The following is a 57671-nucleotide window of genomic DNA, read 5'->3' on the forward strand; positions in this document are numbered from 1 at the left end:
CTTCAATGATGAATGATCCCTGAAGCGGATTTTCGTTTTTAGCCAGTCCTAATTCTTTATTGATGATCAGCTGAATTGCCATTGCTCTTCTTACAGATTGCTCAGTAGGAGTTGTAATCGCCTCATCATAAGCATTGGTGTGAAGTGAATTACAGTTATCATAGATCGCATAAAGTGCCTGAAGAGTTGTTCTGATGTCATTGAAATCAATTTCCTGAGCATGCAGAGAGCGGCCTGAAGTCTGAATGTGGTATTTCAGCATCTGGCTTCTTTCGTCAGCACCGTATTTTAATTTCATAGCTTTTGCCCAGATTCTTCTTGCTACACGCCCGATTACTGAATACTCAGGGTCGATACCGTTGGAGAAGAAGAAAGATAAGTTTGGTGCAAAATCATTGATATCCATTCCACGGCTTAAGTAATATTCCACATAAGTGAAACCGTTGGCCAGTGTGAATGCTAATTGGGAAACAGGATTTGCTCCTGCTTCAGCAATGTGATAGCCTGAAATGGAAACAGAATAGAAGTTTCTTACCTTTTCTCTGATAAAATACTCCTGAACGTCACCCATTAGTCTAAGGGCAAATTCTGTAGAGAAGATACACGTATTCTGAGCCTGGTCTTCTTTTAAGATGTCAGCCTGAACAGTACCACGAACGGTAGCAATCGTTTTAGCTTTAATTTCTGCGTATACGTCTGCAGGAATTACTTCATCACCTGTTAATCCTAAAAGCTGTAATCCTAAACCATTATTGGATGGAGGAAGTTCACCTTTGTATTTTGGTCTTTCTAAACCTTTGTCGTCAAATTTCTCCTTAAGCTTAGCTTCTACTTTAGCTTCTAAACCGTTTTCTTTGATATATTTTTCAACATTCTGATCGATGGCCGCATTCATAAAGAAAGCCAATAGCATTGGTGCAGGACCGTTGATTGTCATTGAAACCGAAGTCAGTGCATTAACCAGATCAAATCCGGAATACAATTTTTTAGCATCATCCAGGGTTGCAATAGAAACCCCTGCATTTCCGATTTTACCGTAAATGTCTGGTGGTAAAGCAGGATCCTGGCCATATAATGTTACAGAGTCAAAAGCTGTAGATAAACGTTTTGCCGGCATTTCTGCAGAAACATAATGGAATCTTCTGTTGGTTCTTTCAGGCCCTCCTTCCCCGGCAAACATCCTTGTCGGATCTTCTCCGGTTCTTTTAAACGGATAAATTCCGGCTGTATAAGGAAAGCTTCCCGGAAGGTTTTCCTGTCCTTTCCATTTGATCAGATCACCCCAGTCATTGTATTTTGGTAATGAAATTTTTGGAATTCTCAAATGAGATAAAGATTCTGTTGACGTTTCCACTTTAATCTCTTTTCCTCTTACAAAATAAGAGTAAAATTCTGCCTGAAAAGCTTTTTTCGTATCATCCCAGGTCTTCAGGAAGTCGATATTTTCCTGTTGAAGATGTTTTTCTGCCTTTTGATATTCGGCATCTAAGACCTCATTGGAAATTATATTTTTTACTCCTTCAATATGATACATTGTTCTGGCCAGTTCAGCCTGTTTTTCAATATTGATGTCATATTGTTTGTTGTTTTCAACGATTTCAGAAAGGTAACGAACTCTTTTCGGAGGAATAATGGTTACTTCTTCTGTGATTTCCTGTTCTACAAATGCATTTAGTTTTAAATCAACAAATTTTTCATTTACCTTTGAAACCAGTCTGTTGTATAATTCTGTTGTTCCGTGGTCATTAAACTGAGACGCTTTTGTAGCATATACAGGCATGTCCTCCAGCGGGCTTTCCCATAAAAGATGGTTTCTCTGGAACTGTTTTCTCACTGCCTGAAGAGCATCAAGAGCACCTCTTTTGTCAGATTTGTTTAATGCTACAAGATCCGCATAATCTAACATGTCAATTTTTTCCAGCTGCGTAGATGCTCCATATTCAGGAGTCATTACATACATAGAAACATCGGCAAAATCTGACACTTCTGAACCAGACTGTCCGATCCCTGAAGTTTCCAGGATGATGACATCAGGATGAGCCAGCTTCAGTACATTCAATGCAGAATGAATGAATGGAGAAACGGAAACGTTATTTTCTCTGGTTGCCATAGAACGCATGTAGACTCTAGGATCATTGATCGCGTTCATACGTATTCTGTCTCCTAATAAAGCACCTCCGGTTTTCTTTTTTGAAGGGTCAATAGAGATAATAGCAATTTTTTTATCAGTGTTTGAACGTAAGAAACGTCTTACCAATTCATCTGTTAAAGAAGATTTACCAGCTCCTCCGGTACCTGTAATACCGATAATTGGAATGGTTAAATCCTTAGACTTTTCATCAATTGCTTTTACAAGCTCAGGTTTTTCTTCTGAGAAGTTTTCAACAGCAGAGATAATACTGGCAATGCTTGTTGAGTTTTCAAAGCTGATGGCATCCAGATCTTTTGCAGTTACATCTTTTCCTGTAGCAAAATCTGATCTGTGTACAAGATCATCAATCATTCCCTGAAGCCCAAGTTCTCGGCCGTCATCCGGAGAATAAATTCTGTCAATTCCATAAGACATCAGATCTTTGATCTCTTCCGGAAGGATTACACCACCGCCACCGCCAAAAATTTTGATCTGTGGTGAGTTTTTTTCTCTCAACAGGTCATAGATATATTTGAAATATTCTGTGTGACCTCCCTGATATGAAGTTAATGCAATAGCATTGGCATCTTCCTGGATTGCTGTATTTACAACTTCCTCTGCTGATTTATCGTGTCCTAAATGGATCACTTCGCATCCTGTTCCCTGAATAACACGACGCATAATATTGATCGCAGCATCATGCCCGTCAAATAATGAGGCAGCAGTTACGATTCTTACCTTGTTGGTTGGAGTATATTTTTGGGTTTCCATAAAAATTCTAGAAAGTTTCTAAGTTTTCAAATATAACAATAAAAAAAGAACCATGTGTTTGATTTTATTCTTTTGACTGTCAATGGGTTGGTTGTGTTTATTTAATTATATGTCCCCTTTTTGAGCCGGATACTTTGAAAGTTGGGAAACCACAGAGTTAAAACAAGTTGCAGCCTCTTCATTTTCAAAGGCACTCATCTTTATATTCTCAAATTAAATTCTCTACTTTTGCAGAATATTTTTACAGCCATGCAAAAAGCTTTGATGTACTTCGGATTGGGAACGGTAATAAGCTTCCTGATTAACTATTTCTTTTTAAGTTCACAGAATATCGGACTTGATCTTTATTATGCCATTGCCTTTGGTTCTGCCTGGGGGCTAGCCTATTATCTGGATACTCCCAATTTTTCACTGCCTAAGAAATTAGGATTGTCATTTGTAGGGATGGGAATTCTTGTTCTGGCAGGAACTTTAATTTTTAAACTTGAATTGGCGATTCCGTCTATTCTGAAGTTTTCAACCGTTTTCGTTGCATATTATTTATTTGCAAGCTTCAGAGGAAATAAATCTCTTCGTAACTAGTGCATCATTATAAAGCTGGTGTACATTAGCAGAAGCCCCATACATAGGATTCCGATAAAATTAATCATGAATAAAAATATTCCTTTAAAAATGCTTATCGTTCGGGTGCTTTCATAGACTCTGTGATGAGCCGCAAAAAAATAAACGAACATATAAAGAACAGTTGCGGTATAAATCAATAGATACAAAAAAGTTAAAAGGCTGGAGTCAGGAAGGAGATCGGTAATTTTATCAAAAACGATTAAGATAAGTGTTCCTAATAATAAGAAGGAAAAATAATGGAGGGTAAAAATTCCATGATCGAAATACCACCATTTCTTTTTATTATGAAAAACCCAAAGAAAGAAAGCAAAAACCGGAAGATAGATGAATAGTGCTTTAGGAAGGGTATGTATCATTGTTTCCTTGAACTTTTCAAAAATCTGATCCTTGTTATAGCCTTGCTCCTGCATATGGAATATCTTCTTGGCAAATGGTTTCAAAAAGCTGTAAACGGCTTGGTTATTCTTGTCTTTAGATTGAAGAGAATCATATTGTTTCATACTTCGGGCGCTTAGCACGCTAAGTTTTCCATCTTTAGTTTCTCCTAAAGCATCGGTCTCAATGCCATTTCCGTTCACTTCGGTTACTTTAACATCTTTGTCTCCTTTTGAGTTAAATTTCTTTTTTAATTGGTCTTTGGAAAGGTTTTGCTTCAAGCTGTCTGTAAACTTTACAGTGTTCTCATTTTTTTCTTTTTCTTTTTCAATTTTTCTGGCATTGTGTTCTTTTTTATGATGTTCCACTGCTTCCTCTTCTGATCCGGGGAAAAGGGAAGGAAGAAAGAATGTAATAAAGCTTATAAAAATATAGAGCTTCACGGGGGCAACATACAATTGTCTTTTCCCTGCCAGATATTCTTTGGTAAGTTTTCCTGGGCGGGTTAATAAGTATTTGATTGTTTTCCAGAATTCGCCATCATAGTGGGTGAAATCCTCAATGAAATGAGTGAAAAGAAAATGAAACGGCTGCTTAGGTTCTGTATTTTCCTGTCCGCAGTGTGGGCAAAACCTTTCATTAACCTGATGTCCGCAGTTCAGGCAGGTTTTATCATCTCTTAGTTTTCCGTGGCTCATGAATTATGGAATATGATTAACACAAATATAATTATTTCAATGAAACTGTAATTATATTAATATGTTTTACGGAAATTTTTAAAGTAAATTTAATAAAAGAAAGAGTTGAGGGAATGAACTCTTTGCTGTATCACCTGTGTTTTTAGAATCTTCTAAGCGTTTTTTTTCATCGCCACAACAATTTACAAGATGCATGCCAAAATTATAAAAGTGTTAAAATCTATTGATATAGGGATCTATAGACCGGATTCTATAGATAAAATAAAATATGTTTTTGGGTTACAAAAATAATTTGTACCTTTGCACACCCTTTTAGGGGTAAATTATGTTTAATCTTTAACTAAAACGTGTGAATACATTAAGTTACAAAACTGTTTCAGCGAACAAAGCTACTGCGAATAAAGAATGGGTTGTGGTAGACGCTGAAGGACAGCCGTTAGGTAGATTAGCTTCTACGGTTGCAAAGATTTTGAGAGGTAAGCACAAAACGAACTTTACACCTCACGTAGATTGTGGTGATAACGTGATCGTTTTGAATGCTGGGAAAATTACACTTTCCGGAAACAAGTGGGCTGATAAGACTTACATCTGGCATACAGGATATCCTGGTGGACAGAAGTCTATGACTGCGGCTGAACTTCAAAAGAAAGATTCTTTAAAGGTATTAGAGAAGTCTGTAAAAGGTATGTTACCTAAAAACAGACTAGGAGCTGCTATCCTTAAGAACCTTTATTTATATGAAGGAACTGAGCACAAACATGAAGCTCAACAGCCTAAAACAATTAATGTTAACGAATTTAAATAATTAATTATGTCTATAGTTCACAAAATCGGAAGAAGAAAAACTTCTGTAGCAAGAGTTTATGTAAGACCAGGTTCTGGAAACATTACAGTAAACGGTAAAGACGCTAAAGAATATTTCTCTACAGACGTGATGGTTTACAAATTAAACCAACCGTTTATCCTTTCTGAGACTGTTGGTCAGTATGACGTTACCGTAAACGTATTCGGTGGTGGAAATACAGGTCAGGCAGAAGCTATCAGATTAGGTATTTCAAGAGCTTTATGCGAAATCAACGCTGAATTCAGATTAGCATTGAAACCAGCTGGTTTACTTACAAGAGACGCAAGAATGGTGGAAAGAAAGAAGCCAGGTCAGAAAAAAGCAAGAAAGAGATTCCAATTCTCAAAACGTTAATTTTCAGACTTCAGATTCAAGATCTCAGATTTCAGAATTTTTTCGGTCTGTTGTCTTTTATCTAAAATCTATTTATCTAAACAAAAAAATTGCCCGTTACGTTTAGCATCCAAACGCTTCTCCCATCTAAAGAAGTTGTTGATTGTTTAAAAGACGGAAAGTAAACTAACAAAAACAGAAAACATGGCAAAAGCAAATGTAAAAGACCTTTTAGAGGCTGGCGTACACTTCGGTCACATGACTAGAAAGTGGAACCCAAATATGGCTCCATACATTTTTATGGAGAAAAACGGTATTCACATTGTAGACTTACATAAAACAGCAGTTAAATTAGATGAAGCTTGCAGCGCTTTAGAAAAATTAACTTCTGCAGGTAAAAAAGTTCTTTTCGTAGCTACTAAGAAGCAAGCGAAAGAAGTTGTTGCAAAACACGCTTCTGAACTTAATATGCCTTATATTACTGAAAGATGGCCAGGAGGTATGTTAACGAATTTCGTTACTATCAGAAAGGCTGTAAAGAAGATGAATGCTATCGACAAAATGAAAAAAGACGGTACGTTCGAAACTTTATCTAAAAAAGAAAGATTACAAGTTGACAGACAAAGAGCTAACTTAGAAAAGAACTTAGGTTCTATCTCTGACATGGTTCGTCTTCCTTCTGCAATCTTTGTTGTAGATATCTTGAGAGAACACATCGCTGTAACTGAAGCTAAGAAATTAGGTATTCCAGTTTTCGGTATTGTTGATACAAACTCTGACCCTAGAAAAGTTGACTTCGTTATCCCAGGAAACGATGATGCTTCTAAATCTATCGATATGATCTTGAGCATTGTTTCAGAATCTATCAAAGAAGGTCAGTCTCAAAGAAAAGCTGATAAAGAAAAATCTAAAGAAGAAGGAGAAGTAGTATCTGCTGATAAAGATGCTGACTTCGATGCAGAATAATTAAAGATTTTCTTTAATATAGGAAAAACGCTGGATTTCGGTCCAGCGTTTTTTTATTGTTTTATAATACTAAGGTTTCTTAGGACACACCGTAAATTCTGGGAAATCAGGATCTGTACTTGGGACAACTACTCCTATTCTGCATACACCGCTGCAGCACATTTCTCCCATTTCGAAATTACAGCCGTCTATACAGCTTCTGTATCCTCCTTTGATTGTTCTTAGCTCAGTTCTTGAAACTTTCTTTAAATTTTTCATGGTTTTTAGTTTAGTTTTTTTCCTACTCTATATGCTTTTCGGAATCCGCAATTATGTATTTCTAAATATATGGAATTATTTATAATGTGTTTGATTTTATGAAATAATATTTTGATTTTGTGATATTTAGTGGTAATGGAGCGATTTTTAGAGTTTCTACAACAATGTAATATTAGCTTAGCTGCCCGATATTTATCTTATTCTGATGGATTTAAAGAGAGTATTTACAGCTTGCTTAGTTTTTTTCATATCTTAGGTTAATTCTTTTTGAGATCACTCAATAAAACCACTTATGAAGACTCAATAATTCAGTTCAGTTTCATAATTAAATAATAGTACTTGATATGAATTAAAATAAAAACCCACAGAATCCTGCGGGTTATATATTAGTTTGAAAGCTTTATAGAATATGAGGTGGTGACAAACTTTGTAGACTGATAGGTTGAGTTACAAATAAGTCCGGATAATCTGTAGTTTTGATTTTTAGGAACCATTGTGTATCCTACTTTTCCAGAACCGATAGGAATTTTTTTGAAGAAATTATTCCCGCTTACCGTAAGTACCATATTGCATGGAGATAGGTTTTCTACTGAAATAGAGGTTCTGGGGTTTTTCGGATCATCATCGTTAAGAAGATCACTAAGAACAGCTGCAGTTTCCGGTTTATAGGTCTTTATAAGTTCGTTATATTCTCTTTCCGTATTGGCTCTGTTACCTGAATTACCGGTAGAGGAAGGGTAGGAGGTTCTTACCGGATAGCTGCCATAATTTACATTACAGCTGGCAAGGATCATTGAAATCCCGGTAAAAACTAATAGCTTTTTCATACTAGTTTACTTTTTGGTTTTTCTTTTTTTCGAAGACTTCTTTACTTCGGCTGTTTCCTTTTTGGAAGGCTTTGCTTCTTTTTCGGGGAGTCTAGGATTATCAATCGTTACAAATATACTTTTTTTAATGTCTTTCTGAGAGATGTATTTCATATCGCAGATATTACTGTTGAGCGTATATGAACCCTTATTGATCACAATAAAATTTTCTCCATGGGCTGGAACGGCAAGGTTGTAATAATCTTTTCCTTCAATCCTCAGTACGATATTACAGTCTGAATTATTTTTGAATAAGAGTATCGCTTCCTTGCGGGTAATATCTTCATTGAACATTGCATTCAGAAGTTTCACCGTTTTTTCTTTATGCTCAGCAGAGGTTTCAGTGATAAGTTTTTTAAACTCCTCAGCGTCATCTGAATGAGGGTTTCTCATGATGCTTTTAGGAATATCGGAAATGACAGGCCTTGCTTCCATAGGCTTGGCTGTGCGGGCTCCTTTTGTCCATTCAGCATTTTTTAAAGCGATAAGCTTAGGTTTCAGTACGCTTTTCTTCGGATCATCCGGATGGGTGTTCTTAATGTACTCTTCAATTTCTTTAATATCAATGCTTTTCAGAATGTCTTTATTTGCTTTTTTCTGAGCAGATATTAAGTTGGGGAACAGAAATGTGAAGAATAAAAAGAAAACAGTTAAAAGTTTTTTTTTCATCAATTGTTATTTTTATTTCATCAGCTTATCCGGAATTTAATGTAAGTAATTGTTTTTCCTTTCGCTGAGAAAAGTTCTTCATAATAGGTTTTGATATCTCTGAGGTGCTCAGTATTAGGGTCATATTCCGGTGCTCCGTAGATATCATGATGTGCACTAATGATTTCATAGCCAGCTCCCTGCAAATATCCCAGTGTATATCCATGTAAGAACTCTGAATCGGTTTTTAAATGAATAATACCGCCAGGTTTCAGAAACTTTTTGTAACGGTTTAAAAAATCAGGGTGAGTCAATCTGTGCTTTGTTCTTCTATATTTTATCTGTGGATCCGGGAATGTAATCCAGATTTCATCTACTTCATTTTCAGCAAAAAAATGATCCACAAGCTCGATCTGTGACCTAAGAAAAGCTACATTATTCATGTTGCTGTCTACTGCTTCTTTAGCACCAAACCAGAATCTTGCCCCTTTAATATCAATTCCGATAAAGTTTTTTTCAGGAAATGTTTTTGCAAGTCCTACAGAATATTCTCCTTTTCCACAACCTAATTCCAATACAATAGGGTTGTCATTTTTAAAGAAATTTTCTCTCCATTTTCCTTTAAGTTCAAAACCTTGTAAGGCATCTTCCCTTGTAGGTTGGATTACATTTGGTAATATTTTGTTTTCTGCAAATCTTGCTAATTTATTCTTGCCCATTGAGTTATAAAATGAGTGCAAAAATAGTGAAAATTTATGGAGAATCTCTGCCTTTTGATGGTAAAAGACAGAGAGATAATCTGTTTATGATTGTAGCTACTGGCTTCCTAAAGCCACCATAATAGGTCTTTCAATTGTTTTTTGTGAAGCATATTGAGCACCACAAACAAGGCTGGTGAAAAGATACTGGCCTTTTTCTATAACAATTGAACCTTCACCCTGAGCAGGTACAGCCAGTCTGTACTTGGTAGTACCTACACCTTCCATCCTTACAATGATATTACAGTCTGATTTATTTTGAATCAGAACAATGCATTCTTTAGAATTGGGGTCATTATCGAATAAAGAGTTGAGGATTTTTACAGTTTTATTTTTGTGCTCTATGGGAGATACCGCCATAAGCATATTGAATTCTTCTGCTTCTGCATTAGGAATTGCTGTATTGGCTGAAGCATTGACAACAAAAGTATTCTGAGCAGTGCTCGGAGTATAAACGGTGGTAGGTTGTTTTGCTGCTAATTCAGCCTTATATTTTGCAATCTGCTTTTGTTTGATAATAGCATTCATTTCATCAAAGGTGATCTTTGTAGAAGGTCTTCTCCTCAGCATGGCAAGCATTTCCTGCATGTCTTTTACTTTCTGATCGGCCGGATGTGCATTTTTGATGTATTCTTTCATCATGTCCATTACTCTTGGTTTCAGGACAGATCTCCGCGGATCATCAGGATGGGCATCTCTTAAGAAGGCATTAATTTCGTAGATATTCTTACTTTTCAGAATATTACTATAGTCTTTCCCCTTTTTTTGAGCAGACATAGTAAAGAAAAACATACAACAAAGAAGTAAAAGTACTTTTTTCATTAATTGATATTAAGTTTAAAATTGGGTGCTTTTCTCTTAATTTGCGTTTTTGGCTGTTAGTTTTTTATTTGGATAACGAAATACAGGTCTTTTTATTTTAAACACTTGTTTGTGAGATAAAATTAAACATATTTTTGAATATTGCGGAATGATATGTAATAAAAGTTGAATAATCTTCATTGGATGCAGTGTGGAAGGGGAATACCGAAGGATTCCTTTTTATTTCAAAAAAATAATCCATGTGAAAGACATGGATTATTTATATGTATTGGAATTATTTCTCTAGTTATTGCTTACAACCTCCTGAAGGTGTGAGCTTCTAAGTCTTTTCTGATAGATGGGCAGATATTTTTCAATAGGAATCTTTACGGCTTCAAAGTTTCCGGCCAATACATAAGCCTGAATGTTTTCAGAAGTATAAACGAATTGAAGGAAGTTATCAATTAAATTCTCAGGAATTTTAAATTTTGTAAAGTAATCTTTCCCCAGATAGTTTTTGATTTGTGCAACGGAACTGTTCATTCTTTCGTATGCCTGATAACGCTGTTTTTTCTTTCTCTCGCCGGAAAGAATATCATAGATACTTTCAAGGCTGAAGGTAAGCCCGCCATCTCTCAGCCCGGCAACAGGAAGTTCAGGAGGAGTTCCGTCACCTTTTGGTTCCGGAAGCCCGATTACTTTTTTAAGAGCATATGCTTTATCTTCTTTTCTTAAAGAATTTACATCATACCGAAGGTTTCCGGTAGGTTTGAACCTGCTGAGTACAATTTCCTGAATTTCGTAGTATGCAATTTTAAGCTCAACCAGATTTTTTTGTGTCATTGATTGAGGCGTCAGCTTAATATCTTTTCTTTCGGTAACAATAGAGGTAAACCGGATCACATCTCCGGGATTGGCAGGGATACTAAAATTACCATTATAGTCCGTAAGAACGGTTTTCTGGATATTCAGATTAGTAACATATACCTGATTGAGATATAAAATAGAGTTGTCTCTCAGAAATACCTCTCCGGAATATATTTGGGCATTAATTTTTGCCAGAAAAACCAATAGCAGTAGAGTAAACAGTTTCTTCATATAATGCGCAAAATTACATAGAAATAAAGCAATTTTGCCTAGTTAGATGAAGAATAGTGGTTAAAGTTATATTAAACTTTAACATTAAACTGTTAAGGACTGTTAGAAATATGCAATTACCTTAAAGAAGAGTTTATATAAATAAAGAAGCCGGAAGAAAGTTCAGTATCCTTTCTTACGGCTTCCTTTTTTATCGATGCTTTACAAGCAGCCAGCTCGAATATTTTACCATGAGAGAAGAGCCATACTCCGTCCAGCTGATAAAATACCAATAGGTTGCTGTAGGGACATATCTTCCACCTATTCTTCCGTCCCAGGTGTATCTGTTTTCCGGAGTTCCTCTGAAGACTTCTGCACCATACCGGTCAAAGATCCTGAATACAAGATTATCATTGGCCATTAAAGCAGAATAGTCTATTCCTTCATTATAACCATCTCCATTCGGAGTAATCGTGTTGATCAGGTTAATAATGGCAAATGGTTTTTTGACTTCTTCACACATTTTAGAATCTCTTACAAATACATTGTGTGCTCCTCTTGGTACGTTGTAGAATACGTTGGAACTCTGCCATACCACACCATCCAAAGAATATTCGTAAGGCGGGGTACCACCGCTTACTCCAACTTTTACCGTTGTTCCATCAATTTCAATAGATGTAATCATAGGAAGCGGCAATTCTGTAACATTCACATACTGTTTGTAAACGCAGCCATTGAAGGTAAGCTCTACCCAATAACTTCCAGGGGCAACATTGGTGATAGAAGGTGTAGTAGCTCCAGTGCTCCATAAATATCTTTCAAAGCCAGGCCCTGCATCCAATGTAGTAGTGGTTTTTGGGCAGATAGCCTTATCTTTTAATACATCCGATTTTTTAGGAACTTTAATGTTGATTTTAAGAGTACCTGCTTCCGGACAGACTCCATTTTTTTCAAAACGGATATAATAAGTTTGTGAAGTTGTAATATTAACAGGTGATGAAACGATATTTACATTATTCTGAGCATCCGCCAAAGTTGCGTGAAAAGTGAAAGTGACATTGGGATCTAAGGTAAACTGAGGGATAAACTGAGCCAAATTCACACTTTTTATTCCATCCAGATCATCATCACAAACGCTTTCCGTAACGGTTTTGGTAATCAATGTTACTTTAGCTCCTATACTGAATTGTAAAGGTTTGATCACAGAGGCACAGCCATCCGGAGAATCTACTCTGATGTAAATTGTAGTGGTTGCTGTATAACTCCAGCTGTTAGGAAGAGTATTGTTATTTCCGGCATTGGCATCTGCAAGATTTGCGTAATACCTTACATTCGTAAAGTAGTTAGGATTATTAAGTACAATAGGAGTGATATTGGAAAGGATGAGAGTAACGGTTCCATCCAGATTATCATCACAGAAAATGCCATTGTAGTTATCCAAAACAATTGCTTTATTGAAAAGAGATAGTGTAATTTGTGCAATACTTTTACAGCCAATATTATTTTTGACAACAGCATATATGATGGTAGCATTCGGTGCTGTATACGATGTTGTATTGGTGATCAATGCTGCGGCATTTTCATTTTGAGCATCTATAAGGGTAGGATAGTAGGTGATGGTAACAGGTGAATTATTGGTAACATTGGCAGTTGTCAAGTTGAATGTGCCCTGTCCGTTTATATCACAGGCAGATAATGTTGTGTTCATTACAGTAAGAGCCTGAATATTGATGGTAACTGTTATCGTTTCACAATCCGGAAAGTCCGGATCATTTCCACAGAATGTATAAGTGAAGGTATCTGTTCCGGATGTACCGGGAGTATTTACCGTATATGTAATGATTCCTGTAGCAGGGTTTACCACTGCAGTACCCAGAGCAGGAGCTGTTGTAATCGCTACCGTGCCGGGAACAGGAGTTTGTGATGAGCTGCTGAAGGCTGGGGTTATAGTCTGCGAAGTACATACATTGTAAGAAGCATTGGAAAGTTTTGTACAATTCAGGACTTTAAATTTTTCAGTGACTAAAGGTGCACAGCTTCCCATTGTTACAGAGCATGTATAATTTCCGGGTAGTGTAGGGGTGATTGAAGATGCTGTAGCTCCCGGAACAAGTGTGCCGTTTCTGTACCATTGATAAGTATCATAGATAAGCGGGTCTACTGTAAGAACAATACCTGGAATACAGCCGACACCTGATTGTAAAATAACGGGCTGCGTAGGAAAACCGGCAAAAAAGCCTCCATATCCTACGGCATCACTTCCAGCGGTGATTCCTGCCATAATAGCTTTGTTTGAAACTACAGTAATGGTACCCGTTACATTGGGAATTCCATAAGTAACCCAGTTGGTAGTTCCTGTCATGTTATAAGGACCTGTTATCGCAGGAGGATTAGCCCCATTTACTGTAATAACAGCTCCTCTTTCCGTTATAAGATTCAGTTTTGTCGGGATGTTCAGAATACCTCCGGGATTACCATTGGAATGAACAAAGTTTTCATTAATAAGACCGAGTTCATTAATTTGTTTCGGAAGGTAACAGTTCAAAGCCGGGATAAAATTGAATCCTCCGGTAGCTGTTTCATTTCCCGAATTTGAATCTCCGGCTAAAATCTGATAGACATAAGCGTTTTTTGATGTTTTGACATATAAATTATAATGCCCGTTTCCCTGAAGAATATATTTGGAATCAGGAATAACAAAATATTTTCCTGCATTAATGGTAGCTACAGGAGGTATTTCATTGTTGACAAAGATCTGAGTATTGTCCTCAGTGGCAATAACAACAGCGCCTTCCATATTGGCACCTATCGGTCCGTTCCCTTTTACAAGGGCAAATTCATTTCCAAGCCTGTTAACAGGTACGGCCTGATCCATTAAAATATCTGAACTGGATGGGAAATTTCCTGCATATTGCCCGTTAAAATTTCCATTGGTTACATTGACAGGTTTGTCTGAAATAATTTTTGAACCAATAAAACCATCAAAGTTTCCTGCTATATCCCCGATTCCGTCAATGATGTAAGACTGTCCTTTATTTAAAGTAAATGTCATTGTAGGGTTGGTAGCTCCGGTGGTTCCATTAGAAAACTGAACGGCAGGGTTGTATCCGGAAATGGTGACGGTGGTGTTATCTTCTGTGGCCAGTACACTGGTCATGAAATTCAGAATATTGTTGCTCACTGTGATAGGAGCAGAAGCTGCGTAAAACGTTTTTCCAGTAGAAGGAATTCCCTTGGAAGTAATGATTTCCGCGTGGTTGAATACCGAGAACCTTAAATTGGCATAAAAAGGAAATTCTGCTTTAAGGTATAACCCTTTGGTTGTAGGGGTAAATAAATCCGTCTGTTGTGTAGTAATTATATAATTCCTTAATACATCAAATTTCTGCGGATTATTTTTGCTGATATTTACCGTTCCGATCAGAACATTATTGTTATAAATATTTACAGGAAAAGGAGTTGTTCTGCTGGTGGATAAATACAGTTTCTGATAAGGATTGGGAGCGCCAGTCCTGTCTACCATCGGGGCAAACCAATGCTCTCGGTCCAATTGGGCAAAAGCAGAGGTGAAAATATAAAATATAAATAAAAAAGATAGAATTTTCTTCATTCAGCAGTAGTATTTATCACAAATTTAATAATAAAAAGTATTAAATGCTTGAAAATGTAATAAAAAAGCCACGATTATGAAATCGTGGCTTACCAATATGGTTTTAACTAATTATTACTCTCTGTTTTTGACAAGAATCCAACCTGTATATTTTATTGGAGTCTTTTCTTTATTGGATTCATTCCAGTTGATATGATACCAGTATGTTCCTGTTCCAAGTTTCTTATCAAAGTGTTTTCCGTCCCATCTGTAGTTGTTGAATTTATTTCCGGTAAATACCATATTTCCATATCTGTCATATACTACAAAACTTAGGTTTTCTTTATAAGCAAGCTCACTGTAATCTATATAGTCATTTACGTTATCCCCATTAGGAGTAATGGCATTTAATAGATTAGGAATCGTAATTTCTACAGCAGTAGGAGTACAGTTATAAAAATCTTTTACATAGAAAGTATGCTGTCCTCTTGTTAAACCTGTGAAGACATTTGAATCCTGCCAGTTAGCAGTTCCGTCAACCGCATATTTGAGAGGTGCTTTACCTCCGCTTACAATTACTGTTGCTGTATTGTTATTGATCTCAATGGTTTGGATTACCGGATCTTCAACTTTTTTAACTTTTACCGTCTGAGGAAGGAAACATCCGTTCTTACCAAGTATTACAGTGTATTCTCCAACACCTACGTCTCTGATACCTGAAGTGGTAGCACCAGTGCTCCATTGGTAAGAGTCATATCCGGGACCTGCATCCAGATTGGTTTTAGCATCCATACAGATATACTGATCTACCAATATCGGAGATTTTTTGATTGGAAGTACAATTAATTCAATTTTTGCATTTGCTGTACATCCTTCAGCGGTTGTTACTTTCACATATACGAATCCTCCTGTTGAAGGGAAATTATCCGGTGTTGTGATTTCATTGATTCCAGCAGTAAGATCATTCAGAGTACGGTAGTATTTTTTAGTAACGGCATTATAATCTGTTACTTTAGCTTTCGTAAGATCAAAATAAGCATAAGGAGCTACATCATACCAGCAAGCCTTAATAGAAGTATCCGTTACAATGAATGGTACTACAGTAAGGTTTAGTGTTACCTGCTCACAATCTGTAAACTCAACTGAGTTTCCACAGAATTTATAAACTATTTTATCAGGTCCTAAATATCCTGCATTTGGAGTATAAGTGATTGTTCCGTTTGGATTCACCACTGCTGTTCCTTTTGTAGGAGGCGTTAAAATTATTACTGTACTTGGCACCACAGTCTGAGTGGATGAAGTAAACGCAGGGGTAATAATTTTAGTAGAACAAGCATTAAGAGCCTGTGTTGTTTCTTTTAAACACGTTTGTACTTTATAGATAGGTGTTGTAACAGGAGGACATGTTCCCATTGTTACTTTAACCGTGTAATTTCCTGATTGTGTAGGAGTGTAAGTGTAAGAAGTTGCCCCTGCAATAGCTACTCCGTCACGATACCACTGATAGGTTTCGTATCCGTCATCTAATTCAAGAATAATTCCTGGTACACATTCACCTGTTTTTTTGGCGATTACAGGAATGGATGAGAATCCTGCAAAATAACCTCCGTATCCTGCAGAACTGAATCCTCCGTTGATACCTGCTGTTACTGCTTTTGTAGAAGTGATTTTAATATTTCCGCTTACTCCGGTGATCCCATATGTTACCCAGTTAGAATTTCCTGTTACAGGATATGGTCCGTCTGTTGTTGCTACTGGGGCATCATTTACCATTACAGTAGCTCCGGTTTCTGTTAAGATATTTAATTTTACAATAATATCCTGAACTGCACTAGCTCCTGCTGGCCCAATAGGCATTTCATTGATCTTTCCGATTTCATCAATTTTTCTCGGAAGGAAACAGTTCAATGGTGGTATATAGTTGAATCCATTGGTCGCTTCACTTCCCAGAATTCCAATAAATTGGTATAAGTATACATTTTTAGTTGTAGAGATGAACATATTTGAATGTCCTGAAGTACCCTGAGCCACATAGCTGGTTTCATTTATTCTGTACCAGTCTCCGGCAGCAAGTGTTGCAACAGAAGTACCACCTCCATTTAAAAATACTTCAGTGTTATCTTCAGTAGCAACAATAAGGCCTCCTTCCATATTTTGGGTGGGAGCAGTAGACCTTGTTTTTACCATTGCAAAAGTATTTCCAAGTCTGTCAACCGGTACAGACTGATCCAGAACCGGATCACTTCCTGAAGGGGAAGTGGAGAAGTTGGCATTACAGCTTCCGTTAGTAAGTGTTACTGGTTTGTCAGCTACTATTTTTGCACCGATAAAACCAGTCTTGTTGGCAGACTGAGATCCGGATCCTGCAAAAATGAAGGATTGTCCTTTCTGTAATGTAAAAGAATGAGTGTTACCAGTAGGAGTTCCATTGATGAATACTACTCCGGCAGTAGGGTTCCATGATACTGTTACGTTGGTATTATCTTCAGTGGCAAGTACACCTGCTGTAAAGTTCTGAATACTGCTGGTAATGGTATTGGGAGCCGTAGCAACGAAGAATGTTTTTCCAATTCCTGCTCTTCCTTTACTGGTGATTACTTCCCCGTGAACACTTTGGGCAAGTCTTAAACTACAGTAGAAAGGTTTTGCTGCTTTTAAATAAAGTCCTTTATTACCCACATTGAATGCTTCAGTAGAGGTACCTGTTGAGATAAGGTTATTGGCAACTTTGTAGGTTTGCGGGCTGCCTTTACTGATGGTAACTGTAGTAACTAGAGTATTATTGTTATAAATGGTTACATCAATGGGAGTTGGTGAATCAGTGGAAAGGTATATCATATTGGTATATCCTCCGACACTGTCATAATAAGGAGCAATCCAATGCTCGGTATCCCTTTGCGCAAAGAGTGTATTAATTGTAAAAAAAATTAATACCAGACTGAGTAGAAATCTTTTCATGTGTATGGAATTAGGATTTCTACAAAATTAAAATAAAAAATGAAATACTTTTAATAAAATATAAAGAAATGTTAAAAAAATATTCCCGATTTCTAAATAAAAGCCTTCTTGGGTATGAAACTGGCAATTGAGTTTTACGTAAGTCTATCGAATAACATGTTGATATATCTCATTATTGAGATATATTTTGTTTGATTTTTCGTGACAAAGATAATTTTTATCGGAAGGCTTATGTTAAATTTTGCTTAATTACCCCAGATATCAGTCTGTGTATTATTACAATTGAAGGATTTTGTGAATAAAAAATCCCGGTGAATTTCACCGGGATTCAATATTTTTTTGAAGATGAGCTTATAAGCTTACTCTTACAAATCCTGTTACTTTTAGATCTGCGTTTACAGATTTTACATAGTCAGCAACTGAGATACTTCCGTCTTTAATGAAATCCTGGTGTACCAAAGTATTGTCTTTGTAGAATCTCTGCATTTTACCTTTAAGGATATTATCGATAATATTTGCAGGCTTACCTTCTTCAGTAAGTTTGTGTCTTTCGATCTCTAATTCTTTATCAATAGTTTCCTGAGAAACTCTTGTTTCGTCCAAAGCGATTGGGTTCATAGCAGCAACCTGCATAGAAACAGCTTTAGCAGCTTCGTCAGCTCCTTCTACTTTAGCAGAAAGAGAAGAGATTGCAGCAATTTTGTTTCCAGCGTGGATATAAGCTCCTAAGAAATCTCCCTGAATTCTTTCGAAAGATCCGATTTCAATTTTCTCACCGATAACTCCTGTTTGCTCAACTAATTTTTCAGCAACAGTCATTCCGTGGAAATCTGTAGCTAAAAGCTCTTCTTTAGTAGCAGCAAAAATTGCCATTTCAGCTAATTCATAAGCTAGTTCGATGAACGCTTCATTTTTAGCAACGAAGTCAGTTTCGCAGTTTAGAGAGATTACTACACCTAAAGTGTTGTCTTCGTTTACTCTTGCGATTACTGCACCTTCAGCAGATTCTCTGTCAGCTCTGTTAGCAGCAACTTTCTGTCCTTTTTTTCTAAGGATATCTACCGCTTTTTCGAAGTCTCCTTCAGCTTCAACTAGAGCTTTCTTGCAGTCCATCATACCTGCACCTGTTTGGTTTCTCAATTTTGCTACGTCTGCAGCAGCTGGTGTATAAGACATAATATCTATTATTTTTTTTATTTAAGATTAGTATTAATTTTTAGCTTAAATTTAGAGCAGTGCAAAGATAATGATTTTAATGATAAACTAAAAAATGACTTTTCACGTTATTAATATATTTAATACTATTTTAAAGATTTGATTAATGAAAAAAATCTTATTCCTTCTATTTATATGCATTTTCTCACTTGGTTTTTCCCAAAAAAAGAAAAAAACAAAATCTAAAGCTGTTGTTGAAAAAGAAACTGTAATTATCTATACAGAGCAGGAAGCCGAGATTTCAAAAGAAGCCAGAGTAATTGCTGGCTTTTTGAAACAGAATCCGGGGCATGCTAAAACAGATTATTTTAAAAGAAAACTGATTGATATTATCATGGCAGGTAATTCTCCTGAAGCAAAACCTACGATCAGACCAATCAGCAAAGAAAAAATTGAAAACATCGTTAAGAATAATGAGTTGAACAGCGGTAAAACCATGGCTGCAAATAAAACCTATACAGCCAATGGCAAGCCTGTTTCAAATAATACCGCTGCCGCTATTGAAGCCTTAAAAGAAGAAAGGAGAACAACTACCTTTGCTTCGGTAGGCTCTGCAGGCTCAGCAAAAAGTGCTGGTACTTCTAAAGCCGGGCCTAGTGAAGAAAATAAAAAAACAGCAGCAATGCTTACCCATCTTTTTAATAATGATATCAACAAAAATGAAGCATATATCAATATTAAAAACAGATCTTCATGTAATCTTATTGTAAAGATAAGCGGTAAAAAATATTATAATCTGAGTGTTCCTGCAAGAGGAGAGAATTTTATTCTGGTAGATAAAGGAGAATATGTTATGACAACAATGGTATGTGACGCCAAGTATTCTGCTTTGAAAAAGATTAGCCAGGATATTGAAATTGCACTTAATGTTGCAGATTAGAAGAGAAGAAAACTAAAATAAAAAAGGTTAAGAAGAAATTCTTAACCTTTTTATTTTTATCCTTTAAACTGACCCATCGCAATGAATTTATCCTGTCTCTGGGTTTCAAGCTCCTGTCCTGTAAATTTGGAGAAAGCTTTGATGTTTTGTAAAATTGAACTTTTCAGATTTAAAAAGGTAGTCTCCTGGTCATATTGAGCTCCACCAAGTGGTTCTTCAATGATTCCGTCGATGAACTTTTCTCTTAAGGCATCTGCCGGAGTAAGGTTTAATGCATTGGCTGCATCTTCCTTGTGATCCCAGTTTCTCCATAAGATAGAAGAACAGCTTTCCGGTGCAATTACAGTATACCATGTATTTTCCAACATATATACTTTATTTCCAACACCTATTCCCAATGCGCCTCCACTGGCACCTTCTCCGATGATGTAAGTGAAGATAGGCGTTTTCAGCTGAACCATTTCAAAAATATTTCTTGCAATAGCTTCTCCTTGTCCTCTTTCTTCAGCTTCCAATCCTGGATATGCTCCCGGTGTATCTACTAAAGTTACCACAGGAATATTGAATTTTTCAGCAAGCTTCATTAGTCTTAAAGCTTTTCTGTATCCCTCAGGATTTGGCATTCCAAATCTTCTGTACTGTCTTTCTTTAGTTGTTCTTCCTTTTTGAGTCCCTATGATCATTACTTTTTGACCATCAAGGGTAATCAATCCTCCAATCATTGCCGGATCATCAGCGAAATTTCTGTCTCCATGAAGTTCTAAGAAACTGCCTTTGTCTGCCATTCCGTTGATATAATCCAATGTGTAAGGACGATCCGGGTGGCGGGACAGTTGTACTCTTTGCCAAGGTGTAAGATTTCCATAGATTTCTTTTTTCTTTTCTAAAATCTTATCCTCAATCTGGCTGCATGCTAATTTTACATCAACACCACTTTCTTCTCCTACTAAAGAACACGTCTGGTATTGATCCATCAATTCTTTGATAGGAAGTTCGAAACTTAAATATTCCATTTCTTGAAGTAAATTAAATCTTTCAAATGTATGAAAAATTATGGTTATTCTATTTAAAATTATTTATAGCATTGTTTATTCTGGAGGTACTTTCCTCTTTACCAAGGGTTTCCAGAATGTCGGGAACGTCCGGCCCTTTCAATTCTCCTACTAAAGCCAAACGTAGCGGCATCATTACTTTACCCATACCCAGCCCTTTGCTTTCCGCAAAATCATGCATTGTATGCTTCAAGGTTTCAGCAGTAAAGTCTGTAGATCCAAAAGCTGACGCCAATTCTGCTAAAATTGCTGACGTTTCATCATTCCATGCTTTTTTAGAGGCTTTTTCATCATATGAAGCCGGAGCTTCAAAGAAGAATTTTCCGTTTTCATAAATGTCTTTAGGGAAAGTTGCTCTTTCTTTCATCAGATGAATTACTTTCAACAGTTTTTCATCAGAAGCACCTGCGAAATCAATATCTGTTTTTTTCAAGATTTGAAGAAGTTCTTCGTCAGATTTCACCTGAATATACTGATGGTTGAACCACTCTGATTTTTCTTTGCTGAATCTTGCCCCTGCTTTGTGTACTTTGTGAAGGTCAAATTCCTTAATCATTTCCTCTAATGGAAGAATTTCTTTATCATCTGCCGGAGACCAGCCTAGTAGTGCTACCATATTGATGAAAGCATCAGGAAGATAACCGTTTTCTCTGTATCCTTTGGAAACTACACCTGTTGCCGGATCTTTGAAATCAAGCGGGAATACCGGAAACCCGAATTTATCTCCGTCTCTTTTACTTAGTTTTCCTTTTCCTTCAGGCTTTAAAATTAAAGAAAGGTGTGCAAATTGTGGTGCTTCCCACTGCATTGCTTCGTATAATAAGGTGTGGAGCCCTAAAGATGGCAGCCATTCTTCTCCACGGATGACGTGAGAGATCTCCATCTCGTGGTCATCAATAATGTTGGCGAAATGGTAAGTTGGCATTCCATCATTCTTTACCAGAACTTTATCATCTAAAGTATTGGTGTTTACAGAGAACTTTCCACGAATGATATCCTCAAGATTTAATACTCTGTCAACAGGCATTTTGAATCTTACTACATAAGGTGTTTTGTTAAGCAACAAAGCTTCAACTTCTTCCTCAGAAAGTGTCAGGCTGTTTCTAAGACTGTTTCTGGTTTTGTTATCGTATGAGAAAACATCACCTTTAGCTTCGTACTGTGCACGAATGGCATCCAATTCTTCAGCTGTATCGAAAGCGATGTAAGCATAATCTGTTTTTAAGATCTGCTCTGTATATCGGTCATAGATGTCTCTTCTTTCAGATTGTCTGTAAGGAGCAAACTTTCCTCCTTTCTTAGGACTTTCATCCGGGATGATTCCGCACCATTCCAAAGCTTCTTCAATATATTCTTCAGCACCTTCTACATATCTGGCAGTATCTGTATCTTCTATTCTCAATACAAATTCTCCTCCTTGATTTTTAGCAAAAAGATAATCATATAATGCGGTTCTTACGCCTCCCAAATGTAATGGCCCTGTAGGACTTGGAGCAAAACGTACTCTTACTTTCTCCATTTCAATTTAAATTTTTGCAAATTTACTTAAAATTATGCGTTTAAGAGGTGATTTCTGACCCGGTATTCGTTTTTTGATTTCAACTTTTGTATTTAATTCTGAAGATTTTCGTGAAATGCTGTTTTAAAGCTCTTAATCTTATATTTCGGATTATGATTTTAATTCATGGATAATAATTGATAAATGAGTGTGTTGTTAAATTTAAACTCATAAAGAGAAAATATTGATTTGGTTTTTATGTTATTTTTATGAATGAAATAAAATTGATTTTTATAATTTGTTTTTATTATTAAATCACTAATCAGTGATTGTTTTATTCTTTATTAATGGATGATTAAACAATTATTAAATTCACTAAACAATGATATATATCATTATTTAATTCCCTTTTCACTGGTTGTTGAATATTATCTTTGCCGGAAACTTTTAATTAATACTATGAAAAAACAGATTTTATTTTGCTTCAGTAGTTTACTGATGCTTTTCATGAGTTCATGTTCTTCAGAAGATCTGAATACTGACGTAACTCCTGAAAATCCTGCTAAAACCAATCGATTATCAGCTGCTAAATTTGCAGGAGACGGAATTTATGATGTCTTAGGGCATGGCTTTAATGCTGCAGGCGAATATGCTAATGCCAATTCTGCAGGATTTAAAGTAGTGGATATCGATCGTTTCAAAACTGAACAGGCGGCAAGACTGGTTTCAGAAAATACCAACACCCAGGAGTATGTTGAAGAATATGGTGAGAATGCAGAAACATATTCCAAAATGGTATCTACAAAAGTAGATGTCACGGCAGGAATTCCTTTATTCAAAAAAACGCTTTCAGTAGGATTTAATTCAGCGGTAACTACCAATCATAAATTTGATGCAAAGTACATCTATGGCAGTTACAATCTTTTGATCAAACAGAAAAGATTAAGATTTAATGCTACAACAGATATGTTAGCAGATTATATCACTCCTGAATTTGCTCAGGATTTACAGACAAAATCATCACAACAAATTGTGCAGGATTATGGTACACATGTAATGGTTGATATTTATACAGGGGCAAAAATGGATATCATCTTCCAGTCTGAAACAAGAAACGAAAGTCGTGACCGCGCTGCAAGAATTGGAATAAAATTGGGAATGTCTAAAATTTTTGATGTTGATGTACAGAATGATGTCAATACATCGGAATCTACCATGAACTATTCTAAAAAATTATCATACAGAACAAGAGGAGGAGATCCTTCTAAAGGTCTGATTGGAGAACTGAATCTTGACCAGAACACTCCGAAGATCAATATAGCAAACTGGCAAAACAGTTCTACGCCTAATAATTCTGTATTAGTGGATTTTGGAAATAATGGGTTAGTATTCATTTTTGATCTGGTAAAAGATCCTGTTAAAAAAGCAGAGCTTAAATCATACGTAATCCAATACCTTATCGATAATAAAGTAATGCTGGATTATATTCCAGTTCCGATTTATGGATTCTATAGCGGTTCCGATAGAGATCACCTGCTTTCTACATGGGCTGGAACTCCTAATAACTATCAGGCAGAAGGAGAGCAGTTCAAGGCATACAGCTATAAAGCACCCAATACAGTACCTGTTTATCAGTTCTATAGTGCAAATGACAGAGATCATTACTATTCTACTTATCAGGGAACACCATGGAACTATACCTATGAAGGAATTGCATTCTACGCAACTATGGACAGTACAAAAAGACCTATTTATCAGTTCTACAGCGGTAACGACAGAGATCATTACTATAGCACTTATCCGGGAACACCTAATAACTATGTAGCAGAAGGCATTCCTTTTTATGCATATTATTAATACATATTGATATTTTACACCAACAAACCGTCTCAGTTTTGAGGCGGTTTTTTTATACAAAACGAATATTTGTAAAATATTTCCGTTGATAAAGGGATGCTGAAAGAATATTTCCAGTAGTCTTTCATTAAAAATGTATTTTTGTAACTTATAAGTTTAGTTTATCAATGAAACGAATTTTGTCTTTATCAGATAAAATCGGTTTCAGAAACTATAGAAATAAGATTATCGTATTTCTTGAGTAGGATAGAAGCTAAATAATTTAACTTACTTACTAACAAATGAAAATTATTTTCCACGAAAATCAATTATGTTATAGAGGGACTTCCAATGCCCTTTTTGATTATGCTTATTATAATGAGGAAATGCTTGGAAACGAGTCTATGATCCTTTACCCTAAAAATAGTCCAAACAATGCTGAAGAAGCCATCGGGCGTTTTAAAAAGAGGTTTAACGTTGTTGGATATAGTGATATCAAGGAAAGGGATGAAATCATTAAAAAGGCAAATGCAGATCTTTTCTACGCCATAAAATCCGGAGAAAGAGAAACAGATACTCCACAGGATCTTATAAAAATGGTTATTCATGCAGTTTTTAAATATAACGAACCCTATGGTGATGTCTACGCATATGTCTCTGAGTGGCTGTCAAAAACAATGAGCGACGGAAAACTTCCTTTTGTTCCTCATATTGTGGATCTTCCTGAAGTGAGTGGTGATCTTCGTGCGGAGTTGAATATTCCGAAAGACGCTGTGGTATTTGCAAGATATGGAGGAACTGAAACTTTTGATATAGATTTCGTGATGGATGCCGTAAAGAGAACCGCCCTGAAAAATAAAAATATATACTTTGTTTTTATGGGAACGAATGCATTTGTAAAAAGAAATTTTTTCAGGTCTTACAAGAATATTATTTTTCTTCCTCCTACAACGGATGTCGAAAGGAAAGTGAAATTTATTAATACTTCTGATGCATTTCTGCATGCCCGCAGACAAGGGGAGAGTTTTGGGATGGCTGTAGGTGAGTTTTCCATCAAAAATAAACCTATTATAACCTGGTCCGGATCTGATGAAAAGTCACATCTTGAGATTTTGGGAGATAAAGCGATTTTATACAGTGATAAAAAAGACATCCTTCAAATTCTGAATAACTTTAAGCCGGATCTTAATAAAAACTGGGATTGTTACTCAGAACTTTTCAATCCACGGGCAGTCATGGAGAAATTTGAAAATGTTTTTATCAAATAAATTAGAAAAAAGGCTAATGTTAAAACAACATTAGCCTTTACTATTTTTGGTCTGAAGGAAATTAAAAAAGACTTTTAATTCTCATCTTTATTTTTTTTGTGAAAGATAAGTCCAGGTTAAGTTTTTGCTGAGGATATTTCTTTGAAAATGAAAGAATAAATTCATCAATGTTTTTTGCCGGGAAGAAGGAAAGCTCTTTCCAGATCCCTTTATATAATGGATGAAAGTCTATAAATGTCTTGTAATTGTCAGCATTCACCGTTTTCCAGGAATTTAAAAACCCTGAAGTATCAAAATCGTTTTTATGCCCCCAGTTATTGATTTTTTCTGAAATTTCTCTTTCTTCACGTGCCCATGACTGATGAATTAAATAAAAATCTAAAGGAAGAATTCTGCCTTTATTGGTATTTCTTGCATATTCATATTGAGGATAGTTTGTAATAAGCATACACTTCTCATCAAATGGTGTGATAACGAAGAATCCTTCAGCATTATGCTTGAATAATGTAACAAAGTTTACCTGAAAATTAAAAGGATTTTTAGCAGGATTCTTCAGCAGGAATGTATTTCTTCTCAAAAACTGAGCTAATACTTTGAAGTCATAAGCATATTCATCACCATCCATCTGAATATGCCATCCGCCGGATCCCATCTTTTCAGCCATCATATTTCTTTGTCTGGTCTCCAGCTCCATCGGCTGCATCCCCTCAATGAAAAAAGTGTCTTTGTAAAAGATGATTTTATTCTGAGTATCTAATTTTTTGATATCACTGAAAACACTTTCAGGAATATGAATATCATTTCCTGCCCATGTTTTATGATTGGCATCATAGCTTATCACGATACAGTCTGCGTGCTCATAAATATGCTTGAGAGATGTAAAGATGTAACAGTAATCATAAGATAAAAGATATCCTATTTTAATAATATTTTTTTTACTCATTTTTTATTTTCTCTAAATTGGAATAAAGACCGTCTAATATACCTTTTATGTAAGCTTTCGCCATAGAAAATTTTCCTTTTTTAAGTGCTTTCCTTGCGAACTTCCATCGTTCCTTGGTTACATATTTTAAATTTCCCTCATACAGTCTGCACATCCAGATTCGGTTTCTGGTAATATAATATTCGTAAAAACTGCCCTTGTCGCTGGCAAGATTAAAAGCTTCACATTGGGTATTTACAGCAATTTTCCATTTGGTGTTTTTAAGAAGGCGAAGACACCATTCAGACTCTTCATAATACATGAAAAAGCTGGTGTTCATTAAACCCACATCATCTAATATTTCCTTTCTGAACATTAATGCACTTCCATCTACATATTTTATGTTGTAATTATAATGAGGAGCATTTACATGATTCTTATCCTTTTCAGAATGGGTATGTCCACCCTGAAAACCCTCCTCGGGAAACAGCAGTCCACCATCTGAAAATATTCTGTCACGAATGTTTCTGTAGCAAATGCGGGGACCGATTATTCCAATATCCGGAAGTTCTTTTAAATCTTTATATAACTGGCTGATTGTACTGCGTGATATTTCAATGTCCGGATTTAATAATAAAAAATAATTCTTACCGTCTTCGATAGCTTTTTTAATAGCTAAATTATTACCGAAAGCATAGCCACCGTTATAATCACTCAAAATATAGTTGATTTGCTTTTGAGATCCCAGCTTCTCAATTTCTTTTCTGTCTTTTGAATTATTATCTACTACATAAATAGATTTCTGCGGGATACCTTCGCTTAATAATGAATTAACTTCCCGGCTGGTGTCATCAAAAGAATTGTAATTCAGTATAATAATTGCTAAATCATCCATTAATGTAAAATGTTTTTCCATTTTTCTATCGCTTTTTCTTCAGAAAAATTGTTCTTAAAATAGGCTTCAGCCTGTATTTTCATATCCTGATAAAAAGATTCATCTTGTAATAATGACATGATTTGATCTTTGAAAAAATCTGGATTGTCAGTTACTAAGCAGCCATTTGATGTTTTTGCCGGAAAGCCATCAATCGCTCTTTCTGTTCCTACAACAGGAAGTCCGTAAGATAATGCTTCTATTACTTTGATTTTAACACCGGTACCCTCCAGCATCGGGCAAATCGCAATTTTTGACTGGTGGTAATATTCTTCTAAATTTTCTGCATATTCCACCAACTTTACTCCTTCTCTTTCCTGGAAGTGCTTGCATATCCTTCCAATAATTATAATATGAATGTTTTGGGGAAGTGAGGGATATACATGATCAAAAAACCATTTCATTGATTGAATATTGAAAATGTTTTCAGATCCCACAAAAATTAAATCATACTTTTTACCTGTATTATTTTTTTCAAAGTGAGATGTAAAGGAAGGTGGTATGTTGATTACCTTTTCACCCAAAAATCTTTTAAAAACAAGATGCTCATCTTCGGATATGGTGATCACCTTATCAAATTTTGAAAGATTATTTATCTCTTCATTGAAGCGTTTTCCAATATCTAATGATTTGTTTTTATAAAATTCATTAAGCGTGATCCAGTCGTGGGTGTCTACAATTTTTAAAGTATTTTTCATAGACTCATTATCAATTAATCCTGCCCAGAATTCATAATTGATAATGATGGCATCATACTTATCCTTATTTAAGATGTTGATAAACTCCTTCTTTGCAAAATCTGTTAATAAGTGGTTATACTCATTAGGTTTTTTATAGAATTTTGATATTTTATGCTTCCAGTAATCTGAAGATGTTTTTACCTTCGGAGGTTTATGGTTTATTAAAAACAGCTGGTCAACAATACTTTTATCAATGTCTGTAGTGTCGTTTTGGCTCTTGTAAATTTCAGCAGACCCTACCAGATCAATATGGTATCCCATTTTTTTTAATACAGTAAGGGTAGTTTTTGCTCTTGTAGTATTTCCTGCCCTGTTTGAAAATGGATTTTCAGGAAAAAAAAACAGAATTCTTTTTGTCATGATAAAGATTTAATGGCTGAATTAAATTTGTTGATAATAGTGTCCCATGAATAGTTTTTTAAGACATAATTTTTTGCTTTATTACCTTCGGACATCAGATCTTCCTGCGTTTGCTGCAAGTAAAAAGTCAGAGCCTTGGAAAATTCAATACTGTTGATAAAACTTTTCCCGGTTTCACTTTTTTCAATATGCGAATACAGAACGTCACAGTTTTTATTGACAATGACAGGGATTTTCAGTAACATGGCTTCTAATGTAATTAATGAAAGACTTTCATAGAATGAGGGCATTATAAGTGCGCTTGCATTTGCCAGCAGAGCATTTTTAAGCTCATGATCTACAAATCCTGTCAGGATAATATCATCTCCCTGAGTTATTTTTTCATCAAGAGAATTTTTACCTACCAAAACTAATTTTACGTCCCGATATTCAGGATATTTTTCTTTGAAATCTTTAAAATATTCAATCATCATGACACAGCCTTTGTCTTCAACAATTCTACCTATATAAATGAAATATTTGCTTTGATAAAGATCCTGTGGTAATATGCCTGATGTAACGTCATAATCATCGAAACCAATCCCTGCAATTTCTGACTTTAGCTTTTTTGCCTGAGGATAAACTTTCTCTACAAAATCTTTTTCAATCTGTGTATTGTACATGATGAATTTCGGAAGAGAAAATAATTGGGAATATCCATCAAGATAAAACTGAGGCTCGTCATGTGCCGTTGGAATGAGAATACTTTTGTCAGCCACTTCTCTGATTCCTATATTGGTAGGATGGTATAAGTAAGTGAAGAAAATAAAAGCCTTATAATCTTCTTTTTTATCTTTTATAAACTGAATTAAATCATTGGAAAATGGCCCCTGTACTTCCAACCATTCATTGAAATTAAAATCTTTTTTGTTGTATTTAAATCTCTTATAAAGCAAATAAGGGAAGTTTAGAACGCTTAGCTTTCTGCTGTAATACTTATATAAGTTACGAACTGTTTTACTTAGCCCGCTGAATTTTTTTAAGTCTTTTTTTAAAGTTTTAAATCTTCTTACTTTAATATCATTGATGATTTCAATTCCTTCCGGATAATGATTATCCCAGCGTTCGAATTCTATAGCACAGGTTGTAATAATTTCAATATCATAGATGCCAGACAATTTTTCAGCTAACAATCTTGCGTGAAGTTCTGCACCTCCGTTGATCTCCAACCCATATCTTTGAACTACTATTGCAATTTTGTCTTTCATATGAAACACGATTATTATTTCATTATTAATCTATAGACCTATCCATTGGATAACAGCCCGGAAAATTAATCAATTAAAATTATTTTCTGCCTTTTTTAAAAAACGCGTTTACTTTTTTTCTTATTTTATTATAAAGAGTACGTTCAAGATAATTGACTCTGGTATTTAACCTTTCAATTTCGCTCAAATAGAAAACATTATTTACATCACTACCTCCGCTGCTTTCTTTTTTATCAAAACCATCAATGAAACCCAGTCTTATTTTGAACAGTTCCCCAATAGATTGAATAGAAAAATTTTCTGCAATTTGTGATTTCGCTTTTTCTTTGATTGCGGTTAGGTTTTCAAAATTGTTTTTGATATACTGAAGCTTTTCAACAGCATCTTTAAGGCTTGGTTTGGCAAGTGTTAAACCTTCATCAATCAATCCTTTTGTATTGGATGTTTTGATAAAATTGTATTGGATCAGGAAGCTGTTATTTACATTCATAAAATCCAGGTTTCCGGAATAACCGGTTCCGACTACAATTTTTCCATAAGCCATAGCTTCTGCCATTGTCAGCCCGAAACCTTCCGAACCGTGGAGAGAAATCAGAACATCAGACTGCTGGATCAGAGAATGTAGTTTTTCTTTTGAGAAATGCTCGTTAATGATGATTACATTCGGAATATTATTGTACGCTTCCAAAGCTTTCTGAGCATCTTTGCTTCTTTCAAGATTATGTGTTTTTACAATAAGAACACTGTTTTTATCCTCTTTGAAAACCGTCGTGAAAGCTTCAAGTGTTGCTTCAGGGTTTTTTCTGATAGTAGTACTCAAAGAATCAAAAATCGTAAGATAGATCTTTGAATCTGAAGAAATATTATACTGGTCCAGCTCAAAATCTTTAGACTCTGCCATCTTTTGAATCGGGTGAGAAAATCTGATTACCGGAATTCCTGTATATTTTGTGAATATATTGACACAGAAATCACTTGGAACCCAAAGCTCATCAAAAACATTTAATATTTCGACAACCTTATCGGAAACTTCAGGAAATTCCCAGGCCCAATAGATGATGTTATAATGATCCTTAAGATTCAGATCCTGATTCTTAGAGAAAAAATTGTTAATAAAATTGATATTAATGTGGAAAACATTAATTGAAGATGATGCTTCGGAACCCGAATCAATTCTTTCAAAAGTTTCGCTGGAATAATTAATCCGGTTTACTTTGATACCAATTGCTTCCAATGCTAAGGCATTCAGCCTGGTGGCTTCGGAAATTCCAAAATTTCCATCAAAAAAACCATGGTAATTTACACTTAATGACATGGATTATAATGTTTTAAGTTTTTCTTTTACTTCTTCAGGTGAAAATGCTCTCAGGCTGTCTACAGAATTTTGGCTTAATGTGTTCCAAAGTTCTTCATTAGTATTCAGTTGAATGATTGCTTCTGCAAAACTGTTTTCATCATTGGCAATCAATACATTCTTTTTATCGGTAAGCTTCATTCCTTCTGCTCCGATATCTGTGGTAACCACCGGGAAAAAGTATTCAAAGGCTTGCCCTATTTTCCCTTTTACCCCAGCACCAAACCGTAAAGGAGCCACCATAATTTTAGAATTCATGAAATGCTCTTCAATACTTTCTACAAACCCTAAAAATTTAAACTTAGGATATAGTTTAAGATCCAGTTTTTCAGAAACATTACCAATGATGCTTACTTCCAGTTCAGGATTAGTTTTCCAGACAATGGGCATTATTTTTTCATACAGGAACTTTACCGCATCAATATTCGGTTCGTGGATAGAGCCAATGAAGGTAATTCCTTTACTTTCATTAAAGTTCTTTCTATCAGAAATATCAATTTTAGGATAATGAATGTTTGATACCGTAATGATCTTATTTTTGTCCGCATACTGGGTCATGATTTCTTTCTCTTTATCAGAGATGGCAATAATATAGTCCAGCTGTGGTGCAACAACCGTTTCCAGACGGAAGAAGTGTTTATAATTTTTCTTTAGAGAAATACGGGTTGGTTCCAGCTCAATTGCTCTTTTAAATCTTAAAAAATGAATATCCACCATATCATAAATGAATCGGGCAGAAGGTAAAATAGCCTTCATCTTTTTGTAAAACAGATTCAGGGCAAGAGGACCATTGAACCAAACGTAATCTACCTTTTTAAAGGAAGACAGGAAATCATAGATATTCCTGTACTTATTGTTCTCTATATAAACGATAACATTGTGCTGCTGATAAAACTTAACATAAGAATCGTCTTCAAAAATATGAGGAGCAAATAAAATGCAGTTATATCCTAATTCTTTGTAGATTAATATAAGTTCTTTCAGTCTGTTGGCCCCGGATTCTTTATCATGGGCAGGGAAATCTCTTGATGCAAACAGGATTGTTTTTTGGGAATTGTCATGCAGATTGATGTTGACTATATCCTTAGATTGAAGATATTTGAGCTTTTCTTTTCTTTCGAAGTGTTTTTTTATTTTTTTTAAGAGTCCCATTTGCTAGTTTTTAGTATCAAGTTCAAAAACTTTGTTTACCCAACTATCCAAAGTATATCTGTAGTAGATTTCCTCAGGAATTTTTTCGTAAGGTGTTTCAAAAAAAGATTTGTCAAGATTACTAATATTTTTGTTTAAAATCAAAATATTATTGGGATTGTAAAAATCATAGGTTTTAATGGCTTCATTATCAGTTATGATTTTCTTCTCCAGAGACATGGCTTCAAAAACTCTGAAACTAAGTCCGTACTGACCTTCACGCATCAGGTCAAGCAATACTTTTGAATTTTTATAATATTTAGGAAGATCGTTATGAGGAATCTTTTTGATGCTGAAAATCAGAAAGAGGTTTTTAGGTACCGTCATGAAAATATTTGTCAGCTGATGTTTCCATGATTTTTTTCCGATAATCATAATCTGGAATTTCAGGCCCTGCTCAATCAGCTTTTTAGCTAGTAATTTTATCAGTGAAACTCTTCTGTTATCATAAGAAGTGATGTAGAAAAGATCCATTTCAGGCTGCTGAATTTCTTTTGAACAATGAGGCAGATAAATATAATTCGTCAATTTTTCAAATCCGTGCTTTTTAACATCAATATAATCAAAGGAAAATACTTTGTCAAAAAGGTATAGTTTATCTTCTACAGGTACTCTTTCAAGGTTGTCATAAAGATAGGTAACCAGGCGGTCTGTATATTTTCGGATTTTTTCAAGGGTTGAAAGATCAAATGTATCAGGGTTCATCACTAATATCTGATCCTGATGTCCTAATTTTTCCAGGGCATCCAGTACATATTTCTGTCTTTTTTCAGTCTTAAGATTTTTGTTTAAAAAGGTTTTGCTTAAAGCATTTACAGCTCTTTCATTGAAATTGGAATGAGTAACTGTGCTGATCTTTATATGATGGGCATCAATACCTCTTTTGCATAATGCTTCAACAATATACTTATCATAATCCCAAAAATCATAACTAATGATACAAATCTTCATTCAACTAATTTTGCTCTTTTTTTAATGATTCATAGGTCTCAAAAACGCTTAAAGACTGCAGGTAAGATAACTGATACCCTTCTTTTCCGTCTAAAACACCAAGTCTCATTATATAGGCTTTAAAGAATTTAAAAGCTGTTTTAAGATATTGCATTAAAACATTGTACTCTTTCCCTTTTGCTGCCAGTTCTTTCCCCTTTAAAACTCCGTAATGAATCATTTTTTTTCTATATGATTCATAATCTGAAACGGAGTAATGTAATAATTTATTTTTTAAAATCCCAATAGTTCCGTTGACATCCAGAGTTTCGTGTACCTTTTTTCCTGCCATATATCTGGCCTTCGATTTTCTGAAAAGCCTGAAATTTTTATCAGACTGTGTTCCTGAAAAATGAATCGGTTTCTGAGCAAAAAAGAATTTCCTGTAAAAGTAATAGGCATCTTTTTGCCCGGGTTTATTCAGCTCATCTATAATTTCCTGCTTTAAGGGCGGTGTAAGTCTTTCATCACCATCCAAAAATAGAACCCAGTCGTTTTTTGCTGAATCCAGAGCCAAATTTCTTTGCTTTGTAAAGTCTTCAAATTTATTTTGAATCACTTTTACATTAGGGAATTTCTTTGCAATTTCTACAGTTTTATCCGTACTAAATGAGTCTACCACTACTATTTCATCACAGAAATCAAAAGACTCAAGGACATCCTGTATATTTTTTTCTTCATTATATGTTATGATTAAACCACTTATATTCATCACAACGATTTGTTTGATAGAGAGGTACGTAAAAATACCCCTTTTAAATTGTTTTTTAAAATAGTTTTAATCTTCCAAAGATAAGTTTTAATTTGAACTTTATTATCGAATCTTTGCCTTTTATATCCACCCTGCATAGTTCGTATGGATGCTGAGTCGGGAAGTAATTAACTCTATTTCCAATTCTTACTGCAAAATCAATTCCTATTTTTCTCAAAATAGAAAAAAAAGCAGATTTTTCCTCTTCTTTATTGGGATATTTGCCATACGGATATGCTAAAACCTTTGAATAGGCTATATTTTGGGCGTCCAGAATGCTCATGTTTTTTTCTAGATCTTTTTCTATAAGATCAAGAGATCTGTCTTTCAGGTTTTCATGGACATGGGTATGAAGGGCAATTTCAAAATAATTTCTGTCCAGACTTCTGATTTCATCAAAGCTCATCATGGGATAATTTTTATATCCTTTTTCTATGAATCCTGTGGGGATAAAAATGGTAGCCTTCAGATTGTATTTTTTCAGTAAAGATGGCAGATATTCAAGGTTATTTCTGTAGCCGTCATCAAAGGTGATGATGATATTTTTTTTTGTAGAAGCAGTAAGCTCTGAAAAAAAACGGGATGTGTATTTTTTGCGGCTCAGATATGAAAACTGCTCTTCAAGGTTTTTTACACTTACCGTAAGATCTTCGTGGCTTTCTTTTTCCACCTGATGGTACATGAGAATAACCAGTCTGTTCTTCGGGAAAGCAAATAGGTACAGACGGAAATATATAACGATAAATACCGCTAATACAACAGGAATAAGATACAGAATCATGCTATTTTATTGTATTTTTTCCTTTTCTATTTCCACTAGTCTTATTTTTTCACGCAATTTAATATATTTTAAAAAAGTGTAATAAGACATCGTTTTGGCAATATAAAACCCGGGAAACCCGTCCAGAAAGCCTCTTTTGAAAATAAATACCTTGATAAATTCAAAGATAGGGCTTACAATGATTTTGAACCTATTGATTTTTTGTCCTCTTTCATACATTTTCTCAGCCATCATATCAGAATATTTATTGATTTTCGAGACATGATGATGGATACTTTTGTAGGTATAATGATTCAGTCTTCCTTCCAGAAGACCGGATTTCTGATCGGTAATTAAAAATTCATGTACTTTATCATCAGAATACCGGGCATATTTTTTTCTGAACAATCTTTCACGGCATACATTTCCCCATCCTCCAAACCGGATCAGGTGAATTCCAAGATGATTGTTGAATCTTGCCTTATACACATTGAATTCTGCGCTTTCTGAAGAAACGATTTCCACTATGGATCTTTTCATGTCCTCATCAGGAACTTCGTCAGCATCCAGAAACAGGACCCATTCATGAGAACATAAATTAAGGGCATGGTTTTTTTGTTCACCATACCCGTTAAATTTTTTCTCAAAGAATTTTATCTGAGGATATTTTTGAGTGCAAATCTCTTTTGTCTTATCTGTAGAAAAGCTGTCGACAATAATAATTTCATCAGCAGTATCTGCCAGAGAATTTAAAAGCCTTACAATATTCTCTTCTTCATTGTAAGTAATGATTGCTAAAGAAAGAGCCATTTATTTATACTCAAGAATAGTCTTTTCAAGAATCTTTACGCAATCCAGTAACTGCTCTTCAGTAATTACCAATGGCGGTGCCAGTCTGATGATATTACCGTGGGTAGGCTTTGCCAGTAATCCGTTTTCTTTTAACTGTAAGCAAAGATTCCATGCGGTAGAACTTTCAGGAGTATCGTTGATCAGGATTGCATTTAAAAGTCCTTTCCCTCTTACTTTGGTAATAAGGTCTGTCTTTTCGATCAGTTTGTTAATTTCAGCTCTGAACAGCTGACCAAGTTTTTCAGCTCTTTCAGATAATTTTTCTTCAGCTACCACGTCCAATGCTGCCACTGCTACTGCACAGGCAATCGGGTTTCCTCCGAATGTAGAACCGTGTTGTCCCGGTTTAATTACATTCATAATGTTATCATTCGCTAAAACAGCTGATACGGGATACATTCCTCCGGAAAGTGCTTTTCCTAAAATTAAAATATCCGGCTGTACCTCTTCATGGTGGCATGCAATCAGTCTTCCTGTTCTTGCAATACCCGTCTGAACTTCATCAGCAATGAAAAGAACGTTGTGTTTTTTACATAGTTCAGAAGCATTTTTAAGGAAGTTTTCATCCGGAACATATACTCCGGCTTCTCCCTGAATAGGCTCTACAAGGAATGCTGCAATATTTCCTGCTTCTCTGCTCAGAACGTCTTCTAAGGCTGCAATATCATTGTAAGGAATTTTGATAAATCCCGGTGTGAAAGGTCCGTAGTTTTGGTTGGCATCCGGATCATTAGAGAAAGAAACGATAGTTGTTGTTCTTCCGTGGAAATTATTTTCGCAAACGATTATTTTTGCTGCGTTTTCAGGAATTCCTTTTACTTCATAACTCCATTTTCTTGCCAGTTTTACTGCTGTTTCCACAGCTTCAGCTCCGGAGTTCATAGGTAAAACTTTATCAAATCCGAAAAGAGTCGTGATTTTTTGTTCGTATTCTCCCAATTTGGAGTTGTAGAACGCTCTTGATGTTAAAGCCAGTTTTTTTGCCTGCTCTACCAATGCTTCTACAATTTTAGGGTGAGAGTGTCCCTGGTTCACAGCAGAATATGCTGAAAGAAAATCATAATACCTTTTGCCTTCTACATCCCAAACGAAAACGCCTTCTCCACGGTCCAGAACTACTGGAAGCGGGTGGTAATTGTGTGCTCCATGTTTGTCTTCTAGGTCAATAAAATACTGTGAGTTTTTTGTTTGTTCTGCTGTTGACATATATTTTGGTTTTCAACAAATTTACACATTATTAATAATATGCCTGAACAAATATCTAATGTCGTATGGAGGTGTAATTAAAGTAGATTTTAAGGTGGAATAATGTGGTATCGGAAAATATTTTCTTTATTGACAGGTTGTTTTAGGTTTTATATCTTTCCTTATGGCAGAATTTTATTTTCTGCTTCTTTATTAATTTTTTATTAATCATTAATGACAGAACGCTCCCAATCATTTTTATCGGATTTAGTCTGAAAGAGTCTGTGTTGATAGACAAAAATAAAAACTGCCTCAAAAAGAGGCAGTTTCGTTTTTATATTTTTAGAATAATCTTAGTGATTATCATATTTTCTATCCATTACAAAATCTTCCATGAATTTTGTAGTATAGTTTCCTGCAAGATAATCTTCATTATCCATCAGTTGTCTATGGAAAGGAATGGTAGTTTTTACTCCTTCAATATAGAATTCCTCAAGAGCACGTTTCATTTTAGCAATAGCTTCTTCACGGGTTTGAGCCGTAGTGATAAGCTTAGCAATCATAGAGTCGTAGTTAGAAGGGATTGTATATCCTGAATATACGTGAGTATCTACTCTGATTCCGTGTCCGCCAGGAATGTTTAATCCTGTGATTTTTCCCGGAGATGGTCTGAAGTCTGCGTAAGGATCTTCTGCGTTGATTCTACACTCAATTGAGTGTAATTTAGGGTAATAATTGATTCCTGAAATAGGAGTTCCCGCAGCAAGAAGAATTTGTTCTCTGATCAGGTCATAATCAATTACCTGTTCTGTAATAGGGTGCTCTACCTGGATTCTTGTATTCATTTCCATGAAATAGAAATTTCTGTGCTTGTCTACAAGGAATTCGATAGTTCCTACACCTTCGTATCCAATAAATTCAGCAGCTTTTACAGCAGCGTCACCCATTTTCTCACGAAGTTCATCTGTCATAAAAGGAGAAGGTGTTTCTTCCGTTAATTTCTGATTTCTTCTCTGTACAGAACAGTCTCTTTCAGAAAGGTGGCAGGCTTTACCGAATTGGTCACCGGCAACCTGAATTTCGATGTGTCTAGGTTCTTCAATCAGTTTTTCCATATACATACCTCCGTTTCCGAAGGCAGCTACAGCTTCCTGAATTGCAGATTCCCAATGGTCTTTAAGGTCTTCAGCTTTCCAAACAGCTCTCATCCCTTTTCCACCACCACCGGCAGTTGCTTTGATCATTACAGGATATCCTGTTTCTTCAGCTACTTTTACAGCGTGCTCGTAAGATTCGATCAATCCGTCAGAACCTGGTACACATGGTACACCTGCAGCTTTCATGGTAGCTTTAGCATTCGCTTTATCTCCCATTTTTTCAATCTGTTCAGGAGAAGCACCAATAAATTTGATGCCGTTCTTTTGACAGATTCTTGAGAAGTTAGCGTTTTCGGATAAGAATCCGTAACCTGGGTGAATGGCGTCAGCATTGGTAATTTCCGCAGCAGCAATAATGTTAGGGATTTTAAGATAGGAGTCTTTACTCATTGCAGGGCCAATACATACCGCTTCATCAGCAAATCTTACGTGAAGACTGTCTTTATCAGCAGTAGAGTATACTGCAACGGTTTTGATCCCCATTTCTTTACAAGTACGTAAAATACGCATTGCAATTTCGCCACGATTGGCTATTAATATTTTTTTGAACATCTCCGAAATTTTAAATTATAAATTTTGAATTTTAAATTATTTTAAATGAAAAAGATTCATCTAAAATTTATAATCTTTAATCTAAAATTCCTTAAGATGGATCTACCAAGAATAAAGGTTGGTCATACTCTACAGGAGTAGCATCGTCAACTAAGATTTTAACTATTTTTCCGCTGATTTCAGATTCAATCTGGTTGAATAGCTTCATAGCTTCAATAACGCAAACTACTTTACCAACAGAAACTTCGTCACCTACATTTACAAATACATCTTTATCAGGAGATGGCTTTCTATAGAAAGTACCGATCATTGGAGATTTAATCGTTACATATTTGCTGTCATCAGATGCAGCTTCAGCTTTCTCAGCAGCAGGAGCAGCAGGAGTTGCAGCAGGTGCCGGAGCCGCTACAGCTTGTGGTGCAGTGTGGTATACTGCAGGCTGTGCATATACAGCGTCGCTTCCAGCTAATGGAGTTTTAATAGTGATTTCGAAATCTTTAGTCTTGTATTTTACTTCTGAAACTTCAGCTTTAGATACAAACTTAATAAGATTTTGTATGTCTTTAATGTCCATAAATTTGATATTTGATTTTGGGTCAAAGATACCAAAAAAACGTAAAAAACAACAAAAAACCGCCAAATTTTATCAAAATTGGGCGGTTTTTGTATTAAAACGAGGCTTTTTCAATGAAAAGCAACTCTTAGTTTTCTTCAGTAGCAGCTACTTCTTTTTCCAATACTACTTTACCTCTGTAGTAAAGTTTTCCTTCATGCCAGTGAGCTCTGTGGTATAGGTGAAGCTCTCCTGTTGTTGCATCTTTAGCTAATTGAGGAACTACAGCTTTGTAGTGAGTTCTTCTCTTATCTCTTCTTGTGGACGACTGTCTTCTCTTTGGATGTGCCATTTTCTAATAACTTTTTTAATTGATGAGCGATGAGATTCATCATCTCATCATATTTAAATTATTCTATTTAATTATTGTCTCTTAACTTTCTTAAAGCATCCCATCTAGGATCACTTTCATGTTCTTCCTCTTCTGTTTCCTCAATCTCTTTCGGACTGAACTGGTCTAGAATTTCAAGATCTTCATCACTTACATTCGGTGAAACTTTTTTCATAGGGATAGAAAGCATTACATTTTCATAAATCAAATGTGCTACATTGAAAGCATGCTCTGCAGTAGGAATGGTAATAACATCTTCATTGCTGTCATCATATTCTTCCCCGAAATTCACTAAAATCTTGATTTCATTCTCAATAGGATAGTCAAAATCTTCATTTGTAATATCACAAACCAACTCAACCAATCCATTAATTTTAATCTCAAATTCTAAAAAAGTAGTGTGTTTATCAAGTGATACATTCACTTCTATTCTAGGATTTGTAAATTCCTGCTCAGTGTCAAATAATTGAAAGAACGTTTTATCTATCTCAAACTTGAACTCGTGTTTTCCGTTTTTTAGTCCGGAAAAGCTTACGTCATAGTTTCTTAACTTGTCCATAAAATGAGTGTGCAAAAATATGCATTTTTTTTATAATAACAAATAAAATCTGAAACAAATTAATTTAAAATTTGTTTTAAAGATTTATCCTTCAGTTTCCTCCGGTAGATCCTCATCTATTCCGTTGTCTACAACCATTTTTCTAGGCTGCATGCGGTCGTTCATAAGTTCACTGTATTCACTTCTGTTCTTGAAAATTTTAATTGCAGTGAATATTGCTTCCGTAAAACTCTGCTCATCAGCAATATTTTTTCCTGCAATATCATAAGCAACGCCGTGATCCGGAGAAGTTCTGATAAAAGGAAGTCCTGCTGTATAGTTTACACCTTCTTCATATGCTAATGTTTTGAAAGGTGCTAATCCCTGGTCGTGATACATTGCTAAAACCGCATCGAAATTTTTGTATTTGCCTGGCTGGAAGAAGCTGTCTGCCGGGAAAGGACCGAATGCCAATGTTCCGTTGTCAGAAAGTTCTTTAATTGCCGGGCTGATGATTTCAATTTCTTCATTTCCAATAACACCGCCATCTCCGGCATGAGGATTTAATCCCAGTACAGCAATTTTAGGCTTTTGAATACAGAAGTCTTCTATAAGTGTTTGGTTCAGAACTCTGATCTGTTTCTTTATTTTTTCCTTGGAAATATTTTCAGCTACCTGTGCAATTGGAATATGGTGTGTGGATACAGCTACTTTAAGATCTTCAGTTACAAGGAACATCAATCCCTTTTTGCTGAATTTCTCTTCAAAGTATCCTGTATGTCCGGCATGTTTAAAGCCCATTTTCACCATTTCATCTTTGTTGATTGGAGCGGTTACCAAAACATCAATCTCTCCTTTCATCAAAGCTTCAGTTGCGGCTTCCAAAGAGTCAATAGCCATTTTGGTAGACTCTTCTGTAGGAACTCCCAGTTCTACATTAACGTTTTCCTTCGTCAGGTTAAGCATGTTAAGTTTCCCTGCCTGAGCCTGTGAAGCTTCATTAATATAGTTGAAATTAAGATTCAGCTTAAAAATGTTTTTCTGATAAGTGAATAATTTTCCCGAACCAAAAATTACAGGAGTGAAAAAATCTGTAATGGTTTTGTCTTTCAGAGACTTCATAATGATCTCCGGGCCTATGCCGTTGAAATCACCGATTGAAATTCCTACTCGTACTTTATGGTTTTTTGGGCTCATTTTGATTATCTTTGAAGATTATAATTTACAAATTTAGCAAAAAATAATATGTTCACAGGAATTATTGAAGCAGTTGGTGTTATTGAGAGGATTGAAGAAAAAGGAAGCAATATAGATTTTACCTTGACATGCCCCTTTACAAACGAATTAAAAATAGACCAGAGTCTTGCACATAACGGCTGCTGCCTTACAGTTGTTGAAATAAAAGACAATCAATATGTAGTAACCGCCATCAACGAAACATTGGAAAAAACCAATCTTGGAAAATGGGAATTGGGAACCGTGGTGAATCTGGAACGCTGTATGAAGATGGATGGAAGGCTGGATGGACATATCGTTCAGGGACATGTTGATAAAACAGGTGAAATAGTGGGGATTGAAAACAAAGACGGAAGTTATTTCATTACAATGAAATATGCTCATGACGGGAATTTTGTAACGGTGCCTCAGGGATCAATCACGGTAAACGGAATCAGTCTTACGGTGGCAAAAAGTGAAGATGCTCAGTTTTCTGTAGCCATTATTCCTTATACATGGGAATTTACCAATATGAAACATTTAAAAATTGGTGACAAAGTGAACCTGGAATTTGATATCATTGGTAAGTATATTGCTAGGTTAATTAAAAAGTAGAATGTCGATTAATAAGTATAAAGGATATAGCTTAAGGAACCGTGTGTTTTTCGGTTTCCTGCTGGTATGTTTTTTAAGTGTTGTGGCTACGTCGCTTGTACCTTATTTTGTACTGAGAAATCACTCTCTGCAGCAAAGTAATATTGATATGCAGGATAAGACGAATGCTGTAATGAGATATCTGGATTACGCGGTAAGCCAGACGCTTATTGAAACAAAAGATCTTCCGGAGGTTTTGGGGAATAAAATCTTCGAAATAGCGGATATCAACCAGCATGACATTTTTATTTACGATCTGAAAGGGGATTATTTACTTTCCAATAAAGATGAAGCTTTAGTTGAGCAGAAAACCATTCCTATAGAAATCATCAATAAGATTCTGTCTACCGATGCAAGAGTAGATATGGTTAATTATGATGCTGCTAAAGATGCAAAACTTACTTCTTCATATCTTTTGTTGAAAAATAATGAGCTTGAACCTATCGGAATTGTCTATATTCCTTTATATCATAATGAATCTGCCTACCTGGAGGTTCTTCATCAATATGTAAAATACATTCTTTTAGTCGATATATTTCTTATTCTGTTTAGTATCTGGATTAGCTGGGTGACATCTAACAGTCTTGCGAAGACAATCACAAAATTCTCTGATATGATTACCCGTATTACATTATTTGAAAATGAAATGCGTCCTATCAGATATTATAAAAATGATGAGCTTAATGCTTTGGCGAGAGCTTATAACAGAATGATTCTGCAGATCCAGGATCAGAAAGAAAGACTTAGATTCAAAGCATCTGAAGAAGCCTGGAGAGAAATGGCCAAGCAGGTTGCCCATGAGGTGAAAAACCCATTGACTCCGATGAAATTGACGATTCAGAATTTTGAAAGAAAATTTGATCCCGAAGATCCGAATATCAGAGAAAGGGTAAAACAAATGAGTAAAACAATTGTGGATCAGATAGACCTTATTGCAACGGTAGCTTCAGCTTTCTCAGAATTTGCGAAACTCCCTGAAAAAAATAATGAGGTGATCAATCTGAATACAGAGGTTGAGGATATTCTCCGTGTCTTCAATGATGATAGTATCTTTATGCATGCCAATAAGAGCAATATTATGATCAATATGGATAGAATTTATCTTTCCAGGATTATAACCAATCTTGTTACCAATGCAAAACAGGCAGAAAGTGATGAAAGAAAACTGATCATCAATGTAGATGTGGAACAGCACCAGAGAAGAGTGATTATTTCTGTTCAGGATAACGGAATAGGAATTCCTGAAAACATGTATGAAAGAATCTTTGAACCGAATTTTACTTCTAAGAGCAGTGGAATGGGACTAGGCTTATCCATGGTAAGAAAAATGATTGAAGATTATAAAGGAGAGATCTCGGTGAAATCCGAAGTAGGAAAGGGGTCAACGTTCATTATTACACTGCCTACCAATTTATAGTGAAACCTTTTACATTTAAGCAATTTAAAATTGAACAGTCTAAAGACGTCTTCCGTGTAGGAACAGACGGTGTTCTGCTTGGTGCGTTGGCTAATGTTCGCAATGCTTCCCATGTTTTGGAAGTAGGAACGGGAACAGGGCTGATCTCCTTAATGCTGGCGCAAAGAAATCCACAGGCTCATTTTTTAGGGTTGGATATTAACGGAGATGCAGCAGCGCTTACTCAACTTAATTTTGGAAACACACCTTTTCATACAAGGCTGAAAAACAGGCATCAGGATTTTAAAACTTTCGAGACAGAAGAACGGTTTGATCTTATCGTTTCCAATCCTCCTTACTTTGAAGAATCGGGATCGGAGAAGGATAAGATTGCCCGTCAAACGGTGGAATTAAACTTTATCCAGTTAATATCCAAGGCGTCTAAGCTTTTGTCTGAAGGTGGAATTTTTTCCGTAATTATTCCTGTTGAAGCAGGAGATGTTTTTATTTCAATTGGAAAAGAAAACGGACTGTTTCTGAACCGTAGGGTAAATATCAAAGGAATTGAGAATTCAAAAGCTAAAAGACTGATTCTTGAGTTCTCATTACAAGAAAAAGAAATCAATGAATCTGACTTTATTATAGAAAAAAGTCCGAGACAATACTCGGACCAATATCTTGAACTCACTAAAGAGTTTCATGTTTTTAAATAGAGAAGTTAGAATTTAGTAATTTCTGACTTTTTAATCGTTTAAATTCTTATTCAAACAATTCTGCTGTATCCAATACAGATACTTTTCCATCTTCACATCTGATAGCTTCACCAGGGAAGTTTTGAATCATGTGGTAATCGTGTGTTGCCATTACTACTGCTGCGCCGTTTTCAAGGGCTACCTGTTTCAATAGTGTCATAATTTCGTTGGAAGTTTCTGGATCCAGGTTTCCTGTAGGTTCATCCGCTAAGATAAGATCAGGGTGGTTAAGAAGGGCTCTTGCGATGGCAATACGCTGCTGTTCACCTCCGGAAAGCTCGTGTGGCATTTTGTGCTTTTTGCTTTTCATGTTCACGCTTCCCAAAACCTCATTGATGCGGTCTTCTATTTTTACTTTGTCATTCCAGCCTGTTGCTTCAAGAACGAATTTTAAGTTTTTTTCAACCGTTCTGTCAGAAAGTAACTGGAAATCCTGGAATACGATTCCTAATTTTCTTCTTAAGTTAGGGATATCAGACGGTTTTAGCTTTGCCAGGTCAAATCCTACAACAGCTCCGTGTCCTGATGCTAATGGAATGTGTCCGTAAAGCGTTTTCAGAAGGGAACTTTTTCCGGAACCTGTTTTTCCGATAAGATAGCAGAATCTACCTTTTTTAATGTTAAGATTTACATCAGAAAGTACAGTGAAGTTTTTTTGCGCAATCTTTGCGTTTTGTAAACTTATAATATTGTCTCCGGAGATATTTGTATGTGGCATAATTTAATTTTAAAGGCTGTTTCTAACAAAAATATTTCAACTTTTAAAAATAGAAAAAGATGTTGATGTAGCCTAAATTTTAGTAAATTTTAACAACAAAAAATGCCTGAAAAGGAACTTCTCAAGCATGTTTTGTATATGATAATAAAAAGATTATCTCTTAGCGCGTGCAGCACTTACAGTTAAACTCTTTCTGCCTTTAGCTCTTCTCGCAGCCAAAACTCTTCTTCCATTTGGCGTAGACATTCTTTCTCTGAAACCGTGTTTGTTTCTTCTTTTTCTTTCTGATGGCTGGAATGTTCTTTTACTCATTACTATATGTTTAAATCGTAATTAATCTATTAATTTTCAGGTTGCAAAGATATATAAATTTTTATAAGTTACAAACTTTAATTATTTTTTTTTGAAATTAAATGCAATGTTTTTTTATTGAACAATGGCAAACCCCTGATAAGAATACCATTTCTCTGTGCAAAAATAATATTTAAATGATTTATATAAAAGCTCTATCTTTGAAAACTTTAATTTTAACGAAAATAAACACCCGATGTTTACACCAGCAGAACTTTTAGATATCAATACATTACTTACTCAAGAGAGCAAAATAGTTATCCTTACCCACTACAACCCGGATGGAGATGCTATTGGTTCAAGTTTGGGATTGAAACATTATCTGAAAGCAAAAGGAATTCATGCAGAAGTTATTGTGCCTAATGATTTTCCAAAATTTCTGAAATGGATGCCGGAGTCTAAAAAAGTTATTATTGCAGAATATAAAAGAAAGCTGGCATCTGATATGATTGCAGGAGCAGATGTTATTTTCTGTCTGGATTTTAATTCTCCATCACGAATTGGATTATTAGGAGACTGGCTGGTGAAAGCTCAGGGTAAGAAAATTCTTATTGACCACCATCAACAGCCTGAAAAATTTGATTTTGTTTATTCCGATACCGTAATTCCGGCAACTTCACAGATGATCTATCATTTCATTGAAGCAATGAATGATGAAAAGCTGGTGAATCAGGATATGGCGGAATGTCTTTATACCGGAATCATGACTGATACTGGAGGTTTCCGTTTTCGTTCTACCAGTGCCACTACCCACAGAATTATTGCCAACCTGATCGAAAACGGTGCAGATCCGGCGATGATCACATCCAATACCTGGGATACCAACACAGTTTCCCGTCTGCATTTGCTTGCTTTGGTTCTGGGAAGAATAGAAGTGGTGAACGATGGAACGGTAGCAGTATTAAGCCTTACAAGAAACGAATTGAAAGAATTAGGTTTCCAGAAAGGAGATACGGAAGGTTTTGTCAACTATGGTTTAAGTATTGGCGGTGTAAAAATGTCAGCATTTTTCATGGAAGACCTGTACGAGGACTTTGTTAAAATTTCATTCAGAAGTAAAGATGATGTGGATGTAAACCAGTTCTCAAGAAAATATTTCAATGGAGGCGGGCACATCAATGCAGCCGGAGGAAAGTCTTTAGACTCTTTATCCGGAACTATAGAAACTTTCAAAAATAAAGTAAAAGAGGAAGGCTTGTAACAAGTAAAAAGTAAAGCCCTGATTTGATAAACTTCCGTGACTTTCAAACTCACAAAGCTTTACGAAATCCTTTTTCTTCAAGTTCCTGACAGGTATATTCATACACCTGCTGAAACATTTCATCCATATATCGTTTGTTGAAAAGGCTGTATTTCGTCATCTTAGGCGGATCTAAAAAAATATTACAATATTTTGCCTTAGAATACACAGATTTTGCAATGGCTAAGTGAAGGATTCTGTCAAATTCTTTCATCAGACTCATTTTCCTTAATTCATCATAGCTGATTGAGTTGACGTGGGAGGCAATAAGGAAGTTGCATTTATCCATAATGGGTTCAATGGGAAGGTTATCCAGGACACCACCGTCGACATAAATTTTCTCACCTATCCTTACCGGAGGAAGAATAAAAGGAACACTGGAAGATGCCAGCAATGGGCCGAAAAGCTCTCCTTCAGAAAAGAAATCTACAATACCATGGGTCATTTCAGTCGCAGCTACATACATGGGGATTTCCAGAATATTGAAGTTATCTTGCGGGAAATAATCTTTGAACAGTTTTAAAATGAAATTGGAGCTGAAGATTCCGTTTTTTGATAACTTTAAAGCTGATCGGGAAAAAAAAGAAGTCTGGCGTACAATTTCCATCATCTCATCCGGTGTTTTTCCGAAAGAATAAAAAGCACCAATAATAGAGCCTGCACTGGTTCCGGAGATAATGTGCGGTTTCAGATTGTATTCTTCCAAAGCTTTCAGTACGGCAATATGGGCAATCCCACGCATTCCTCCGCCTGAAAGTGTAAGCCCGATAACCGGTGGTGCCGGTGGTTTCTTTTTTTTGAATGAGAATAAAGCCATTACGAATATTATTCTCTACTAATATACAGGATTTTTTTATTAAACAAGACTTTAATCTGTCATGAAAAATGAGGTTATAAAACCAGTTTTTTAGGAAGGTTATGAAGAAGTTCTGTATTGATGATTTCGGCGCAGATACCAGGTTTTTCCCAATGCCCGTTGTGCCCGCAGTCCAGAATATAAGATTTGATATTTGTCCTGTCCGGAAGATGTTTGATCATCATATCGGTTTTTACAGCGTTGTCATGCTTACCGGCCAATACTAAGATTTTTGCATCCAGGCTTTCCAGAACATGCTTTTTGTCAGTTCTTTCTACCATACCTTTTACACAGGCAAGAGCTCCCAGATTGTTGGTAGATAGGGCGGTTTCAAGAGCAGTTTCAATTTTTCCTTCCAGTATATCTCTTTCATTTGGATTGAATAAATTGGGTACTCCGGCTCTTGCATAATGGGCAAATGCATCTTTTATAATTCTGTAGCTTTTGATGCGCTGTTGTTTTTTCTCTTCATCATCCGGAAAATAGGTAGAGAAAAATAATGTTAAGCTTTTCAAAGAGTTATGATATTTTTCTGCAAAAGCAAGAGACGTATATCCTCCCATCGAATGTCCCAAAAGGTGAATTTTTTCTAAGTGCTGATGGTCTAAAACTTTTTTTACTTCTTCGGCCATCAGTTCCATGGTGTGAACTTCCCCAAGAGTTTCAGACTGTCCGTGGCCGGGAAGGTCAATTTTGAGCAGTGAGAAATCTTTGGAAAGATGATGCTCCATATCGCTCCAGATGGATAGGTTTTCCATAAATCCGTGAAGAAGTACCAATGTTTCTTTTCCGTTTCCTTTTCTTTCAAAGTTCAGCATGATTCCAAAATTATAGAAGGTTAAAAATAATACAGCCGGTTACGTACTGAAGATTCGTTTCTCCTTTCAAATTTAAACAAAAAAGAGCATTTTTAAAATGCTCTTCGTCTTTTATTGAGTTAATTCCTTGTAAACCTTTGTTTCCCAGGGTTTGATATCGGTTACACCATATCTTTCCTTTTTAGATATTGCAAGGTTGTCCAGCATATCCACAAAATTCTTATAATTGGCTTCATCCGTTGGCTTTACAATAACGGTGAATTTGTCGGGTGCCGGTGCTTTCTTATAAGCTTCGGCAATGATTTTTGAAATTTTTATTCCACTAAAATCAGTTTCTTTAAGATTCCCTGTATTCAAGTCTTTCTGGTTGCTCTGATGATAAAATACACGGTTATCTTTCCCGAGGATAAATGTAACCTGATTTTGATCCCCGATTACATGATCAGTCGGAAGAGTATTGGGATCTTTTGCCGGTAATCCTAAATCCATTACGTTAGGTTTTGTAAAATTGGTTGTGAACATAAAGAAAGTGATCAATAGGAATCCCAGATCTACCATAGGAGTCATATCTACTCTGATCATTTTTTTCTTTTGTTTGCTGCCTTGTTTTTCTTGTGCAATTACTTCTGCCATGATTAAAAATTTTTAAATGTTAAACGGTGTTTGTTGAAGAATTCTTACAAAACACATGCCTTGTTTGGTTAATAATCAATAGATTCATGAATCTATTGATTGTTTTTATGCGAATTTTAAATATTTCTGTCTCTTTTAATCTATTTGATTTAAAAATGATAACCATGATATTGTTGGTTTGCTGATTGTTGAATTTTCAGGATAATCTTTGTATGAAGACTTACACAAAAAAACTCACACGATAAAGTGCGAGTTTTTAAATCATAAAAAATGTTTCTAAATAATAAATAATTTAAATGTTTGTAGATAAATACATTATTTGCTGACTGTTATTTTCTTTGAGAGGATGATTCCGTCTTTGTTTTTTACCTGTACAATGTAGATCCCTTCTGAGAATGTAGAAGTGTTGATCTTAATTTTTTCTTCGTTATATTTTTGAGAGAATAGTTTTCGCCCGGACATGTCCGTAATGCTGATAGTAGTTTCTTTGGGAAGATGATCCACATAAAAGAAATCTTTTGCCGGATTAGGGTAGAGGTTAGGTTGATTCATTTTTTGACTTTCTGAGATTCCGAGTTGTTCCGGGCTTAGTTTGACTACCCAGGCATCAATTGAACCATGATGTCCTGTAATATCTCCACTTGTAGATAGGGTATTTCCTGAAACAATATAGCCATTATCACTGGTTAGCTCAATAGAACTAAAGTATTCAACGCTTGGACCTCCTAAGGTTTTTTCCCATTTTAGATTTCCATTACTGTCCAGTTTTAGGATCCAGTAATCCAGATCACCATGATTTCCGGTTACCTGTCCATTGTTCGAAGCTGTCCAGCCCCCAACAATATAGTCCCATTCAGGAGTTTGACGTATTGTTATGGCGTTATCGTGAGCACCTCCGCCCAGATATTTATCCCATTGAATACCTCCGGTATTATTTAACTTTACTACCCAATAATCAGGAAGACCATTTTCAATATTGGAAGGATCATAAGAAGTACCCACCACAATATAGCCGCCATCGAAAGTCTGTTGTGCAGAATATCCCATATTATCTCCAATATTACCCAATGTTTTTTGCCATTGCATATTTCCGGAACTATCAAGTTTTACAACCCAATAATCATAGTTTCCATAGCTTACGGTAATGTGCCCGTCTGTAGAAATGGTATTTCCAGCAATAATATATCCTCCATCAAAAGTTTGCTGAACAGAAGACGCCTGATCACTGTCACTTCCTCCCAATGACTTCTGCCATTGTATATTTCCGGAGTTATCCAATTTTACTACCCAATAATCCTGTTCTCCCTGGTTTCCGCTGACATCACCATCATTAGAATTGGAGATTCCGGCTACAATATATCCTCCTTCGGCAGTCTGCTGAATGGATTGAGCTTCATCAACATTACTTCCTCCTAAAGATTTCTGCCATTGTATATTTCCATTGGCATCCATTTTTATTATCCAGAAATCAAAATTCCCATGGTTTATTGTAGTATCTCCGTCACTGGATTTGGAAGATCCGGCTGCAATGTATCCTCCGTCTGTAGTCTGCCGGATAGATTTGATTGCATCATGATTACTTCCCCCAAGCGCTTTCTGCCACTGTATATTTCCATTGCTACTCATTTTTACCACCCATCCATCTCCTTCACCATGATTTCCGCTAACATCTCCGTCGTTGGATGATGAAGTTCCGGCCATAATGTACCCCCCATCAGAAGTTTGCTGCGTGGAATAAGCGGTCTCACTTTGGCTTCCTCCCAATGCTTTCTGCCATTCTATAGAAGGTGCGGTCTGAGCCGAGAATATGGAAAAAGTAAAAAATAAAAGAGTAGATGTTAAATGTCTCATATGTATTTGAATTGGTGATAGTTATTCAAATATAATTAAAATTCCATTTCTTTTAGTATTTTATGGTGTACACAATTCATTTAAAATAAAAAACTCACACGATAAAGTGTGAGTTTTTAGATGATATGTAAATAATTTATTTATTCTTTTTATAGAAATTCACTCCGCATTCAAGGAATTTTTTAAAATCCTCTTTTGGCATATATCCTGAAACGGGAGTGTTGATTACTTTTCCGTCCGGAGTGATTAAAACATAGTGAGGTTGCGAGTTATTATTAAAATTAACCTGTTGGAACAAGCTCCATCTGTCACCGATTGTTTTTACCTTTTTGATTTGGCCTTCACCAAGGTCAATTTTAGTTTTTTGATCCTCTGGAAGCTCTTCTTTGTCGTCCACATACAAAGATGCTAATACTACATCATTCTGAAGGATCGGTAAAATGTCCGGTTCGCTCCATACAAACTCCTCCATTTTTCTACAGTTTTCACAACCGTATCCGGTGAAGTCAATAAGGATGGGTTTATCCTCTTTTTTAGCAAGTTCTATTGCTTTAAAGAAGTCGTGTTCCGGATGCATTCCTAAAATTCCGTCTTTTTCATCATGAAAATAGCTTACATTAAGTGGAGGTAAAATTCCGCTTAAAAGCTGAAGTTTCGGACGGTCAGATGGTATTAATCCCTGGATTAAGTAGATTACAAAACCAATTCCCAATACCCCTAATATCTTTCTTGTAATGGAGATTTTAGGTTTTTTATCATCATGCGGAAATCTGATGAATCCTAATAAATATAATGCTAATCCTAATGCAACAATAATCCAGATTGCGATGAAAAGTTCTCTTTTTAAGAAGAATGTTTTAGAAACAAGATCTGCTTTAGATAAGAATTTCAAGGCTAAAGCCAGTTCCACAAATCCTAAAACCACTTTTACTGTATTCATCCATCCTCCGGATTTCGGAAGACTTTGTAATGCTTGCGGGAATAAAGCCAATAGTCCGAAAACGATTGCCCACGCAAGACCGAATCCTGCCAATGCAAATGTCAGTAACATCGGAACGTTAGTAGAACCCGTTACTGCACTTCCCAGTAAACTTCCTAAAATAGGTCCTGTACAAGAGAAAGAAACAATAACCAATGTCAATGCCATGAAGAAAATACCGATAAGTCCTCCTGCTTCTTCTGCTTTAGAAGATTTATTGGCAATTGAACTTGGTAAAGTGATATCATAATACCCGAAGAAACTTCCGGCAAAGAAAATAAATATGATAAAGAATGCAATATTCAGCCATACGCTGGTAGAAATCTCATTGAAGATATTGCCTGCAATTCCGTCGATAACGTGGAAAGGAATACTTAATAAAACGAAGATAAGAAGGATGAAAAACCCATAAATAAGAGCATCTCTCTTTCCTTTTGCCTTATTCTTGCTGCCTTTCGTAAAGAATGAAACCGTCAGTGGAATCATTGGGAAAACGCAAGGTGTAAGCAAAGCGATTAGCCCGCCAATAAATCCTAGGAATAAATAAGTCCAGTAATTTTCATCTACTTTAGCAGAAGCTGTACCGCAGTCTGTCAATGGTTTTTTGAAATCTATGCTTTTAATTTTCAGCTGCTTAGGATCCAGTGTTGAGGTTTCTGTAATTGTAGCTTCTGTTTTTGAAGGATTTTCAGTAACCGTTTCAATTGTTTTTACTGAATCTTTTACCGCAGCTGCAGTTTCTTCAGTAGCCACTGCTTCTTCCGTTGCCCCTTTTGGTGTAACTTTTTGATTGAATTCTAATGTATTGGGAGCCAGACAAACTCTGTCATCACAGGTCTGATATGTAATTTCAGAAGTGACATCCGCAGGCTTTGTAGGATCTTTTAATTTAAATTTCTGCTTAAATCCAGCTGAATTGGAGTAAAAAACAATTGTTCCCCCAAAAGCTTCAGAAAACTCTTCATGCTTTTTACCTACTTCGGTAAACTTCCCGATCAGTTCAATATTCTTTCCCGTAACTTTATACTCGGTAGGAATTCCGGTATCTTCCGGCAAGTCTTTTGAGTAAATATGCCATCCGCTTTCCATAGTAGCATTCAATACAGCTTCGTACTGATTGTTTCCAAGGTCGTTGATGGTGAATTTAAACTTTACAGGATTTTTTATCTGCGCATTAATCCCTGTCGCTAAAAATAGTAGAATTAATAAAAACCAATTTCTAAATTTCATTGTTCATTTCATTAAAAATTTTGAGACTCCATTTTGTCTTCTCATTCTTTGCATATCTTCTATCCTGTCTGAAAGGGATAATCCCAAGTACAGAATAATTGCTGTCTGTCAGTATCCAGATTTTTTGCCTCGCTAAAATAGATAATTTTTCGTCCCTAAAAAACTTAGAAACTTTCTTTTTCCCGGAAAATCCTGATGGATAAAACTCGTCACCCTCTTTTTGTTTTCTCAAACGTAGTGGGAAATGAAGTTTTTCGGCATCAAAATCCCATTCAAATCCTTTATTGATTCCATCAATGCTTTCAATATAATCTACGAGATTGACGTTGATTTGGTTTTCGGAAAAATTAAAATGATCGATCAGTATTATTTCCTCTTTGATTTCTTGTTTATCATTTCTATCAATAAATATCAATTCATCACGATTGACAATCAACTGATATTTTTCTGAAAAAAAGGAACTGTTGTTTTCGGCCTTAAAAATTTTAGGAATTTCTTCCTCCTGGTTGAATCCGTATTTTTTTAAGATTTCAAATTTTACGAAATCACTTTCCTGGTACAGCTTTTCCTTTGATAAGATTTTATAGTCTGGGTTAAATACCGTAAGACGATTTTCTATCTCCTGAATCTGTTTCCGGACAAAATCTTTAGTTTGATTCAGATATAAAGAACTTTTTCTGAAGTTTTCCAGAAAGTTATCATTTGTATCCATCAGCACCGGAACAATCTCATTTCTAATCCTATTCCTCAGGTAATCATTTTTTTTATTAGAAAGATCTTCCCGGAATTCAATTGTGTTCTCCTCAGCAAACTGATAAATTTCTTTTTTTGAAAAATTTAGAAGCGGGCGGAGAATATCATTGTCATTTGATGGGATTCCACTCAATCCGTTGATGCCGGAGGCTTTGGAAAGGTTGATGATAAATGTTTCCAGCTGATCGTTCAGGTGATGAGCAGTAACCAGAAATTCCAGTTTTTCCTTTTCCTGGATTTCTTTAAAAAAAGTATACCGGAGTTCCCTCGCCCAAAGCTGAATAGAGTTTTCAGGTTTCCGGTCCTTTTCCGAAACTTCATACAAATGAAATTTTATATGATTTTTCTCACAAAAATCCTGCACCGTTTTCTGATCCAGATCAGAATCATTACCACGGAGTTTATAATTGATATGGGCAACCTGAAACTGGAATTTTGAACCTTTGATTTCGTGCCCTAAATCCCTGAACAAAGAGGCAAGAACCATAGAGTCTGCTCCTCCGCTTACCGCCAGAAGATACGTGTGATTTTCCGGTTCGTGAACGAGATTTTTTAATTGGCTGATAAAGCTTGATTTTTCCAACATAGATGTTGAGAATTTCTTTTATGCAAAGATAACCGATATAATTCAATTGAATTTTCCTAACTTTGAGTAGTCTAAAAATGATTATTTATGAAGATTTTAAAAATTGTAGCAGTTTCTGCAATGGCGCTGGGAATGACATCTTGTGTCAGCAAAAAGCAGTATGATGCTTTGAGCACAAACTATAAGCAGTGTATTGAAAATATCGGAGAAAGACAGAGAGAAATTCAGGATTTGAAATCTCAGAACTCTGCATTGACTGGTGAAAATAACTTGCTGAAAAGCCAGCATGATGCTTTAAAATCATCACTTGATGCATGTCTTTCCAACACCGGAAAAAGCTCTGCCAATATTGATAAATTGGTAGGTGAAATCAATGCTTCCAATTCTTATATCAAACAATTGATTTCTAACAACGCTAAGAATGACAGTTTGAATCTGGCATTGTCTAACAAGCTGAAAAGATCTTTAGATAATGTATCAGATCAGGATGTACAGGTGAAGGTATTGAAAGGAGTTGTAATGATCTCTCTTTCAGATAATATGTTGTACAAAACAGGGGATTACAATATTCTGCCTGCTGCTCAGGAAGTGTTAGGTAAAGTAGCTAAAGTAATCAATGATTATGATAAATATTCAGTGTTGATTGAAGGGAATACGGATAATGCTCCGTTGAACTCTCCAAATCTTCCAAGAGACAACTGGGATCTTTCTGCATTAAGAGGTACTTCTGTGGCTAAAGTTCTTCAGACCCAGTTTGGAGTAGATCCTGCAAGAATTACAGCAGGAGGTCGTTCTGAATACAACCCGAAAGCTACCAACATGAGCGTTTCAGGAAGAGGAGAAAACAGAAGAACGGAAATCATCATTATGCCTAAACTTGATGAGTTTATGAAACTGATGGATATCGCTCCTAAGAAATAATTACTCAACCATACATAATAATAAATCCCGAAGCAATTCGGGATTTATTGTTTTATGAGTTAATCTGTTTCGGAATATAATGGGCTGATATTTTTTTCTTTGAAAAGGGAACTGCTTTTTTAGCAGTTTGCTCAAAATAAAAATTGGTGATATTCCATACAATCATAATGGCTGAAAAGTAATATAAATTAAGAACGAGTGCAATTCCTATATGCATAGAAACCGTCAGGAAAAGCCATGTTTTCTGAGTTGGTTTGTACCAGATGAAAAACGGGTAGCATATCTCGATGATAATTGTACTCCATCCCATGAAACTTAGGATATAGGAATGTTCTATAAGCCAGCTGAAATCAAAATTCAGATCTCTGTTGGAATAAGGAAGATGAATGGCCTTCCAGATAGATTCGCCGTTCCACCAATTGAAACCTAAAGCTTTATCTAATCCGGAGAAAAAATAAGCAATAGATATATGAATCTGAAATAATCTTTTGACAGGAGTGATATTTATTTCCTGTGTTTTTTTACTAAAAATAAAATTCCTGAGGGAAAAAAAATGATCGGCGGGAAACAGGATCAGATAAAATAGTGACATGCTCGTGAAAAAATCTGCACCATAAGCAAAGAAAGAACTTCCCTTGAGTAAAGCAATCTGTAGTATAAGCAAAAGGAAAGCTGAAACTCTGGAATAAAAACCAGTAATGATCAAAATACACAAGGTAATAAATGATATTTTGGTTATCACAATCGTTGTGCTTTCTTCAATGCCAAAGCTTTGTAAAAAGCTGACGATTTTTGAGAAGGTAATCAGCCAGTCAGGAGTGAAAACACTCATAATATCCTGCGGGATGATACTGCTGCTTGAAAATAGTTTGTCAAAATCCGGCATGACTGCGAGAAACTGTAAAAGAATAATCGTTCCAATTGCAATCCGGAAGAAGCTCAGGAATTCTGTTTGATTATCCTGTCTGAAAAAGAAGTTTTCAGTTTTGGTATAGAGTACATTCAGCTTTTTCATCACTTTAATGTTTGAATTCATCAATAAGAATAAGATTTTCATTCGTTTTTCCCTGTCTGAAATCTGCAATAGAAGGGTAGTCGTACAAATAAAGCTTTGTAGTAACACTTGAGGCTTTTGGATTTTCTTTCATCACATGTTCTGCAATCTGTTTGATAATAATATCCAGATATTGATAATACTTGCGGTCATATGTGTTCTTGTTAGAAATTTTATCCAGAAACATATTAAAAACAGTAGTATATCTCACTCTGCTCTCCTTACTTTTAAAATAAGGCATGGCCTTTTGTTCCAGAATATTTCCCTTCTTATCTTTCAGTTCAAAGCTCATCACAAAATCACTGGCAACATTGGGAGCATAGAAGCCATAACCTGTATCAAAACCAGTATATGATGTAAATATATTGACTGGCTTTAATTGGGCAATATTTTCCGAAACTGTATAGGCCAGGGGCTTTTTATAGTTTCTGTTTTCATAATAAAAACCATAGTAGCCATCAAATGTTCCCTTCATACCAATTGTGAATACTATCAATAGAACAATAAAAATTCCGGATAACTGAAGCTTTTTTTTCATGACAAAAGATTTAAGAAAAGGCTGCCTTCAGAACAAAAACAGCCTTTTACGGTTATTTGTAGTTAACCAACACATTGTTAAGCTTGACATTGATTCGTGGATCAATGGCTGTGTTAACTTTGTAAGATTTTATGATCACATTGGTAAGATTCTTTCTTCCCATAGTTGGTGGACAGATCGTATATTCTTCAGCACCTCTTATAGTAAGTTTACCTAAAGAAGCGATATCTTTCTGGCTTAGTAGAGCAGCATTCGTCGCAACCTGATTGTTTTGAATGGCATAATAATCTGCTCCAAGTTCTTTGGCTCCGTATTTTTGAAGGATACCATCTACTTTAGCTCTTAGATCACCATATTTTTTCCAGTCAATATTGGCTTTCATCAGACATCCGCGGATGATATACTGTCTGTTGATTTTGTAAATAATAAAATTGGTACCCAAACTGCTCTGATGAAGTTTTTGTAGTCTTAGTAAACTCTTTATGTCTTCATCAGAAATTTTTTTGACATCTTTAAGGATGTAATTGTTGTCTACAATGTAATTGCCTTTTTCTTTATAAAAAGACATTTCCTGAGGCTTTAGCTGGGAAAATATTATAACAAGTCCCACTATTGCTCCAATTAAAAATAAAGTCTTTGTTTTCATGTGGATGTTTTAAAATATCCCTACTCTGTTTTAGGATTTTCGGGGGCCTCCTTTCTGTGAGTGTTTCATGGTTGAGAAACTTAGATCAAATGTAGAATTATGTAAGTGCTTAAGAATAAGTGTTTATCCTGTTTTTTTATAAGGACTTTAACCTGTTGCTATTGAAATATAAAGATTGGAAAGATGAGAATCGCAAAATAACAGGCTGTTTAAAGGTGATTCAGACTGTTTTGTGATGTTGATAGCACAGATCTATCGGATGAACTCAATAAAGTTCTTTTAAATTGAAGTTAGGGAAAATGGTCCCGGAATGGGATTAGATTGTTGATTCGATAATTAGGTATCTGATGTGACTTTTTCAGAATAGTATAGCCTTAAAACAAAAACAAATCCCGAAGGTGGTCGGGATTTATTTTTAATCAAATTAATTCTTCCTTTTTCAGGAGCGAAATAATTCGTAGCAAAAATGAAGTGGATATTTCTTTCTTAGTTTTTGCTGCAGAAGAATCAGTTCTGCCTTTCAGCATAACTTTTTTGTGATTCTCATGGTTAGTTTG

General features: G+C 35.6%; 53 protein-coding genes (2 of these 53 cut by a window edge). 12 read left to right on the forward strand and 41 right to left on the reverse strand.

What is annotated here, in order from left to right; translation table 11 throughout:
• Positions 1 to 2902: the 5' portion of a methylmalonyl-CoA mutase family protein gene (locus OL225_RS20840; protein WP_264519468.1), read on the reverse strand. It extends 446 nt beyond the left edge of the window; only the first 2902 of its 3348 coding nucleotides appear in the window; it begins with the start codon at positions 2900 to 2902; its stop codon lies off the left edge, out of view.
• A gap of 249 nt (positions 2903 to 3151) precedes the next feature.
• Between OL225_RS20840 and OL225_RS20845 the strand changes: the two genes are divergently transcribed.
• Positions 3152 to 3484: a hypothetical protein gene (locus OL225_RS20845; protein WP_047373584.1), complete on the forward strand. Its 333-nt coding sequence runs from the start codon at positions 3152 to 3154 to the stop codon at positions 3482 to 3484.
• Here the strand turns inward: OL225_RS20845 and OL225_RS20850 are convergent.
• Positions 3481 to 4599: a DUF3667 domain-containing protein gene (locus OL225_RS20850; protein ID WP_047373583.1), complete on the reverse strand. Its 1119-nt coding sequence runs from the start codon at positions 4597 to 4599 to the stop codon at positions 3481 to 3483. The two genes, OL225_RS20845 and OL225_RS20850, sit on opposite strands and share 4 nt — an antisense overlap.
• 349 nt (positions 4600 to 4948) lie before the next feature.
• Here OL225_RS20850 and rplM point away from each other — a divergent pair, with 349 nt between their 5' ends.
• The 3 genes from rplM to rpsB all read left to right on the forward strand — a co-directional run bounded on the left by rplM (position 4949) and on the right by rpsB (position 6742).
• A complete protein-coding gene (rplM, locus tag OL225_RS20855; RefSeq protein WP_027375420.1) occupies positions 4949 to 5404 on the forward strand; it encodes a 50S ribosomal protein L13 in 456 nt (151 codons plus the stop codon).
• Between the two features lie 6 nt (positions 5405 to 5410).
• Entirely contained in the window at positions 5411 to 5797 is a 387-nt protein-coding gene (gene rpsI, locus OL225_RS20860; RefSeq protein WP_047373582.1) for a 30S ribosomal protein S9, read from the forward strand.
• A gap of 183 nt (positions 5798 to 5980) precedes the next feature.
• On the forward strand, positions 5981 to 6742 hold the full coding sequence (gene rpsB / locus OL225_RS20865) for a 30S ribosomal protein S2 (RefSeq protein WP_047373581.1): 762 nt from the start codon (positions 5981 to 5983) through the stop codon (positions 6740 to 6742).
• Positions 6743 to 6811: 69 nt separating this feature from the next.
• Here rpsB and OL225_RS20870 read toward each other — a convergent pair whose 3' ends face one another.
• The 9 genes from OL225_RS20870 to tsf form a co-directional block, all read right to left on the reverse strand.
• On the reverse strand, positions 6812 to 7000 hold the full coding sequence (locus OL225_RS20870) for a bacteriocin-like protein (RefSeq protein ID WP_047373580.1): 189 nt from the start codon (positions 6998 to 7000) through the stop codon (positions 6812 to 6814).
• Positions 7001 to 7386: 386 nt separating this feature from the next.
• Positions 7387 to 7827, reverse strand: coding sequence for a DUF6759 domain-containing protein (locus OL225_RS20875; protein ID WP_047373579.1), 441 nt, complete (start codon positions 7825 to 7827; stop codon positions 7387 to 7389).
• A 6-nt stretch (positions 7828 to 7833) separates the two neighbouring features.
• On the reverse strand, positions 7834 to 8535 hold the full coding sequence (locus OL225_RS20880) for a DUF6759 domain-containing protein (protein ID WP_047373578.1): 702 nt from the start codon (positions 8533 to 8535) through the stop codon (positions 7834 to 7836).
• A gap of 20 nt (positions 8536 to 8555) precedes the next feature.
• Positions 8556 to 9233 (reverse strand): tRNA (guanosine(46)-N7)-methyltransferase TrmB, encoded by a 678-nt coding sequence (trmB, locus tag OL225_RS20885; protein WP_047373577.1) that lies wholly within the window; start codon positions 9231 to 9233, stop codon positions 8556 to 8558.
• Between the two features lie 96 nt (positions 9234 to 9329).
• A complete protein-coding gene (locus OL225_RS20890) occupies positions 9330 to 10094 on the reverse strand; it encodes a DUF6759 domain-containing protein (RefSeq protein ID WP_264519469.1) in 765 nt (254 codons plus the stop codon).
• Between the two features lie 282 nt (positions 10095 to 10376).
• Positions 10377 to 11171, reverse strand: coding sequence for a hypothetical protein (locus tag OL225_RS20895; protein ID WP_047373575.1), 795 nt, complete (start codon positions 11169 to 11171; stop codon positions 10377 to 10379).
• Between the two features lie 190 nt (positions 11172 to 11361).
• The gene (locus OL225_RS20900) at positions 11362 to 14760 is read right to left on the reverse strand and encodes a T9SS type B sorting domain-containing protein (protein WP_264519470.1); all 3399 of its coding nucleotides are present in this window, start codon (positions 14758 to 14760) and stop codon (positions 11362 to 11364) included.
• 114 nt (positions 14761 to 14874) lie between these two features.
• Positions 14875 to 17697 carry a gliding motility-associated C-terminal domain-containing protein gene (locus OL225_RS20905; protein ID WP_264519471.1) on the reverse strand — a complete coding sequence of 941 codons (2823 nt, stop codon included), beginning with the start codon at positions 17695 to 17697 and terminating at the stop codon, positions 14875 to 14877.
• Positions 17698 to 18048: 351 nt separating this feature from the next.
• Positions 18049 to 18873 (reverse strand): translation elongation factor Ts, encoded by an 825-nt coding sequence (gene tsf, locus OL225_RS20910; protein WP_047373572.1) that lies wholly within the window; start codon positions 18871 to 18873, stop codon positions 18049 to 18051.
• Between the two features lie 145 nt (positions 18874 to 19018).
• Here tsf and OL225_RS20915 point away from each other — a divergent pair, with 145 nt between their 5' ends.
• On the forward strand, positions 19019 to 19792 hold the full coding sequence (locus OL225_RS20915) for a DUF6759 domain-containing protein (protein WP_264519472.1): 774 nt from the start codon (positions 19019 to 19021) through the stop codon (positions 19790 to 19792).
• Positions 19793 to 19848: 56 nt separating this feature from the next.
• Here OL225_RS20915 and OL225_RS20920 read toward each other — a convergent pair whose 3' ends face one another.
• Positions 19849 to 20805, reverse strand: coding sequence for an acetyl-CoA carboxylase carboxyltransferase subunit alpha (locus tag OL225_RS20920; protein WP_047373570.1), 957 nt, complete (start codon positions 20803 to 20805; stop codon positions 19849 to 19851).
• 49 nt (positions 20806 to 20854) lie between these two features.
• Positions 20855 to 22363: a glutamate--tRNA ligase gene (gltX, locus tag OL225_RS20925; protein WP_264519473.1), complete on the reverse strand. Its 1509-nt coding sequence runs from the start codon at positions 22361 to 22363 to the stop codon at positions 20855 to 20857.
• 438 nt (positions 22364 to 22801) lie between these two features.
• Here gltX and OL225_RS20930 point away from each other — a divergent pair, with 438 nt between their 5' ends.
• Positions 22802 to 24199, forward strand: a complete 1398-nt coding sequence (locus OL225_RS20930; RefSeq protein WP_264519474.1) for an MAC/perforin domain-containing protein — start codon at positions 22802 to 22804, stop codon at positions 24197 to 24199.
• 281 nt (positions 24200 to 24480) lie between these two features.
• Entirely contained in the window at positions 24481 to 25446 is a 966-nt protein-coding gene (locus OL225_RS20935; RefSeq protein WP_264519475.1) for a hypothetical protein, read from the forward strand.
• A 61-nt stretch (positions 25447 to 25507) separates the two neighbouring features.
• Here OL225_RS20935 and OL225_RS20940 read toward each other — a convergent pair whose 3' ends face one another.
• From OL225_RS20940 to pdxA, 16 genes are all read right to left on the reverse strand, one after another.
• The gene (locus tag OL225_RS20940) at positions 25508 to 26389 is read right to left on the reverse strand and encodes a hypothetical protein (protein WP_264519476.1); all 882 of its coding nucleotides are present in this window, start codon (positions 26387 to 26389) and stop codon (positions 25508 to 25510) included.
• Positions 26382 to 27284, reverse strand: coding sequence for a glycosyltransferase family 2 protein (locus tag OL225_RS20945; RefSeq protein ID WP_264519477.1), 903 nt, complete (start codon positions 27282 to 27284; stop codon positions 26382 to 26384). Before OL225_RS20945 ends, OL225_RS20940 begins: the two co-directional genes overlap by 8 nt.
• The gene (locus OL225_RS20950) at positions 27263 to 28402 is read right to left on the reverse strand and encodes a glycosyltransferase (protein WP_264519478.1); all 1140 of its coding nucleotides are present in this window, start codon (positions 28400 to 28402) and stop codon (positions 27263 to 27265) included. The genes OL225_RS20945 and OL225_RS20950 overlap by 22 nt, the downstream gene beginning before the upstream one ends.
• Entirely contained in the window at positions 28399 to 29649 is a 1251-nt protein-coding gene (locus tag OL225_RS20955) for a glycosyltransferase family 4 protein (RefSeq protein WP_264519479.1), read from the reverse strand. The genes OL225_RS20950 and OL225_RS20955 overlap by 4 nt, the downstream gene beginning before the upstream one ends.
• 79 nt (positions 29650 to 29728) lie before the next feature.
• Complete coding sequence (locus OL225_RS20960) at positions 29729 to 30964, reverse strand: glycosyltransferase (RefSeq protein ID WP_264519480.1); 1236 nt, start codon at positions 30962 to 30964, stop codon at positions 29729 to 29731.
• Between the two features lie 3 nt (positions 30965 to 30967).
• Positions 30968 to 32155: a glycosyltransferase family 4 protein gene (locus tag OL225_RS20965; protein ID WP_264519481.1), complete on the reverse strand. Its 1188-nt coding sequence runs from the start codon at positions 32153 to 32155 to the stop codon at positions 30968 to 30970.
• Positions 32156 to 32158: 3 nt separating this feature from the next.
• Positions 32159 to 33145 carry a hypothetical protein gene (locus OL225_RS20970; RefSeq protein ID WP_264519482.1) on the reverse strand — a complete coding sequence of 329 codons (987 nt, stop codon included), beginning with the start codon at positions 33143 to 33145 and terminating at the stop codon, positions 32159 to 32161.
• Between the two features lie 4 nt (positions 33146 to 33149).
• Positions 33150 to 33896: a glycosyltransferase family 2 protein gene (locus OL225_RS20975; protein WP_264519529.1), complete on the reverse strand. Its 747-nt coding sequence runs from the start codon at positions 33894 to 33896 to the stop codon at positions 33150 to 33152.
• Between the two features lie 55 nt (positions 33897 to 33951).
• On the reverse strand, positions 33952 to 34716 hold the full coding sequence (locus tag OL225_RS20980) for a polysaccharide deacetylase family protein (RefSeq protein WP_264519483.1): 765 nt from the start codon (positions 34714 to 34716) through the stop codon (positions 33952 to 33954).
• A 6-nt stretch (positions 34717 to 34722) separates the two neighbouring features.
• Positions 34723 to 35505: a glycosyltransferase family 2 protein gene (locus OL225_RS20985; RefSeq protein WP_264519484.1), complete on the reverse strand. Its 783-nt coding sequence runs from the start codon at positions 35503 to 35505 to the stop codon at positions 34723 to 34725.
• Positions 35506 to 36753 (reverse strand): ornithine--oxo-acid transaminase, encoded by a 1248-nt coding sequence (gene rocD, locus OL225_RS20990; protein ID WP_264519485.1) that lies wholly within the window; start codon positions 36751 to 36753, stop codon positions 35506 to 35508. It lies immediately after the preceding gene.
• 332 nt (positions 36754 to 37085) lie between these two features.
• On the reverse strand, positions 37086 to 38441 hold the full coding sequence (gene accC, locus OL225_RS20995; RefSeq protein ID WP_047373557.1) for an acetyl-CoA carboxylase biotin carboxylase subunit: 1356 nt from the start codon (positions 38439 to 38441) through the stop codon (positions 37086 to 37088).
• 91 nt (positions 38442 to 38532) lie between these two features.
• Positions 38533 to 39015, reverse strand: coding sequence for an acetyl-CoA carboxylase biotin carboxyl carrier protein (gene accB, locus OL225_RS21000; protein ID WP_255812843.1), 483 nt, complete (start codon positions 39013 to 39015; stop codon positions 38533 to 38535).
• Between the two features lie 127 nt (positions 39016 to 39142).
• Positions 39143 to 39346, reverse strand: a complete 204-nt coding sequence (rpmF, locus tag OL225_RS21005; RefSeq protein WP_002976251.1) for a 50S ribosomal protein L32 — start codon at positions 39344 to 39346, stop codon at positions 39143 to 39145.
• Positions 39347 to 39413: 67 nt separating this feature from the next.
• A complete protein-coding gene (locus tag OL225_RS21010) occupies positions 39414 to 39944 on the reverse strand; it encodes a YceD family protein (protein WP_047373555.1) in 531 nt (176 codons plus the stop codon).
• Between the two features lie 84 nt (positions 39945 to 40028).
• Positions 40029 to 41120, reverse strand: a complete 1092-nt coding sequence (pdxA, locus tag OL225_RS21015; RefSeq protein WP_047373554.1) for a 4-hydroxythreonine-4-phosphate dehydrogenase PdxA — start codon at positions 41118 to 41120, stop codon at positions 40029 to 40031.
• A 48-nt stretch (positions 41121 to 41168) separates the two neighbouring features.
• On the opposite strand from pdxA, the gene OL225_RS21020 reads away from it, so the two are divergent.
• From OL225_RS21020 to OL225_RS21030, 3 genes are read left to right on the forward strand one after another with little or no spacing between them, the layout of a single operon-like run.
• Positions 41169 to 41753 (forward strand): riboflavin synthase, encoded by a 585-nt coding sequence (locus tag OL225_RS21020; protein ID WP_264519486.1) that lies wholly within the window; start codon positions 41169 to 41171, stop codon positions 41751 to 41753.
• Between the two features lies 1 nt (position 41754).
• Positions 41755 to 43209: a sensor histidine kinase gene (locus tag OL225_RS21025; RefSeq protein WP_264519487.1), complete on the forward strand. Its 1455-nt coding sequence runs from the start codon at positions 41755 to 41757 to the stop codon at positions 43207 to 43209.
• Positions 43209 to 43901 (forward strand): tRNA1(Val) (adenine(37)-N6)-methyltransferase, encoded by a 693-nt coding sequence (locus OL225_RS21030; RefSeq protein ID WP_264519488.1) that lies wholly within the window; start codon positions 43209 to 43211, stop codon positions 43899 to 43901. Before OL225_RS21025 ends, OL225_RS21030 begins: the two co-directional genes overlap by 1 nt.
• A gap of 46 nt (positions 43902 to 43947) precedes the next feature.
• Here the strand turns inward: OL225_RS21030 and OL225_RS21035 are convergent, their stop codons facing one another.
• Complete coding sequence (locus tag OL225_RS21035) at positions 43948 to 44658, reverse strand: cell division ATP-binding protein FtsE (protein ID WP_047373550.1); 711 nt, start codon at positions 44656 to 44658, stop codon at positions 43948 to 43950.
• A 153-nt stretch (positions 44659 to 44811) separates the two neighbouring features.
• Positions 44812 to 44970: a 50S ribosomal protein L34 gene (gene rpmH / locus OL225_RS21040; RefSeq protein ID WP_039365072.1), complete on the reverse strand. Its 159-nt coding sequence runs from the start codon at positions 44968 to 44970 to the stop codon at positions 44812 to 44814.
• A 235-nt stretch (positions 44971 to 45205) separates the two neighbouring features.
• Between rpmH and OL225_RS21045 the strand changes: the two genes are divergently transcribed.
• Positions 45206 to 46210 (forward strand): DHH family phosphoesterase, encoded by a 1005-nt coding sequence (locus OL225_RS21045; protein ID WP_264519489.1) that lies wholly within the window; start codon positions 45206 to 45208, stop codon positions 46208 to 46210.
• Between the two features lie 49 nt (positions 46211 to 46259).
• Here the strand turns inward: OL225_RS21045 and OL225_RS21050 are convergent, their stop codons facing one another.
• The 6 genes from OL225_RS21050 to tilS all read right to left on the reverse strand — a co-directional run bounded on the left by OL225_RS21050 (position 46260) and on the right by tilS (position 53955).
• Positions 46260 to 47066 carry a patatin-like phospholipase family protein gene (locus tag OL225_RS21050; RefSeq protein WP_047373548.1) on the reverse strand — a complete coding sequence of 269 codons (807 nt, stop codon included), beginning with the start codon at positions 47064 to 47066 and terminating at the stop codon, positions 46260 to 46262.
• A gap of 74 nt (positions 47067 to 47140) precedes the next feature.
• Positions 47141 to 47923, reverse strand: coding sequence for an alpha/beta fold hydrolase (locus tag OL225_RS21055; RefSeq protein WP_264519490.1), 783 nt, complete (start codon positions 47921 to 47923; stop codon positions 47141 to 47143).
• A 111-nt stretch (positions 47924 to 48034) separates the two neighbouring features.
• Entirely contained in the window at positions 48035 to 48556 is a 522-nt protein-coding gene (locus OL225_RS21060) for a biopolymer transporter ExbD (protein ID WP_047373546.1), read from the reverse strand.
• Positions 48557 to 48871: 315 nt separating this feature from the next.
• Positions 48872 to 50407 (reverse strand): T9SS type A sorting domain-containing protein, encoded by a 1536-nt coding sequence (locus tag OL225_RS21065; protein ID WP_264519491.1) that lies wholly within the window; start codon positions 50405 to 50407, stop codon positions 48872 to 48874.
• Between the two features lie 136 nt (positions 50408 to 50543).
• Positions 50544 to 52616, reverse strand: a complete 2073-nt coding sequence (locus OL225_RS21070; RefSeq protein WP_264519492.1) for a protein-disulfide reductase DsbD family protein — start codon at positions 52614 to 52616, stop codon at positions 50544 to 50546.
• Complete coding sequence (tilS, locus tag OL225_RS21075) at positions 52606 to 53955, reverse strand: tRNA lysidine(34) synthetase TilS (protein WP_264519493.1); 1350 nt, start codon at positions 53953 to 53955, stop codon at positions 52606 to 52608. The genes OL225_RS21070 and tilS overlap by 11 nt, the downstream gene beginning before the upstream one ends.
• A gap of 87 nt (positions 53956 to 54042) precedes the next feature.
• Between tilS and OL225_RS21080 the strand changes: the two genes are divergently transcribed.
• Positions 54043 to 54876 (forward strand): OmpA family protein, encoded by an 834-nt coding sequence (locus OL225_RS21080; RefSeq protein WP_047373543.1) that lies wholly within the window; start codon positions 54043 to 54045, stop codon positions 54874 to 54876.
• A 52-nt stretch (positions 54877 to 54928) separates the two neighbouring features.
• Here OL225_RS21080 and OL225_RS21085 read toward each other — a convergent pair whose 3' ends face one another.
• The 4 genes from OL225_RS21085 to OL225_RS21100 all read right to left on the reverse strand — a co-directional run.
• On the reverse strand, positions 54929 to 55933 hold the full coding sequence (locus tag OL225_RS21085; protein ID WP_264519494.1) for an HTTM domain-containing protein: 1005 nt from the start codon (positions 55931 to 55933) through the stop codon (positions 54929 to 54931).
• Positions 55896 to 56468, reverse strand: coding sequence for a hypothetical protein (locus OL225_RS21090; RefSeq protein WP_264519495.1), 573 nt, complete (start codon positions 56466 to 56468; stop codon positions 55896 to 55898). Before OL225_RS21090 ends, OL225_RS21085 begins: the two co-directional genes overlap by 38 nt.
• Positions 56469 to 56520: 52 nt before the next feature.
• Positions 56521 to 57114, reverse strand: a complete 594-nt coding sequence (locus tag OL225_RS21095) for a hypothetical protein (protein WP_047373541.1) — start codon at positions 57112 to 57114, stop codon at positions 56521 to 56523.
• A 419-nt stretch (positions 57115 to 57533) separates the two neighbouring features.
• Positions 57534 to 57671, reverse strand: the 3' portion of a protein-coding gene (locus tag OL225_RS21100; RefSeq protein WP_264519496.1) for a hypothetical protein. 123 nt of this gene lie beyond the right edge of the window; 138 of the gene's 261 nt are visible here — the last part of the coding sequence; the start codon falls outside the window, past its right edge; the stop codon is at positions 57534 to 57536.

This window comes from Chryseobacterium viscerum (assembly GCF_025949665.1).
Classification (GTDB): domain Bacteria; phylum Bacteroidota; class Bacteroidia; order Flavobacteriales; family Weeksellaceae; genus Chryseobacterium; species Chryseobacterium viscerum_A.

What these genes read in the sequence shown, in the direction of transcription:
- OL225_RS20845 (WP_047373584.1), top strand. Translation starts at nt 3,152, where the DNA reads ATGCAAAAAGCTTTGATGTACTTCGGATTGGGAACGGTAATAAGCTTC.
- OL225_RS20850 (WP_047373583.1), bottom strand. Translation starts at nt 4,599, where the DNA reads ATGAGCCACGGAAAACTAAGAGATGATAAAACCTGCCTGAACTGCGGA.
- rpsI (WP_047373582.1), top strand. Translation starts at nt 5,411, where the DNA reads ATGTCTATAGTTCACAAAATCGGAAGAAGAAAAACTTCTGTAGCAAGA.
- rpsB (WP_047373581.1), top strand. Translation starts at nt 5,981, where the DNA reads ATGGCAAAAGCAAATGTAAAAGACCTTTTAGAGGCTGGCGTACACTTC.
- OL225_RS20870 (WP_047373580.1), bottom strand. Translation starts at nt 7,000, where the DNA reads ATGAAAAATTTAAAGAAAGTTTCAAGAACTGAGCTAAGAACAATCAAA.
- OL225_RS20875 (WP_047373579.1), bottom strand. Translation starts at nt 7,827, where the DNA reads ATGAAAAAGCTATTAGTTTTTACCGGGATTTCAATGATCCTTGCCAGC.
- OL225_RS20880 (WP_047373578.1), bottom strand. Translation starts at nt 8,535, where the DNA reads ATGAAAAAAAAACTTTTAACTGTTTTCTTTTTATTCTTCACATTTCTG.
- trmB (WP_047373577.1), bottom strand. Translation starts at nt 9,233, where the DNA reads ATGGGCAAGAATAAATTAGCAAGATTTGCAGAAAACAAAATATTACCA.
- OL225_RS20890 (WP_264519469.1), bottom strand. Translation starts at nt 10,094, where the DNA reads ATGAAAAAAGTACTTTTACTTCTTTGTTGTATGTTTTTCTTTACTATG.
- OL225_RS20895 (WP_047373575.1), bottom strand. Translation starts at nt 11,171, where the DNA reads ATGAAGAAACTGTTTACTCTACTGCTATTGGTTTTTCTGGCAAAAATT.
- OL225_RS20900 (WP_264519470.1), bottom strand. Translation starts at nt 14,760, where the DNA reads ATGAAGAAAATTCTATCTTTTTTATTTATATTTTATATTTTCACCTCT.
- OL225_RS20905 (WP_264519471.1), bottom strand. Translation starts at nt 17,697, where the DNA reads ATGAAAAGATTTCTACTCAGTCTGGTATTAATTTTTTTTACAATTAAT.
- tsf (WP_047373572.1), bottom strand. Translation starts at nt 18,873, where the DNA reads ATGTCTTATACACCAGCTGCTGCAGACGTAGCAAAATTGAGAAACCAA.
- OL225_RS20915 (WP_264519472.1), top strand. Translation starts at nt 19,019, where the DNA reads ATGAAAAAAATCTTATTCCTTCTATTTATATGCATTTTCTCACTTGGT.
- OL225_RS20920 (WP_047373570.1), bottom strand. Translation starts at nt 20,805, where the DNA reads ATGGAATATTTAAGTTTCGAACTTCCTATCAAAGAATTGATGGATCAA.
- gltX (WP_264519473.1), bottom strand. Translation starts at nt 22,363, where the DNA reads ATGGAGAAAGTAAGAGTACGTTTTGCTCCAAGTCCTACAGGGCCATTA.
- OL225_RS20930 (WP_264519474.1), top strand. Translation starts at nt 22,802, where the DNA reads ATGAAAAAACAGATTTTATTTTGCTTCAGTAGTTTACTGATGCTTTTC.
- OL225_RS20935 (WP_264519475.1), top strand. Translation starts at nt 24,481, where the DNA reads ATGAAAATTATTTTCCACGAAAATCAATTATGTTATAGAGGGACTTCC.
- OL225_RS20940 (WP_264519476.1), bottom strand. Translation starts at nt 26,389, where the DNA reads ATGAGTAAAAAAAATATTATTAAAATAGGATATCTTTTATCTTATGAT.
- OL225_RS20945 (WP_264519477.1), bottom strand. Translation starts at nt 27,284, where the DNA reads ATGGAAAAACATTTTACATTAATGGATGATTTAGCAATTATTATACTG.
- OL225_RS20950 (WP_264519478.1), bottom strand. Translation starts at nt 28,402, where the DNA reads ATGACAAAAAGAATTCTGTTTTTTTTTCCTGAAAATCCATTTTCAAAC.
- OL225_RS20955 (WP_264519479.1), bottom strand. Translation starts at nt 29,649, where the DNA reads ATGAAAGACAAAATTGCAATAGTAGTTCAAAGATATGGGTTGGAGATC.
- OL225_RS20960 (WP_264519480.1), bottom strand. Translation starts at nt 30,964, where the DNA reads ATGTCATTAAGTGTAAATTACCATGGTTTTTTTGATGGAAATTTTGGA.
- OL225_RS20965 (WP_264519481.1), bottom strand. Translation starts at nt 32,155, where the DNA reads ATGGGACTCTTAAAAAAAATAAAAAAACACTTCGAAAGAAAAGAAAAG.
- OL225_RS20970 (WP_264519482.1), bottom strand. Translation starts at nt 33,145, where the DNA reads ATGAAGATTTGTATCATTAGTTATGATTTTTGGGATTATGATAAGTAT.
- OL225_RS20975 (WP_264519529.1), bottom strand. Translation starts at nt 33,896, where the DNA reads ATGAATATAAGTGGTTTAATCATAACATATAATGAAGAAAAAAATATA.
- OL225_RS20980 (WP_264519483.1), bottom strand. Translation starts at nt 34,716, where the DNA reads ATGATTCTGTATCTTATTCCTGTTGTATTAGCGGTATTTATCGTTATA.
- OL225_RS20985 (WP_264519484.1), bottom strand. Translation starts at nt 35,505, where the DNA reads ATGGCTCTTTCTTTAGCAATCATTACTTACAATGAAGAAGAGAATATT.
- rocD (WP_264519485.1), bottom strand. Translation starts at nt 36,753, where the DNA reads ATGTCAACAGCAGAACAAACAAAAAACTCACAGTATTTTATTGACCTA.
- accC (WP_047373557.1), bottom strand. Translation starts at nt 38,441, where the DNA reads ATGTTCAAAAAAATATTAATAGCCAATCGTGGCGAAATTGCAATGCGT.
- accB (WP_255812843.1), bottom strand. Translation starts at nt 39,015, where the DNA reads ATGGACATTAAAGACATACAAAATCTTATTAAGTTTGTATCTAAAGCT.
- rpmF (WP_002976251.1), bottom strand. Translation starts at nt 39,346, where the DNA reads ATGGCACATCCAAAGAGAAGACAGTCGTCCACAAGAAGAGATAAGAGA.
- OL225_RS21010 (WP_047373555.1), bottom strand. Translation starts at nt 39,944, where the DNA reads ATGGACAAGTTAAGAAACTATGACGTAAGCTTTTCCGGACTAAAAAAC.
- pdxA (WP_047373554.1), bottom strand. Translation starts at nt 41,120, where the DNA reads ATGAGCCCAAAAAACCATAAAGTACGAGTAGGAATTTCAATCGGTGAT.
- OL225_RS21020 (WP_264519486.1), top strand. Translation starts at nt 41,169, where the DNA reads ATGTTCACAGGAATTATTGAAGCAGTTGGTGTTATTGAGAGGATTGAA.
- OL225_RS21025 (WP_264519487.1), top strand. Translation starts at nt 41,755, where the DNA reads ATGTCGATTAATAAGTATAAAGGATATAGCTTAAGGAACCGTGTGTTT.
- OL225_RS21035 (WP_047373550.1), bottom strand. Translation starts at nt 44,658, where the DNA reads ATGCCACATACAAATATCTCCGGAGACAATATTATAAGTTTACAAAAC.
- rpmH (WP_039365072.1), bottom strand. Translation starts at nt 44,970, where the DNA reads ATGAGTAAAAGAACATTCCAGCCATCAGAAAGAAAAAGAAGAAACAAA.
- OL225_RS21045 (WP_264519489.1), top strand. Translation starts at nt 45,206, where the DNA reads ATGTTTACACCAGCAGAACTTTTAGATATCAATACATTACTTACTCAA.
- OL225_RS21050 (WP_047373548.1), bottom strand. Translation starts at nt 47,066, where the DNA reads ATGGCTTTATTCTCATTCAAAAAAAAGAAACCACCGGCACCACCGGTT.
- OL225_RS21055 (WP_264519490.1), bottom strand. Translation starts at nt 47,923, where the DNA reads ATGCTGAACTTTGAAAGAAAAGGAAACGGAAAAGAAACATTGGTACTT.
- OL225_RS21060 (WP_047373546.1), bottom strand. Translation starts at nt 48,556, where the DNA reads ATGGCAGAAGTAATTGCACAAGAAAAACAAGGCAGCAAACAAAAGAAA.
- OL225_RS21065 (WP_264519491.1), bottom strand. Translation starts at nt 50,407, where the DNA reads ATGAGACATTTAACATCTACTCTTTTATTTTTTACTTTTTCCATATTC.
- OL225_RS21070 (WP_264519492.1), bottom strand. Translation starts at nt 52,616, where the DNA reads ATGAAATTTAGAAATTGGTTTTTATTAATTCTACTATTTTTAGCGACA.
- tilS (WP_264519493.1), bottom strand. Translation starts at nt 53,955, where the DNA reads ATGTTGGAAAAATCAAGCTTTATCAGCCAATTAAAAAATCTCGTTCAC.
- OL225_RS21080 (WP_047373543.1), top strand. Translation starts at nt 54,043, where the DNA reads ATGAAGATTTTAAAAATTGTAGCAGTTTCTGCAATGGCGCTGGGAATG.
- OL225_RS21085 (WP_264519494.1), bottom strand. Translation starts at nt 55,933, where the DNA reads ATGAAAATCTTATTCTTATTGATGAATTCAAACATTAAAGTGATGAAA.
- OL225_RS21090 (WP_264519495.1), bottom strand. Translation starts at nt 56,468, where the DNA reads ATGAAAAAAAAGCTTCAGTTATCCGGAATTTTTATTGTTCTATTGATA.
- OL225_RS21095 (WP_047373541.1), bottom strand. Translation starts at nt 57,114, where the DNA reads ATGAAAACAAAGACTTTATTTTTAATTGGAGCAATAGTGGGACTTGTT.